The organism is Acinetobacter sp. 12966, from assembly GCF_031196995.1.
In the GTDB taxonomy this organism is placed as follows: Bacteria; Pseudomonadota; Gammaproteobacteria; order Pseudomonadales; family Moraxellaceae; genus Acinetobacter; species Acinetobacter geminorum.
Genome location: NZ_JAVIMC010000055.1, coordinates 1 through 57,671 on the forward strand (window position 1 = coordinate 1; position 57,671 = coordinate 57,671).

Below are 57,671 nucleotides of genomic sequence, written 5' to 3' on the forward strand. Positions count from 1 at the left end.
ATACTTTTTGAAACACCACCCCAAGTTGGGTGGTGTTTCAAAAAGTATGCTGGCGTTAAACAAATCCGTTATTAAGGTGGCTTTGTTGCACAAAGATTTGAAATGCAAAGCGCCCCTAATTGAGCCAAATTTAAGGCGTAACTTGGGTAAGTGGTCGACCTAATTCCGTAAATCTGTTAAGGACGGCTACACGTGCATGGATCTCATTCACTTGGCTATCAAAACTCCTTGCACTGAGCTTATCTCCTAATAATTTGATGCAATGCATCTTAGTTTCAACCAAACTTCGCCGATGATAGCCTGACCATTTTTTCCAGAGTGTCCTGCCTAAACGTGTAACTGTTCGAAGTCATTCGTTTCGCTCTAGCGAGCTACTCTTTGTATCTTTCCATGGTTTCGCATTTTTTCTAGGTGGAATCACCGCATGCGCTTGCCGATCTGCAATGACCTGACGGCATTGCTTGGTGTCATAAGCTCCATCGGTATAAACAGAATCAATCCGCTCATCTTGTGGAATCTGATTAAGTAAATCACCAAGCACCTGTGAATCACTGACATTATTGGTTGTGAGCTGAATAGCGCGTATTTGTAGGGTTTTGGCATCTATACCAATATGTAGTTTACGCCATTGGCGACGATATTCAGGTCCATGTTTCTTGCGTTTCCATTCGCCCTCACCTAGAAACTTCATCCCTGTAGAGTCCATGAGTAGATGCAGCCCATCGCTACTTTTTTGGTAGCTGATTACAATATCAATATGCTTTTGTCTTCTACAAAGCGTGGTGTAAGAATATCACTGATATTCGGGGCTGCTCATCCGCAAAGTTTAATCAGACTTTGCACAAAGCCAGTAACCATACGTAAAGACAGACGGAATAAGGATTTAATCATTAAGCAGCATTGGATAGCTGCGTCGGAGTAGATTTGATTTCGCCCTTGTTTGCCTTTTGATGGCGCATACCATTGCGTAGCAGGATCAAACCAAATGGCAATATTTCCGCGACTCATGAGTGCTCGGTTATATGCGGGCCAATTGGTTGTGCGGTAGATTTTGTGTGTAGGCTTCTTCATTTGAAAATTATATCGCTGAAAAAGCCTTTACAGATAGGTTTGTGCAACAAAGCCCTAAAAAGATTAAAAACACTATATATAGTGAAATTTACAATTTATTAACACAATATAGGGTGCGCAACCCTTGACTCTCCTATAAAAAATACGTGAATATTATAGCTTATTTTTCAGCCACTTGGCATAAATATGGGGAGACATCAGCATATGTCTATAAAAAAAAAGCTATTAAAAGTCATCGTGTATCTTCAAAAAACTTACAATTAATGTGTTATCCAAAATGTATGCATGCCTACCAAATCTGGATTGCTCTATTTTTTCAGCTTAATGAGAAACAGCAAAACTATCACTTGAATTTAACTTTTAAACAGAATATCGAAATTCCTCTTCTGACAACAGACAAAGCTGATCACTATTTTTTTAGTAGTCATTTCAGCTGGATCTATGCTTATTTTTACAATAAGTATAAAACTGAATTTACGTTTAGAGCTTATGAAAAAAATAATTCCTACGAATTCACTATCATGGCTTTAAGCGAAGTAAAGGCATTACTATGTTCCGGATTACATCACTCAATTCATGGCTTAGATATCATCGCACATTGGCTAAATGAACAATACTTAGCCGCACATCTTCAGGAAGTTTTCGGTCAGGAAGTTCTAACTATCAATCATCTACGAGAATTATCAGGGCTGTCTAAATCCAAAAGTCCAGTAAGTCCTATTTCAAATTATGCTGGTCCACTTTCATTAGAAAAAATTCTGGCTGGAATATCATCATGAACGGATATAGTTACTTAGAAGATACTCAAGAATTAAAGCTTGAGCCGTTTCGAGAATTCTATCAAACACTAGCAGAAGCAAAGCTGGAAAATTATCAGGATTCTATCAAACTCAATGAGTTCATTAAACCTACTAAAATTATTGAACTTAACAATATTATAAATCAAAAACTTGTAGAACAATCAATCAGTGAATATCCTCTCGTTCATTATCTTATTGCAGTCATTAATACGCCTTCAGCATATCAAGCTAATGCCCTGAAATGGGCCATTTTTAATACTCGATGTATTGAATTGCTTGATAGCAAAGAACATGCAGCCACTGTAGCTAACCTCTGTAGACGTTTTCGTTTAGCCAGCAAAAAACAGGAATACCATTGGCTTTATAACTTATTACCACCTCTCCCTATTGAGTTGGAGGATCTTCTTAAGTTTTTAAATAAAGCTGAAACAGAGAATAGAGAGTTACTTAACCGCTCCACACCAAATTTAGATGAAAAACAAATTGGCCAGCTGGCAAATCTACGTGTCATCTATCAATATGTCTTTACTCAGTCTGAACGTTTAAAACGAAATCGCCAAAGCAGTTCAGGTGCCAAAGAAGCTCCTCAAACTGATGTTCAAAAGATATCAAGAATATCTCTCGATGATGAACAAACGTATCAGACTCATTTTGAACAAGGTACAGCTAAACAACCACGCGAAGATAAAACTATAGAAAAAGTTGAAGATCATAATTTTGAATTTAACTCACTAGAGCAATGTTCTATCACAGCTCAGATCAATAATCTCAAAAATCAAATTCTGCATCAAAACAAGAATGAGCTAATGAGCAAGCCGAATCCTCGGGTCTTCGATTTGCCTACCGCACAGTACATTATGCAAATTTTATTAGAACAGGCAGAAAATTCTCCAATTCATACCCTGCTTTTATTTTCAGTCCTCAGTCTTACTCATTATAAAGATCTGCCGGTATTTCAAAAAAATTTACGAGTCAGTACAAAAAACAAAGAAGTATCACTGCAACCCCAAAAATGTTTCTTTAAGCAAAGCTTTGAAGTCTCTAAATTCAAGGATTTTGTTTTAAGAAAACATCGGTTGAATACCGTGAATTCTTTTACGATTCCTCTGCCTCAATATTATCTGGAAAATCTAAGTCAGTTGAAAAAAATGGATGGTGTTGAGATTGATTCCAAGATACAGGAGTATTTACAAAAAATTAATAAAGGGCTGACCTTCCAGTTAACAACACAAAATCTTCCGCGCTTACTCAGTGATATTGCATTGAATGAACTTGAGTATGAACTGGAAAGCAAATTGCTTAATGGAGAAAGTGTTCAGCACTATATTCCATGCCATTACTCTTCAACACAAATCGTGGATATTATTAATATTTATACTCAAATTCTAACTTTGACTGTTCCTCAGCTGGAAACTGAATATCTTGAAGAATTCAGTAACCCGCATTCTTTTGGTAGTCAGCAGACACCTAATCTACCATTTGTTAAATCATTTTTTCACCAGCTTGACCAACGAGTGAGGGAACATCCGAATCCTTTTGAGACTTTAAAATATTATTCAATCTGGCTATGGCATATTTGCATGCTGATAACGTCAGCACGACCAAGTGAGTCCTTCCCGCCCAATCTAGATTATATTGACCTCGACAATCAATTGATGGCTGTTGCAGATAAAGAGCAGCGTTATTCGGGCACCATTGGACGATATCTACCGTTTAACGATTATCTTCGTGATGAAATACAGCATTACCTAAAATATTTAAAACACTTTCTCTACCTCACAAAAGCCTATCTGTCCAATGAACAAGTACAAGCAATCCATGAGGTCTTCGAGGGTGAACGCCCCTTTCTATTATTTTACGATCCACAAGGATATATCCGAAATTTAGAACTTTCTGATATTCAAAAATACTGTACAGAAATAGCCCTTCAGCGCAATTGGACCCGCCACTTTGCTCGTTATTTTTTTGCACAAGACTGCAATGAAGATGTAGTTAAAGGCATCTTTGGTCATGACGAAGCAATGCAGGGACTGTTTGACCGCTATTCAGCTTTTCAGGCGACTGATTACGATCAAATCAGAACAGCACAAGATAAGCTAATTGAAATATTAGAGCTTAAAAGTATGTCGACATTCAACGGGATCATGATTAAATGAGCAGACATCCACACTCCCTAAAACGACAAAAAAAACTTATAAAAAATAAGGAATTTCTTCTTAAATTATTTAGTGAGAAATGCCTAGAGCTTACACCTGAAAACTATTCCGATGTATATAGACAAGTCGATAATCAACTTTTGGAAAAGTACAAATCTAATACTCGTAGTCATAAAATGGCACGCTTAGAATTCGCGAAATATATCAAGCGTTTTAATCGTTTATCAAATCAAAACTACCCTATTCCTGCAACACCTGTTCGTCATGAAAGCCCCCCACCCCAACAAAATATTGAGACTTTAAAACATGGTAAAAGGGTGACTCAATTTGCCAAAAATTTGATTGCTCACTGGACAGAACATAATGACTTCAGTCCAACTCAATCCCTCGCTTTTTGTTTGATCAGCACAATATTATTTAATGGCATTTATAATGAGAACGAACTACAAAAGTTTTTAAAAATCATTTTAAAAACTAAGAAATTTCAAAGCTTTTCAAACCTAAATCATATTGTTTCACTTGAGATCCCGAACCGGCATTTCGGTAATCAGCGTATAAATAACCTGAATTTTTCAGTGAGCTATACAAAAACGTTTGTGTTAAACGATATTGTGAAATGCTGGATCTACAGACTAAAACATCAAAAATTTGATTTATTTTCAGATATTGATGACGCAGAACAAGTGATCAACACTTGCATCATCGAATGCTTTCCTGAGGAAAAGGTACGTTATAAAGACCTGTTAAAATATGGTTTTTACTACACACAGTTCCTAAAAAACAGTGGACTGGATCAAATGTCCATTTGTATCTTAAAAAATGAAATTTACAGTTCCAGTCCTCTCGAAAAACAATTAGCAGCTTATTTTATTCAGCCTGAACCCACGCCTACCCATACGATTCAGGAAGTTTATGAAAACCCTCAAGACCAGTCTAAAGTCACTATTGCATTAGATGTTGCCGATATTTTAGTAGAAATACGTCAAGCTATTCGTGCAAAAAACTATAGCGATCAACTCATAGAATTATATGCCAGAGAACAATCTTCAGCCTTGGAACGTTTGCTGCTGTGGAGCATTCTACGCTCAAAATTAACGGAACCTCAACTGGACCTTCTCAATCATATTATTCAGCAGCAGCAACGATTTAAGCGCAAGCTTATACGTGCAGATTTTCAGCCGCTCAAGCAAAGTTCTCTGAAGACCATGTTTTCACAGTTTGCAGTCCATTGGCTGCAGGCAACGCAAGACAAAGATATTTCATCATTTTCAGATGCTGATTTTGAAGATCTGTATGGAGAAATGCTTTTATTAAAGAAAGAAACAACTAGAGCGACTTTACAAAAACGTCTACAGGAGTTTCATCACAAACAGACCTTATTCTTTAACGCACCCACTATCGATCTAGATAATTTAATCCAGGTAAAAATCTGCAGAACCGCATTGATCTCGCCCCATATTTTTCACCACATGCTAGAGCAGCTCGAAAATACTCAAGATATTTCGATTCAGGATAAAAATATATTTAAACTGATTTTTATTCTAGGATTCAGAGTCGGACTACGGATCAATGAAACATTGAATATCTTCGTACGTGATCTATTTATTAGTGAAGATGCTGTGATACTCACCATTCGCAACAATCGCAATAAAAATCAAAAAAGCTACTCAGCTTACCGCAAGATTCCCCTGCATCATCTACTTAAAGCCGACGAATTACATGCATTTAAAACATACAGTCAGAATAGAAAACGTCTGCTAAAAGAACAAGGAAAATCAGTTGCACACCCGCTGTTTTTAAAACAGTCCTTAGAAGAAACTCATGAAAATGAAGTGAATTCCCTATTGAAACAATTGATCCAGCCAGTTTTTGGAGAACACAATTTTACTTACCATAGTCTGCGCCATTCTGCATTTAATCATCTTTACCTGATTTTAAAAAACTCAACACTTTCAGATGCATTTACTGACTATAGCCCACATGAGCAATTACGTATCCGTTATGCATTGTTGCGAAACAGAAATACTCAGCAAACCTGGTATGCACTTTCTCATTTTGCCGGGCACCTAACCCCTGACACGACCTGTTCAAGCTATCTGCATTTAATGCATCTAGCAATTAGCTACCAGCTGAATCAAATGCACAGCCCGCTTCCTAAAGAAGCCTATTTTAACATTCTGAAACATGATGATGCCATTAAATATCCTGTTCAGCAGCGGGCGATCAAACAGTTTTTATTTCATCAACTCACTAAAGACCGTTACAGGCAACATGATCATCAATTTCAACTAGGTCAACAGAAATCGCCTGATTCACTGATGCTAGGAGCTCATGACTCAGAGATGACTTTTGAATTATTGCATCACATTCTTGCAGTAGAAAAAGAACAAGACCTTATGTTACCTGAAACTATTCCTTTGCAAATCGCGCAAAAATTACGTGCTAAAGCCCAGCATTTGAAAACCTCCTGTGTAAACCAAAAAAAATCATCGAGGTTATTTACCACAGATTTTTTAAGGAAAACTCCGAATGCATTGGTCACCATGTTGCCAACCAATCAGGAGGAAAAAAAGGTCATTCAACATGTTCAGGAGCGTTATGCAAATGTACAAAGTAAATACAAAAAACAGCTTCATACAATCTACTCAATTTATCTTGAAAAAGCTCAGCCCAATTCAGCCCAGTTAATTTTTGAACTCAATGAAAAACGGCAACTGAAGAAACTTCTTTCTTTTATTCATAGCTTATTTCCCAAAAAATATCTTCATTTAGAACTCTCTCAGCAGAGCAAAACAGAGCTCAAAAAGACATTACAGGATTTAACATTACGGGCAGAAAACTTCAGCCTGACTGAAAATGAAAGGCGAATTAAGTTCTGCTTCAAGGATAAAGATGCAAAAGCACTTGGGGTATTCAAGTTACTGATGTATCTGATGATAGTTTCTCATCTTTAATGCAAATTATTGGATAAGTTTGCCACGCATTCTTATTCGTGGTTTACCAGTCATTCCTGTAATGATTTAATATAGACTTCCAAGCGTGAGTGGTAAAATTAATCATCTTAAAGAGCAATAACTGTTTGTCCCACTAGCCAAATAATGTCTGTCCAAGTTAGCACAAAATTTAATGATCATTTAAACAAGAATTTGCAGTATTAGTTTACAATTCGAAGTGAATAAAAAGCATAAATTGCCGCAGCACAATGAAATTGAAGAAATATTTCCAGAATATGATGAATAAGTTGTGAATCGGTACCCAATAAGTTATCAGAAAAGATAAAACCCTGCCCAACCTCATTGCTCCAAACCACTTGTGCCAAATATTCCAGATTAACCTGATAGCAAATACTGGTTCCTCGCGACATCAGGCGAAACTGATTAAGCTTAAAGCAGGTTGTTAGACTCTATTAAATTGTAAATGTCTAATTAGACTTTTTTAGTCTAATTAGATCTAATCAGGCCAATTAAGCACCCTCCTTACATCAAATGGTTTATTTCTATAAATCCATTATTTTGTGTTTTAATAGATATATATAGATATAAGGCCCAATATTATGGATTTAAAATTCAAAAAGCCTGAAGAGGTTGTCACGTTATTATGTGAAAGGCTTCGCAAAGAACGACTTTATCTGGAAATGACTCAGGCAGACGTCGCTACACGTGCTGGTATTAGTGTGAATACAGTATCTAATCTGGAAGCCGGTCGAAATGTTTCATTTGAAAATTTAGTACGCGTTGCCATGGTATTGGGCCGATTAAAAGAATTAGAGGAACTCTTCAAACCTCATTTAAACAGTGTAAATGACATTCTCCGCTATGAGAGCAATACGGCTCGCCAACGTATCAAAAGGAAATAAGTCCATGCTCAAAAAACTTAATGTTTACTACAATGGATGGGGTGAATATTGGCTTTGGGGTACACTGGTCTCCTCAACCGCAATCACAGGTCGGCCATTAATTGCCTTTGAATACAGTGCAGAAGCGATCAGTAAAGGTTTAGAACTTTCCTCTTACCTACTTCCATTAAAAGGTGACTCATTAAGAACGAACTTTCCTACACATCAAATGGGATTGCCAGGTCCTATATATGATGCCCTACCCGATGGTTGGGGCATGCTTCTTATGGATCGCTTATTTAAAAAAAATGGACTCAATCCAGCACGGATTGGGCCATTAGAACGACTCACGTATATTAATACACATGCAATGGGGGCATTATCCTTTGAACCTTCAGCACCTGAGTTAGCATTAACTGAAAATACTCCACTGATTAAACTCGCTCAAGAAGTTCAGCAAGTTCTCAAAGGAGAAGGTGCAGAATTTTTACAGCATTTATTAATTATGGGTGGATCTCCACAAGGTGCAAGGCCAAAAGCACTCGTCTATCGTGATCCTGTCACCAACGAATTCTCAACAGTTAGCTCACATCAACATGAAGCTTGGCTGATCAAATTTCCCGCTCAGCAAGAGCATCCTGAAGTTTGTGCAATTGAAGCTGTTTATGCAGAATGTTTGCGTCATTGTCATATTGATACCCCTGACACTCAATATTTTACTCTTCCGAATGGATTAACCGCATTTGCATCAAAGAGATTTGACCGCCACGATGGCATGCGTATCCCTATGCAAAGTTTAGCGGCCTTCACCGGAGCTGATTTTAAATCACCAGGGAGTTTAGACTACAGTAACTTTCTTCGCGCTGCACACTTTTGCACCAATGATGTTCGCGAAAAAGCAATTGCATTCAAGCGAGCTGTTTTCAATGTAGTCTTCAATAATCGAGATGATCATTGCAAAAACTTTTCATTTCTGATGTCCCAAAATGGGCAATGGAAACTCTCCCCTGCTTATGATGTTACTTTCTGTGAGGGGCCAGGTGGATATCATCAAATGGATATCATGGGTGAGGCACTGGATATTCCTCGACAAGCTCTTGTAAAACTTGGTACTCAGGAAGCGGAACTTTCTGCCCAAGAAGTCGATGAAATTATTGGCTCGATTTGTAAGGTTGCAATCCGATTCAGCAATATCGCTCATGATCTATTACCTGGACAAATTCAAACAGAGACTCTCCAGATGATCCAAAATAGGATTGAGCATAATATTCATTTATTGAATTGAATATAAAAAAATTTCATGAGGATCAAGAATCATTATATTAAATTATATAATGTTGTTGTTTCTCATGAAAATTCGCACCAAAATACAGGTGACTTTTATAGACTAAAATTTCCAATATGAAGTGACCAAAATACCCTTAAATGATCTAAATTGCTAAAAATTTCAACCCACTAAAAACTACACACAATCAATTAAATCATATACTTATAGTTAACATCATTTAATGGCATAAATCTCGGTGACCTTGCCAAGGTTGGGGTCATTTCTCCTTCTTCAGTCATTGCAAGAACAATAACATCTGCTGAATGACTAAGATTGAAATAAACAGCTTTACCACCTTGTATAAAAGGTTTGCCGTTAGGTTGCAATTGAATGATGACCTCATGGGGTGAAATACCCAACTTATCTGCTAAAACAGACTTCGTTAAGACACGAGAGATCAAGAAAAGGCGAGCCGCCTTAGGATGATATTGATCATATCTCAGCTTCTCTGCCAAACTGAGAAAGCCAAGATAATGGCTCAATACCAAATGGTCTTGTGGTACCCGTGAAACTGGGCAGACATAAACCCGTACTTGGGCACGATTAGACATTAGGAAGCTATAGTGCTGTTGTATTTCATCAGAACAGGTGCGAGATAGTCAGAAACTGCCTCTACATGTGTGACGTGTGGATTATGGCCTGCGCCAGCAAAAACTTGTACGGGGATATTAGGATTTATTGATGTAACTATTGGGTCGTTCTCTCCCACAATAATCTCGACTTTAGATTGAAGCTCGTTGAGTAAAGCCGTTTGCATTGCACGCTGTTCTGGCAAACTAATCCGATGCATATACTCACTAATATGCTTGGCTACCGACACTCGACGTAATGAATTCATCGCATAACCAACCGCCGGATTCTGTTGCCCATCTGGATGCAAGTCTTTAGCAATCACATCTTTTGGCACAAAACGGAAAATTAGTTTAGATATTGCTTGTATCTGAAACATTTTAGCAGCCTGCGCCTGAACAAAATAAGGTGATATAAGGATGAGGCGTGCAACTTTTTCGGGATATGTCTTTGCAAGATTTAATGCAAAGAGACAACCTAACGAATGTGCAATAACCACACTATTTGGCGCTAAAAGTTTTGCAGCAGTGTCGATAAATTCATGATTGTTATCCTCCATCATCTCATAACTACCTGAACGGCCAAGTCCCGGCAGGTCCATCATAGCAACCTGATCATAGGTAATTTTATTGATGATTGGAGACCAGCATGTGCTATCAAATGGAATGCCGTGTAAAAACAGTGCGGAAGATTTTTCTGAACCAATTGGCTGTTTAGTATAGATTTCTGTCCAATATCGGTTTTGATAGCTAAAAGAATTAGGTGTTGAAACTTGCATACGACCAAATCGTGTAAGCACCAAACGATCAATCCAACGAGAAAAATAAGGAGTGATATTAATCAAGTCCGTGATGCCCATCTTCGCCGCCATCGCCTCTGCCCCATCAACATGGTAGTGCTCGGTAGAAATGAAAGAAAGTTGCTCTTTGGAACCATCAAGTAATACCTCAGGTAGTTTCTCTAATAGACCTTTGGGTACTTGTAAATGTGGTGAGCTAACCCCTAAATGCTCGGCAGCGAGGTGAACCAGACGATGAAATTTCGGTGTTGCAGGATCAAGCAGCATATACTCCTGAGCAATGGTCTCAGGATAAGACATCGTTCGGATCAAAAAGCTCACGATATACTGCATATTGCATAGGGGCAGGAATGTGTCACGCCCACCTGGCAATGCCAGCAGACGTCCCTGATAGAGCTTATCAATCATGTCAGCAATACCGATATATTGCATATCGCCATAGTTATAAAAACCATCAATGACCGTCGCTGGATTTATTGCAGTCCATGGCACATTTAAACGCTTACAGGCCTCAATGAAAGCTTGATAACCTAAAATTTTTGAAGCTTCATAACCACCATGTTTGCAATACAACTCATCAGCCGACTCTTGCGGCGGAGCAGCCACACGATACCCACCAATCCAGATAAATCGTTCAAGCTGCTTCAAGGTGGCAGCCCATTTAATCAAAGTAAGCCCTGACTTAATATTGGTACGCTCAGCTTCAGCTTTGCTAATACCCCAATTAAAGGATGCAGCAAGATGATAAATCACGTGGATCTTTGTCTGAGCATCCGCTAACAGAGAATCCAGCTTAAAATCGCGGCTTAAATCATATTCAACAAACGAAATAGATGGATCGACTAGCCCTTGGGTTGCAATAAAATCTAATAGCTTATTTTTCTTGGTTGCGGCATTACGCAGCGCAGCAATCACCTGATGACCTTCACGCAGAAGTTCAACGATCAATCTGCTGCCAATAAAACCTGCTGCACCTGTTACTAATATGGTCTTCTGTGAAAAATTATCTTTTTTTGTGTTATTTAAATTATCCATAAATCACCTTATTAGGTGCTGGGCACTCCAGCATTGTTTAGAAACGAGTTATCTTAAAAGTTATATCGAACCTGGGCATACACCAGACTGTTATCTCTAAATTGTCCTAGCACCGTATCATTTTTACCCCAGAAGCGATCTCCACCTGCATTTAACTGCCAGTGATCATCGAGGTTGTAATTAATACGTACTCTTAACAACTCATTAGACTCTGGCGCAAAGTAGAATCCTGTTACTTCCAATTTCAAATTATCATTCAATAAGTTAAGTGCATAGCGCAGCATAGCTCCATATTGATCCTGCTCATATTGATTACTGATTGTTTGCTGATAACGGTAAACTGTACTCAATGATGGATTGGTTAGGCTATCGGCAGATTTAAAGTCCTCTGTATGCTTGTACACGCCTACTAAACTCAGCGTAGAATTTTTTAATGACCATTCCGGTCCCATAACCACTGTTAAATTATTTTTCTTATGGTTAAGGTCTTCACTACCATTTGAGTCAGTCTTTGTATACGCAGCCTCACCTCTCCACACAATATCGTTATGGTTATAACTGAAATCAACTCCATAGACAGACATAGGATTATTTTTCAACTGCAATGTGGCCTCTCCTGTTGGAGACGCTGAAAGAACTGACAGATCAGGTATATGGTCCGAACCTGAGAAATACGATGCTCCTACATCTAGACCATCTACGGAATAATCCCAACGCATTGCAAATGCAGGACGGCTCTTACGGTCTATGTCATACTGAACACCAGCAATCTGACGCAATGGAATCACATCTGAACGACTACGCGGATACCACAATGCAGTCCATTTATTGGTTCCAGATTCAGGAATATACGTCAATTTGATTGCATCATTTCCAAGACGTTGATCTGTTTCATCTGGTACTAGGCGCGTATAGTCACGAGGCGATAGATTATCTGTTGGATTAATCCCATCAGCTCTCCCCCAGACGACAATCTGACGCCCAACATCAAGATAGAATGTCTGATCCCAGTTGTAAGAGACATACAACTCACGTAAGTTGCGATTCACCTTACTCACCTGATCTGGGTTTACAGTATGGTCCGTTTCATCTCCAATATTTATGTCATAACGGATCTTGAACTCAGGGTTAAACTTGAGCGTACCATTGGACCAGAAACTTGCTTGCCCAATGTTTTTTAAAGAACTTAAATCCCGATCTGATGACCAGACATCGAGTCTGGCTGAGTTCTGGCTCACAAAACTAATTTCGTTGTCATCTGCATAAGCATGCTGCAGTAGCATAAAGCTACTACAGCATGCAAATACCCAATAGGCACCTTGCGTCATTTTTCAAGACTCTGCGGTGAGAAAATCTTATCGGATAAAGTTTTTTCTGCGACAAAATCATTGACGATCACTTGTGTCATATGCTGAGTTTGCAGATTCTTCGCCATAGACTTCATGGCTTGCCATCTTGGTTTCACTTTGCCGTAAGGACGGATATCCGTGAACTCAATATGCTTTAAGGGTTTGCCTGCTGTATCCCAAATATCGATGGTTGCTGTAACAAAGTTGTCTTTGAGTATGCACATGCGACGTTTGCTATAACCAAAGTCACTCTTCACAGTATTATTGATTGGCGTTGCTTCGATCATGTAACAATCTTTGCCATTAAATTTGCCATCTGCAAGTTTCGTGTACTTCCAGTCACTTAACTTATAGCCAAGGACATCACCATAACTAAAGTCCGTGCCAATAAAAGCATCGCCCTTATTCGCTGATGCAAGACGGCGTACTTTTTTTAATGCAGGCAAATAGACAAACATGCTATCGCTGCCTTTTGCATTCTCAATCAATAGCGTTGTGGTGCCTTGTACATCTGCTGGCGAGATAAACTCGGTCAAACGCATGTTGTTCTGAGTGTTTCCCGCAAGTTTGGTCATATTTTTAGTCAGACGTACACGTTGTTCACCACTTTTAGAGGTCAAAATAAATTTGGCGCTAGCAGTTGAAGATAAGAACTTAGAGGCATCATTACTACGATTAACAATGTCTTGAACTTCATCTGCATGAGATGTTTTAGGCAATGAAAAGGTAAGCGCCGTACCCAACAAAAGGCTTGTCACAACTGTTTGTGCAACAGGAAGGCTCTTCTTCTTTGAAGAAAAGATAAAACGAGGTTTCAACATCAGAATCATTGTAGGTACCATAATTAAGGTTGCAAATACACTGAAAAGCATTGCAATCACAATAAACATTGCGAGCCATTGATGGACATGGAAGCCTTGCGACAAAGACAATACGCCATACCCACCAGCGACCGCAGTCGCAACAAAAAGCGAAGCCTTACCAGCAGTACTTAAAGTTTTACGAATAGCGTCTTTGATATCGCCCCCTTCTTCGCGCAAGATTTCACGCAAGCGATAGAGGAAGTAGATGGCGTAATCCGCACCAATACCTACGGCCATGGCCGAGATAAGGGAATTCGGAATATTGAGCGGAATGTCGAGCCAGCCCATTACGCCAAAGATGGCAAGAATTGAGAACAGAAGTGGTGTAAGAACAATCAGACCAGCTGAAATCGAACGGAAAACCAGTGCTGAAATAAAGAATACGGCAAACGAAATTTGTAGAATGTTCATGAGCTTGCCGTGAACCATCGTTTCAGTCAAAGCAATGGTTTGCGTCACGTCACCACCAAAACTTACTACAGCTTTATCACCCAATTGACCCGCCATATACGTTTTTAGCGACTCAAGGATTTCTTTGATTCGATGATTACTACCTGTTTTCAGAAGAATCGTGATCTTGGCATAGCGTTGAGTGGTATCAATGTAAGATTCAAAATCAGTCGGCTCACCAGACATTGAATACAACAGCAGATATTGAGCAACGACATCTTTGGTTGCAGGAACCTGAAATGCCTGTGGCTGATCGGCATTCATTGCCTGATTCATTCGTTTGATATAGTCCACGATAGAGATTGTTTTACCAACCTCTGGAATTGAGTTTGCGAACTTTTCTGTATTATCAATCGCTTTTAGGATTTCAGGGTTTTCAATACCATCACGAACCTTCGTATCAACCATAATGTAAAGGCTGTTTGTGCCACCAAGAGACTGATTTAAAAATCTGTCGTCTTGCTGCATTGGTAGGTCACGAGAGAAGAAATTACGGCTATCGTTATCGACCACAATACGGCTAGTGCCGATAGCAAGAAGGACACCCATCGCAGCAATTGCAGTCATTAACATCATTCGCGGACGAACTGACAAAATGACATCACCAATACGGTTTGGAATCCAATCCCAGATCGGCAAACCTTTACGTTTGACCTTTGTAGCCGAAGGCGGTGGCAACATTGAGCGTAGTGCTGGAATAAAAGTCATCTCAATCACCAGCGTACTGATGATTCCAATTCCTGTAAAAATACCAAATGAACGAATCGTTGGAATGTTGAAGGTCAACAGAGAGAAGAATCCAGCCGCTGCAATACCACCAGCCAACACCATAACTGGACCAACACGAACCAAAGACTGCACTACAGCTTCGCTATTGGCAGCTTTAGGCTCCATCCCTTGAGCAATCAGACGATCAAAATCTTCATAGTAGCGCTTGAGCAACTGCACGGCGTGCCCTGCTGCAATGGCCAGAATCAGAATTGGCGTAGGCGAGTTAAAGATATCCATTGGCTGCTTGAACAAGCCCATCATGCCCATACCCCATGCCACAGCCAACAAAGCTGTAACGAGTGGCAGAATCAAACCTTGCTTGCTACGGAATGCTTCAAAGTGCAATAAACCAATCACTAATACAGCAATCGGGAACAAGATATTGATACGCTTAGAGTAGTCTTCAGCTTTATCCAGATACACAGGATTGCCACCGACACTAATAGTCATATCTTTAGACTGTTCGCTCTCTACAATTTTGTTGATTGGGCCCATCATTTTCTGGAAGCCCTCTGGACTTTCCTCAAGCTCAAGCAAAATTGCAGCAGTTCGTTGATCTTTAGATACCACTGAATTCATATAGGTTGGATTCAGTGCCAGTAGTTTTTTCAGGTGATCGATATCCTCCTGAGTGACTGCACTACTCGGCAATAGTTTCTTGGCATCGAACCCTTCAGAATTAGCCTCGATCCCTTTCACCTGACGTGCAGCCAGACTCATCATAGTTGAGCGAACTACACCTGGTGCATTATCAACCTCTTCGGTAATGCGTTTAACTTTTTCCAACACTTGCGGCTGGTAAATATCACCCTGCTTCGGTGTAATACCGATCACGACCATATATTTGGAGCCGAATTTCTTTTCAATCAGCTTAGTCGAGGTGATATAAGGATGTCCTTTAGGCGCAAGTGCATCTGGGTCAATAATAATTTTTACACCAGATGCCAGATACGCTAGAGCAAGTGTTAAGAGCATCACCACAGTCAAGACAATACGACGATGGCTAAGAATCCAACGCGCATATTTCTCCATCATTTGTTGAGTCTTACGAAGTGGTTTATTGGTCTCATGTGTTGGTTTATTTTCATTGTCAACCGACTCATAAGCTTCACCCTTCTGAGCCAGAGCCTCAAGATTATCAACATCTTTTTTGAACTGAGCGAGTACCATCTTTTTTAGCAGCGCTGGCGGCAATACACCAAAAAAGCTACCCGGCTCTGCCTCAAACACCCATTCAATCCATGTACCTTCCGGATGTGGTTTGAAACGGTAAGTACCGGTGTAGTGAAAGGGTCCTTCCACTACTTTAAACGCATACAATTCGTTCGGTACTAGATGTGTAATTTCACCTTTAAAGGACATTTCACGACCAATAAAGCTAAAACCTATTTCGTACTTACTACCCACACGCGGAGTACTGTCTAGAAGCTCAGAATGCTTACACGACAATTGCCAACCTGCATCATTCGCCGGGTTTGCAAGGTAGTTAAAAACCTTGTCAATCTCGGCTGGTATGAGGAAAGCATGTTCTATGGTCACCATATTGGTTCTACCTTCTTATATTTCTTATGCAGGAATTGGGTACATCTGATCAATGGTCTGGGCTACAGCCACGACATTCTCAGCGTACATAATTGATGAGTGGTCACCAGGCAAATCCACCTGTGTAAATGTGTCTTTGACCAGTTGATCCCAACCTAGACTTTCTCCAAAGTCTTCCTGCTCATCTTTGGCCTTGACCAAAAGGATTGGAAAATCTTCAGGTTCTGGGAAATAGGTCTGGAGTGCGATGCCATTCGCCAAATAAGTATCAAAGTAAAGTCGGAAATCTGATGGATCTGCATCGAGAGGCAGAACATTAATGGCTTTAGCTTCTTTAAGTACATGATCAAACATTTGATCTGGACTCAACTCACGCAAATATTGCGCTGGGATCGTCAACTTTTTGCCATAAGGTGCAGCCAAATCACGGGCGAACCAAGACAAAAGCATCGCATCGTCGGCATCTTCAGGCACATTCTCTGGAATTGGAGCACGGGTATCGATCATGACAATACCTGTGACCTGCTGTCCCATTTGACGCAACTGATGACTGATCTCGTATGCGATCGCACCACCGAAACACCAGCCACCGAGGAAATAAGGTCCTTGAGGCTGCATCTTTTGCATTTCAGCAATATAGAGCGTCGCCATTTCTTCAATCGCCACTTCCGCAGCATCTGCCTCAATCAGTCCAGGAGACTGAATAGCACGTAGTGTACGGTTCGGATTAAGATGACGCGAAAGTTCCATATAACAGAAGGTACTGCCACCAATTGGATGGAACAGCCACAGCGGTTGTTCATAGGTTCCACGGCGTAGTTCAATTACGATGGATGGCTTAATTTCTTTATTTTCGCGAATGATTTCACTCAAACTCGCCACAGTGGAATATTGTGCCAACAAAGCAACTGACAGTTCGGTACCGAAAGCTTTTTTAAGATGGTTGACAAGCTTCACAGCTAATAAAGAATGCCCACCTAATTCAAAGAAATCATCGTGTATACCAACTCGCTTGACTGACAAGATCTGTTCAAAGGTAGTACACAGCTCGATTTCGATCGGATCACGCGGTGCAACATAATCATTGCTCTGCTCAAAGATCGGCTCAGGAAATGCCTTACGATCCAACTTATTGTTGGCCGTCATTGGAAATTCATCCAATCGGATAAACGCACTTGGCACCATATAAGCTGGAAGATGAATTTGCAGGGTCTTTTTCAAACCAACAATATCAAGCTCTTGTCCAGTTACATAAGCCACCAGTTTCTGGTCGTTGCCAGCTGTGGTCTTAACCAGCACTACTGCATCTGTGATACCGTCGATCTGTTTGAGGACATTCTCGATTTCGCCTAGTTCGATACGGAACCCACGAATCTTGACTTGGAAATCTAGACGTCCGTGATGAGTCAAACGTCCATCTGTACGCAAACAGACTTTATCACCTGTTCGATAGAGTCGACCGGCATTTGGTAGAGATGGCAATGTTCTAAATTGTGCATCTGTCAATTCAGGTCGATGCCAGTAATCAACTGCCAGACCATCACCACCAATCCAAAGCTCACCCATAACGCCTGGCGGAACTAAACGCTGCTGCTCATCAAGAACATAAAGCTGGGTATTCGCCAGTGGTTCACCTAAATCAATATACTTTGCATCGGTGATACGAGCTGCACTAGACCACACTGTAGTTTCAGTCGGGCCATAGACATTCCATAGACAACCAACTTTATCCAGCAGTTTTTCTGCAAGAATAGTATCTAGCGCTTCGCCTCCACAGAGTGCAGTCAACCCTGCATTGCCGCTCCACTCGCTATCTAAGAGCATTTTCCAAGAAGCCGGTGTAGCCTGCAACACATTGATAGACTTAGCATTTAGATAATCTACGAGTTGATTACCATCTTGTGATACTTCACGTGGGCAAACATGCACCACACCGCCGTACAGAAGCGGAATGAGTAATTCAAGAATTGAAATATCAAATGCATACGTGGTGATTGCTAACAACTGAGTCTCAGCAGTCACTTGCAATCTATCATTCATAGATAGCAAGAAATTGATAATTGAAGGATGCCCAATACGGACACCTTTAGGCTTACCTGTCGAGCCTGATGTGTACATCACATAAGCAATGTCACCAAAAACAAGCGTCTAGCGCACTTGTTCAAGTGCCACAACACCAGCTTGATTGATATCTAAGCGAGGGACAGAAACGTTAAGAGCATCCATTAACTCGGTTTGAGTCAAGATGATTTTAGGTTCGGCATCTTCAATGATGTTCTGTAGACGTTCAGTTGGGAAATTAGGATCCAGTGGCACATAAGCTGCACCTGCCGCCCAGATTCCAAGGATTGCTGCTGGCAATAACGCTGTGCGGTCTAACATGAGACCTACACGATCACCTTGAGTAATACCGTGTGCACGCAAATATTCAGCAATACCACCAATATGTTGACCTAACTCACGATAGCTAATTGTATGATCTTTTGAGGTTAAAGCATGATTTTCACCACGCTCATCAATCTGCTTTAGAATCATTGCGAATAGATCATGCTGAACATAATCAGTCGCCTGTCCACGGAGAGCCTCGAACTGGATACCATCCTTATAATCAGGTGCGATATCTAACTCAACGACCTTACGTTCAGGATGAGCCACCATCTCTTCTAGTACAGCTTGCAGCAGCTGCACCATATTTTCGGCAGACTGCGCAGAAAATAACTCAGTGTTATATTTCAATACTCCAACAAGTTCACCCTGATATTCACCGCCCATTTCTAGCGTAATATCCAACTGTCCTTCTTGCTGACGAACTGGAAAACTTCCTAAGGTCAGGTCTTGGCCGACCAAAGTCGCTGGGGTCTGAATTGGCAGAAGTAGTTCTTTAAACTCATCCATCCCCCCTAGACGTTCCCAAAACATTCCCACCTGAGCTAATGGGTTAATACTGCCATCACGCTTTGGTGAAACAGCTTCAACTACTCTGGAAAAGGCAATTTTTTGATGCTTGAGGCTCTGTCTTAATTGTTCCTGCACCTGCTGTGTAAATTGACGTAAAGTCTGGTCAGCATCGATATCCATGGGAATAGCAATCGTATTGACAAACTGCCCCAATGCATTACGCAAAGAACGTTCAAGTCGACCAGCTACAGGTGTAGCAATGACTAGATTATTTTCATTAGAGAGTTTGTGCAGCAGAACATAAAAGCCAGATAGTACAAGTCCGAACAATGTGATCTCATAATCTTTCGCCAAGTTTACAAGACCAGATGACACTGGCTCAGGCACACGAAAAGCAAGTGAGCTACCTTTATGTTGCTGTATAGCTGGACGAGGGTAATCAAGCGGAATGCTATGCACGTGTGGTGCATGTTGTAACGCTTTTTTCCAGAACAGTAGACTCTCATCAGCATCATCAATAGCAGTACTCTGCTGCTTATCGGCATACTGTGCGAACTCGATTCCATTCACTGTATCCGACTCTGTAACTAGTCCAAAACGTTTGCCGACATCGCGCAGCAAGAGACCAATCGACCAGAAATCCATGAGAGCATGATGAATCACAACTGCAATCACATAGTGATTTTGGCCGCGCTCATAACAATGAATACGCCACAACGGTGGCTGAGTCAGGTCAAACGGCTGCTTGGTGTCCTGTTCAACCAATTGCGTCAAATCAGAAGCTTCTATATGACGAGCATCAGAAAAGATAATATTCGGATACATACGATCCCAGATGAGTTGCTCAATCCCCTGATCATTGGCAGGCATGCTGACACGCAACAGCGGATAATCATGCATTACCGCTTCCAGAATCTCCATCGGCTTGTTGCCTAATGATTGGTTAACCTTCACATCAAAGGCCACCACCATATTGTAGGCACTGCAAGTTGGCTCAAGACGTTGGATGTACCAAATACCAAGCTGTTCCGCAGAAATCGTATGACGAGACAGAACTTCCGGTTCTAGTCGTGCAAGGTTGTTCATGAAGCAACTCCCTGTTGCAACTCAGAAACAAGATATTCAGCCAACGCATTGATAGTTGGGTAATCCCATAATAGTGTTGGCTCAAGCTCCAGTTTTGTCAGATCTTCTAAGTCCCCAGACACAGACAAAGCAACGATCGAATCAAGACCGTAACTGGTAAATTTTTGATCTGGATCAATCGTCTCAGGCTCTACGCGCATTTCTTTGGCTACTAGCGTACGAATGATTGCGCTCCAGTAAGCTTTATCTTTATTCATGGGGTAATCTCCTCTTTAACCGGTTTGGCATCACGTGGTGCCAGTGCAAAATCGATGACAGATAACATATGGTTGGTTGAAATTCGGTCTAGCAAATCTGCCAATGTGCTTTCACGTAATGACGTCATAGGAGGAGCTGTCTGCCCTTCAGCTGCATTTAAGAAAATGATCAGCCATGCACCATCCTGTAAAGCAGGTCTTAAGCCATGACGGTTGAAAACCCAGAAACCCAGCACAGCAATGCGAGCAAATAACTCTGCATAACTACGCGCAAGACTAAAGCGCAACGTTTCAAACTCTTTGCTTTGCTCAGAATTTGAGAAGTAATCCTGAATTTTTTGATCCAACGAACGCTGTTCAACAAGAAGTTGGTTTGCTTGTTCACGTAGCGTAGTAAGTGTCTCAGCAGACAACCCTGCTGTAACATCGGCATCATTGAGCATTTCGATGATTGTTTCGAGTGACTCCATCACCAAGTCACCATCTCGGTTGAAAATCTCAAGCTCACGGAAATCAATAGCACCTGTCTCTACCTGCAAGTCATACAACTGGCGATAGCGTGCTTTAGCTTCGGCTTGGTTGAGATGGTCGGCTTTTTTGCTACGACCTTTATTGGCTGATTTGAGCTGGAAACTCAGACTGTCTAGACAAACGGTGCTACTCCCGTCAAACACACTAACAATAAGATGGTCTCTGAATGCTTTCTGGTACATTCCATCTGCATATGCATTTCTTAAGAAGAAACGTGACCCAAGCACTGAAGAAGTGATCTTGGCAAGCGACTCTACATACTCAGGCACCAGTACCTTGACGATTGGCGACCATGTACTGAACTGATTAATACAAACGTGTAATCCGCGTGCGCCAACAAGTGATAACACTTCAGCCGCTAAAAGATAAGCATAAGCTGTAGCAAGTTGCTCACGCACTAATGGAATGCTTATTACTTTTTTGTTATATAACTCGCGTTCGATAGCAAACTCGGTCGCGATTCGTAGCATCGTATCGCCAGCCCCCAGCGAGAAACTACTGCAATATGCACGCGTTACCTGTAACGTCTTGAGTCCAAGCTCTAACCCTTGGCCTTCTTCACCGATCAGGGCATCTTTGTGAATTTCAGCGTTGTTAAAACCAATACCGCTGATATCTAGACCACGCATACCCACTGTTGGTAGTCGGTTCAGGCTATATGTTCCTTTTGAGGCCATATGACGCTTATCGAGCCAGAATGCGCTTAGGCTACGTGGTCCACGATCGTCTGATGTTTTAGCGATCAGACTTAAAGAGTCTCCTAAAGTGGCACGGTTAATTGACCATTTTTCGCCATTTAAAACATATTTACTCTCGGTAGATTGCGCTGTCACTTCACTCGATAGCAGGTCGGCACCATGGGCTTTCTCGCTATAAGCCAGCGCTGGAGCAGCACCACTCAAAATTCGACTAGCAATATTTTGGCATTGATTCGCATTACCGCCGATCCATACAATCACGGACCAAGCATTCGTGCTATAAGTCGAATTGATGGTTAGATCTCGTCGTGCCAGCACGCGATGTAGATATAGCAATTCTTCACCAATTTCCATACGACCTCCAAGTTCTGAAGGTACATAAAAACGGTTCATACCTACCGCATTCAGAAAATCAACAGCACGCTGAGGGTACTGTTCTTTCTCATCACGTTCGATGGCAGCGGACCAAGAAAAGTCGTTGTTAGTATCATGTACGGAGCCTAAAATTTGCTCCAGACGAGCAGCAGATTGAAACTGCCGCAAATTGGACGTAAGTGACATGAATTTTCACTCAAATGATTAAAGGGTAAGGGTTTAAAACAAAGCACTTTTCAGACGATTAAAAATCAGCTTGCGCACTTCACGTTCCTTGATCATTGAGTTGAGTAGATTGGAGCTATAACGAATCAGCTGCCCCCGCTGCTCACGATCACGGATGACCTCTAAGCCGTTTTTGACATAGTTTCGAGCAATCACCGTTCTACGGTTTGGATGGGTTAAACAGACCAGTTGACCGCGTTCGATCTGCTCTTTAATTTTTCTTCTTCTAATTTTGCCGCTAGTGGTCTTATTTATTCGGCCTTGATGCAATAAATAGACGCCATCTACAGGTAAGCCAATATCAGCTGCAACTTGTTCTTTAACCTGAGTTCTGATGGCTTCAAAATTAAGTGTCTTGTCTAAGGACTTCTTCTTAATCTCAAGTACAACTGTAACGCCATCAGAATCAGCAAAATTTACTGCTGCAACACAGCCTTTACGGACGGCAGGATGTGCCGTTTCAACAGAGCATTCAATGTCTTGTGGGTAATAGTTCTTACCACGGATAATAATCACATCCTTAAGACGGCCAGTTACATACAGGTCTCCATCTTTAATAAAGCCCATATCACCCGTTCTTAAGTAATGTACTTGGCTAGGCTGACCCGCTTCATCGACAATAGTTGCTTCAAAGGTTTCTTGATTGACCTCTGGCTTCTGCCAGTAACCTGCTGTAACACTCTCTCCTGCTAGCCAAATTTCACCGACTTCATGAGCTGCTACTTCTTTATGGGTATGCGGATTGACAATGCGGCAATCAATGTGTGCCGAGATCTTGCCACAACTCACCACTTGCACCGCAGTTTGATCCTGACTTGTCTCTACCAAGTGAGCATTCAACTTGTCACGATCAAGCGAAATCACATTGAGAGGGCCTGTCACACCACTAACTAAAAGCGTCACTTCTGCCAAACCATAGCATGGCAAGAAAGTATCTAGCTTCAATTTCGATTGAGTATTGAACTTCTCCATGAAACGCTGCATGACGTGAGCTTTGATTGGCTCGGCACCGTTAAACATTACACGAACGCGACTCAAATCAAGCGCTGCAGCATCCTCATCAGAGATACGATGCAAACACAATTCATAGGCAAAGTTTGGTCCACCACTGATCGTGACACCTTTCTCACTAATGAATTGTAGCCATTTTAGTGGTTTACGGATGAAGTCTAATGGTGACATAACATAACAAGTTAGCCCCACATAAACGGTCTGTAAAACTGAGCCAATTAATCCCATGTCGTGATAAACAGGAAGCCATGTCAGACCAATATCATCAGGTTGCGTACAAAATGCTTCGGCAATCATGACTTCATTTGCCATAATATTCTTATGGGTAACGATCACCCCTTTAGGCCAACCTGTTGATCCCGAAGTATATTGCAGGAAGCAGATATCTTGTTCTGCAATAAGCGGAAAATCCTTTTCGACCAAGTCACGCTGAAATTCGGCGTCAACAGCATGTAGTATTAAACTTTCATTTTGAGCTTTTAATGTGATTAGACCCGATAGCTCAAGAATCTTTTTTGTTGTGAGTACTATCTTTGGTTCACAGTCATTCATAATATTCAAAATATTAGAAAAACCATTACGATTAAACGGCAAACTAACTGGTACTGCGATAATTTTAGCTTTCAGACAAGCAAAGAACGATACGATAAAGTCTAGCCCAGGCTCGAACAACAACACTGCACGATCACCACTGTCCACAAGGTTCATTAATATCTGAGCTTGATGTTGAATCCGCGTATTCAAATCTTCATACGTAAGAGATTGAATGCCACCTGATTGGCGCCCTAAATACTCGAAAGCAACCTTACTTCCATTTAAATTTGCGTGGGATTCCAATGTTGCAATGATATTATCCGTATCCATTACAGCCATAAATTACTCCGATTAATTATAATTCACCCTTGAAATTCGCTAATTCAGAAATTACATTTCTAGCTAGGGCTTTTAATAAAATGAATATACTTTTTGTTTAAAATATAAATTCACATTATATTTTAATTGTGAATGTTATTTGTTACACCTGTAAGGGTTTACAGGTAAGTGGTCACTTATCGAAAATTAAGAAGCTAAATCCTTTATATAAATCATTTTTTGAGTAATTATATATTTTAATTTCTTATAATTATTTTAAATTAAAATCTCATCCACTCCTAATTTAGATACTCATAAGCCAAGATTTTAAAGGCTTTTACTCTTAAAAGTTTCTTTTTTATTGTTTTTAACTTTAGATTAAATTGCTTTATAAAAACAATAAAATAAAACTATTATATTTATATAAGAACACACAGGCAATAAATATTTAATAACACAGCATAGATATTAATAAATAAAATATTTATATTATGTTTTAATAATAAAATTTAGTTCCCTTAAACTGGACATATAAATATTAAAATATTTATTTTTTCTTAATTCTAATATTAAATTCCTCTATTATCTATAATCTCTATAAAAGCCCCAGCATTACAGCCCGAATAGCTGCTGAAATTTTATTATTTACATTTAACTTTTGCATGGAGTTACTGAGATGGAAATTTACGGTTCTTTCAGTTACTCCAAGAATTTGAGCTATTTCAGCTGACGTTTTACCTTCAGCAGTCCAGCGTAGCGCCTCTTTTTCCCTGTTCGTTAAATAAAGATTGAATTGAGCAAATTCTGCATCATTCACCATTTTAGCAATGCTAGAATGCACTGTTTGAGTCAACCAGTACATATTCGTGTATTGTGCTTTTTGCTCTTTTTCTGATAATTGGTCGTTGGATCTTGCTAGTGTTAGCATTCCTCTGGTCCCAATAAAATCACGACTTGACTGAGCCCAACCGACATTTAAACCATAAGAACGCGCTTCCTCCCAAAAATCTTTTTCAGCCTGTGTCTTCGCAGATTGACTCGACCAAACAAGAGGTTGAAGTGATATCATACAATGCTGCACCGTCGGATCTATCTTCACATATTGCCGTTCCACATAACGTTTCTGCCATGCTTCTGGATAATTATTCAACATAATCGTTTTTGGTTCAGCAATAGATAAGGGCGATTGCATACCATAAGCGCAATAGTCAAATCCAAGCTTTAATGCTGTAGATTTAACGATCTCAAACAACTGGTATTCATTTTTTACCACCAAAAATGCTGATAATAAATCCTCTTGCCAACTTTCCATTTGCGCTCATTAGACTCCATTCACAAACTATTTTTTGTTCGGTTGCATATTGTGAATCCAAAGTAATCAAATTGAAGTGTAGGCCTAATCTTTTACCGTAATTTCAATAAAGATCATCAATAATCTAAAACACTCTTAGGTTACTAAATATATTTTTCGCACCTGCTCTTCTATTAGAGCCCTCAATTACAGATTTTGAATTCATTATCCAATTAACAACACTTTTAAGCCCGGAATGATTGCAAATTATTCAGATAAACTATATGTCTGAACGCTTTCAAGGTTGTTATATTTCATGCGCAGATTATGCTTTAAAAATTAAAATTTACAGGATGCATTTTATTCCAAAATATATATTTTTTTAATTTATAGAGAACTCAATCACTTAATCTTGAGAGCATGTTTTTATTAATTTAATTAAATAATATTGCCTTTCAATTATTCAATACCTCTAATCCCCCTGTTTTTTATATAAAAAAACTAAAAATAATTATAATATTTTAAAAACCAAACAATTACAGCACCCCCATACTTGTAATTATTATTTTAGTATTAAAATTATTGACTATCTAATAGATTCTATCGAGCTAGTCTCTTTAAAAAAAGAGTTTTTACCCAAAAACATCTCTGATAAGAATAGCTTAAAGGTGCACCATCAAATTATAGTTAACCTGTTAAACATAACAGTATTTTATTGGCAATAATTTATGCTATTTATCCATTGAACCCCAATTCAAGTCACTTGAACAGGTAGCATGGTTAGCATACTCCCTCATTTCTCTATCTCAACAGATGGTTTTATTCGAATGAACGAAAACCAACTTATGATTTATCCTCTCCAACACATCATCTCTATTGTTGAATCAACACAAATTGAAGATTCTAAAATTCTCTATTATGGTTTTACCGAATGGGCAACGTTAAAAACTCCAGCTTTAAGTACCGGATGGGATTGGGAATTTATTGAGTACAATGGCATCACTACCGTAAAACGAGTAGGTTTGCCTCGAAGCAATATCATGATTGTTGATATATCTGGTATAGATATCGGGTTTGATACCAATGAAACATTCCTCAAGAAGAAAATAGATACTTTATTCTGGGAACCGTTTATTTATGCCCAAATCAATACGTCATTAATCCAGTCTTAATTAAGACAAATCATCTCTTAGAAACCTGTAAATTCTTACAGTTACCGCCTTTCCAGCTGTTCAGTAAAGTCGCTTGAAAAATAAGTGGAAGCACTTGTAATGAATATTATTGCTGGATTTCAAAACAATTTTTCAGAAGGCTTGTATACCAAATTTAAAAGTTACCGTTACAGGGTATTTGTTGAGCATTTGGGATGGGAGTTGAACTGTCCAAACAATGAAGAACTAGATCAATTTGATAAAGTCGACACAGCTTATGTAGTCGCTCAAGATAGAGAATCTAATATTATTGGTTGTGCCAGATTACTACCCACGACTCAACCCTATTTACTGGGTGAAATATTTCCCCAATTACTCAATGGAATGCCTATTCCCTGCTCGCCAGAAATTTGGGAACTCTCAAGGTTTTCAGCTGTAGATTTTTCAAATCCGCCTTCCTCTAGCAGTCAGGCTGTGTCATCACCGGTCTCAATTGCCATTCTGCAAGAAGCTATTAACTTTGCAAGAGAACAAGGCGCCAAACAACTCATTACGACCTCTCCTCTTGGTGTAGAACGTTTATTACGTGCTGCGGGTTTTCGGGCCCATCGCGCGGGCCCACCTATGGTTATTGATGGATATGCGATGTTTGCCTGCTTGATTGAAGTGTAGTTCATAACCAATTAGCTACATATTGAACGGCTGGAGCGTGAAAAAGTAGCGCTTGTACCTCTTTTTTCGCTTCAAATACTAAAAGCACTACCCGAAAGATTAGTTTGACTCATAAAAAATTTTTTAATTGTATTTCTTATAATCATTAACTGCCTGATCTAAAGCCTGAATTCCTTCATCAATTTTATCGGCAATAATAGATCCAATACCTAACCTTAAAAAATGTTGATGTTGATCTGTATTTAGAAAAAATGGCTGACCGGCCTCTATAAAAACCCCTACATTAGCTGCGTATTGAGCTAGAACAGTACAATCGATATCACTTTGGGTATCAATCCAACATGCCGAGCCACCATTTAATGCATAAACATTCCATGTGGGAAAGTGATGGTGTAATGCTGATATTAACTGCTCACCACGATATTTATGGAGTTGAAACTGACGACGTAACATGCCGTGGTAATAACCTTGATCAATAAAAAAGGCAAATACTCTTTGATTAAAAACATTGGGGTGCCGAAGCATTAGACGACGCAAATGACGCAACTCATTAATGAGTTCTGGAGCTGCTACGATGTACCCTAAGCGTAAACCTGGTGCTAGAGGCTTAGATAAACTCCCAATATAAACTACTCTCCCATGCCGATCTAAACTTTTTAATGCAGGGATCGTAGTATTTTGAACTAGAACCTGTGCATCGTATTCATCTTCTATAATGATACTGTCTTGCTGCTCCGCCAGTTGTAAAAGCTTTTTACGGCGTGAAGGAGACATGGTTATGCCTGTTGGGCATTGTCGTCCTGGTGTCACATAAAAATAATCACAGCCCACAGCATTTGTTAGGGTAACGCCTTCATGATCAACCGCTAATGGCACAATATTTGGTGTATGCAACATAAAAATATTTCGTGCATCAGGATAGCCAGGGTCTTCTATACCAACACTTTGTTGTTCTTTAAGTAGTAGTGCTGCCAACATATACAGTGCATGCTGGCTTCCTACCGTAAGTAATATTTCATTTTCTTTGGCCATAATTCCACGGGTCGGTAAAATATGTTGCCGTATTGCATTTATAAGAAAAGTATCATCACCTTGTTGTGTAATATCCCTTGACCATATCGATGCATCTTTAGCTGATAAAGCTTTAACAGCACACTCACGCCAAGATGAGGCCGGAAAACTTTCAAAGTCAGGCTGACCATATATAAACGGGTATGGGTAACTCATCCAATCCGCAGGTTTATTAATATGCCTTTGTGCTGATGGGCGAAGACGAAAGCGTGAAACCCATTCTGTAGATTTTGATGTCGTTTTTATCGTTTTGCTTTCACTACTATCAATTTGGAAGCTGGGATGCACAAAATGTCCACTACGTTGCCTAGACTCTAAAATACGTTCAGCTACGAGTTGTTGATATGCAATAGTCACAGTATTACGACCAACTCCAAGTTGATCTGCCAAATAACGACTTGATGGAACAGCCATACCTGGCTTGAGATAACCTTGTACTAATGCAGTAAACATCATACGGCAAATTCTTCCCTGCAAATTGAGTCCACTTTGCTCAGTCTCTGCAAATAATACGTTCCATATACCTGGTGCTTCTGGATTTGTTACAAACTGATCTCTTTCCATAGTGCATTTCTCGACCTATTTTGAAGCCCAAATGCTTAACATGGTGCATTTTGCCTCTGAAGACCTATGATTTACCGAAATCTGGCATCATAAATACAAATGCAAGACCTATTCCAACATATAAAAAAAATAAAAAATTAATAAATTTTAAATATTTAAATTAATTTAAGTCTGGCTCCATCAAAACCTTAAATCTGGTACTACGGCTAATTGCTCTATTTCCGTACAGTTTAATCATCAAAAAGGATTCGTATGTATTTGGAGTTAAAAAGATGAACCAAGCTCAACTTTTGCAACTAATCACTGACTTTTCTACAGCATGGAATAAACACGATGTAGAGCAACTCATGGACTGTATGCATCCTGATTGTTGTTTTGAAACAGTTGCAGGTGATGAGGTATACGGTACACGTATTCAAGGGCATGAGGCTGTTCGTCAAGCATTTGAAAATACTTTTAAAAGTTTTCCTGATGCACAGTGGCTTAATGGTAAACACTGGTTGAGCGAAGATGCGCTATACGGAATTTCTGAAACAACATTTACAGCATCAACCCCTGAAGGTGGAAAGATTGAAGCCAACATGGTTGATGTTTTCACCTTTAAAGATGGAAAAATTTTAGTCAAAAATGCATTCCGTAAAAATCGCCCCGTGCAAGCAGCCGCTTAAGGAGCCTGCCCATGAATCAATCAGTACAACAATTAACTTCTCTAGACAAAATAGTTGATCCAATATCTGAACCCATTCATCGTGGCTTTAAAACCTACAACGCTAAATTTGATCCGTTGACAGATAAGATCGTAACTGGCAACGAACAATACGCACCAACCTACTGGGTTGCAACGGCTGGAACACCTCCCGATGATGATGGCCCATTACCAGGTGATACAGAGGCCGACATTGTCATTATTGGTGGCGGTTTTACTGGTCTTTCAACTGCGTTAACTCTTGCAGAACAATTTGGTACTGCGCCATTAGTTCTTGAAGCAAATCGTAGTGCATGGGGTTGTACAAGCCGAAATGGCGGACAAGGTCAAAATGCTTCTGGTCGGTTATATCGTTCACAGTGGATCGAAAAATGGGGACTAGATATAGCCAAACGTTTAGATGCAGAAATTCGCGAAGGTTTTGATTATTTTAAACATCTGGTAACTGGTATTGAATGTGATGCACAAGATGGTGGGCATTTATATATTGCTCATCGTGCAAAAAAACTGGCGTTTTTAGAAAACGAAGGCAAAGTCATGAAAGATGTGTTTGGTTATAACACTCGTATGCTAAGCCGCGAACAACTTCACGAAGAGTTTGTTGGAGACCAAGAAGCTGCCGGTGCGTTACTCGAACCTGATGGTATTGGTGTACATCCATTAAAATTGGCTTTTGGATATTTAAAAAGAGCGCGTGCTGCTGGGGCGAAAGTACATACCTCAAGTCCTGTATTAGATTGGGAAACACGTAATGGTATTCACTATCTACGTACCCCCCATGGCACGGTCAAAGCTAAACGAGTGGCTGTAGCAACAGGTGGTTATACACCTAATGGTTTGCATCCAAGCTTGTCCGGCAAAATCATGCCAATTTTATCTAATTCTATTGTCACCCGTCCGTTAACAACTGCTGAGCTTAAAGAAGCAGGCTTACATAGTACAACGTTCATTACAGATACTCGCACTTTACGCCATTATTACCGCTTATTGCCTGATGGTTCAGTACAGTGTGGCAGCCGAAGTGCTTTAACAGGAGCCGATGCAAATAACCCTGTACATCTAGAGCGTTTAAAAGAAGGACTCTATCGCAAATTCCCAAGCTTGCGTGGTATACCAATTGCATATTCATGGTGGGGTTGGGTCGATGTCAGTCATGACATGATGCCACGAATTGTACAGCCTAATCCTGATGAAACTATCTATTATGCAATTGGCTATGGCGGCAATGGCGTATCTTTTTCAGCAATGGCAGGACGTCGTCTTGCAGAACGAGTAATGGGCATTCAACGCCCACAATTTGATCTACCTATTTATCAGTCACCATTACCTTCACATTTATTTCGACCTTTTAGACGGTTGGGGCAAGCCTTGTTGTACCGCTGGTATTACTTAAAAGACGAAATGCTTTAAGTGTTATTCAACGATCAGCCTAACGATACGGTTATAAAAATTATGAGGGGAGTTAGCCATGTATGATTCAGATTCAAACCAAGATTTAAAAAGTAGCTTGAAGCCACGCCATGTCCAGATGATGGCACTTGGTGGTGTCATTGGTATGGGGCTATTTGTCGGTAGCTCAGTAGTGATTCAATCTGCCGGCCCTGCAGCCATTCTTTCATTTCTCATCACAGGTACCTTAATCATTTTAGTGATGCGTATGCTGGGGGAGTTAGCCACTGCTTCACCGGTAACAGGTTCCTTTTATGCTTATGCTCGCTACGCTTTTCAAGATTCACCATTTTTATCTCGCCTCGCTGGATTTATGACAGGCTGGATGTATTGGTATTTTTGGGTGATCGTGATTGCCCTTGAGGCAATTGTTGGGGCTAAACTTCTCGCTTACTGGTTACCTGATATTCCCCAATGGATCGTGAGTCTGGTTCTGCTCGTTCTATTAACCGCAACCAATTTGTTCTCTGTCAAATCTTTTGGTGAATTTGAGTTTTGGTTTTCATCTATCAAGGTTGCAGCAATTGGGGTATTTATTTTCCTTTGTTCATTATATTTATTTGGTTTCTGGCCAAACCATCAAGCTTCAGGACTAGGTGAATTATTAAACCATGGTGGCTTTATGCCAAATGGTTGGGTTCCTGTGCTATCAGGTGCAGTTGCGGCTACTGGTTTTTATTTTGGTGCTGAAATCGTCACAATTGCTGCAGCAGAAACAAAAAATCCAGAGCAATCTGTTGCTAAGGCAACTCAATCTGTCATCACTCGTGTATTGCTCTTTTATGTTTGCTCAATCTTTTTAGTCGTATGCCTTGTGCCGTGGAGCAGCCCCGATATCGCAACACCTTATGTAAGTGCACTTAAAGTACTCAATATCCCTTTTGTTGCAGATATTATGAATGCTGTCATTTTAGTTGCGGTTCTGAGTTGTCTAAATTCAGGAGTTTATGCTGCAAGCCGTATGTTGTTTGCTTTAACCAAAAATGGTGATGCCCCTCGTGCCTTAACTAAATTGTCTAAAAATGGTGTCCCTGTTCGTGCCATCTTATTCAGCACACTATTTGGTTATATTTCCATTTTAGCTTCGTATTTTTCACCTGAGGGTATCTTTCCTTTCTTGGTCGAGTCCTATGGTACGGTAGCTTTATTTGTTTATATCATCATTGCCCTTTCTCAAATCCGTTTACGTCGTCACCTAGAACGTGTTGCCCCTGAACGAATTAAAGTTCGTATGTGGTGTTTCCCATACCTCAGTTATGTTGCCATTATTGGTATGGTTTGTATCTTTGCCGCAATGTCCCTCATTCCAAGTTTACAAAAAGCGTTCTGGTTCGGTATTGCTAGTGCTGCGATTTTATTCTGCATTTTTATGATTCGTGACTATGTGGAACTACTTAAATTACGTAATCAACATCCCAAGTTAGATACTCTCGTTCCTGCAAAGCATAACAAAATCTAACCTCCTCTCGTTTACACGACCTGTCTTTTAGATAGGTCGTAAATCTCTTTTCAGGAATAAGCACATGTTGTTGAAAGATAAACTCGCTGCTTTTGCAGTAGTGTTCATCTGGGGTATTAACTTTTATTTTATGAAAGTTGGTGTGAGTGAAATTAGCCCCATGATGTTGGGATGTTTACGCTATATTTTAGTTCTAATCCCCGCTCTACTTTTTATTCGTATTCCACAAGTCGGATGGAAATGGCTCTTGGCATATGGGTTTATTAGCAACTTTTCTCAATTTGCCTTTATGTTTAGTGCTATTGCCACAGGTATGCCTACTGGGCTAGTTGCTTTAGTTGTTCAATCACAAGCCTTTTTTACAGTGATGATTGCTGTATTTCTTCTTAAGGAGCAAGCATCTTGGAATCAATGGTTAGCAATCATTATCGCATCATTAGGACTATTACTGATTGCATTAGGTCAACAGCATAGTCATATCCCTTTATTAGGTTTGATACTCGTTTTGTGTTCAGCATTCTCTTGGGCATGTGGAAATATTGTTGTAAAACGAATGGGTTCCATTAATCCAATCGGGTTAGTCGTTTGGGGAAATATTCTTACACCTCTTTGGTTTTTATTATTCGCTATCCAAGATACAGGTTGGCAAGGCGTCATTGTAGACTGGCAAGCCTTAACATGGCGTGGTCTGGGAGCTGCTGCTTTCTTAGCTTATTTCGCAACCATTATTGGATATGGGTTATGGATTTATTTGCTTACACGTTATCCAGCAGCCAAGATTAGTCCACTTTCGTTATGGGTTCCTGTCATTAGTATGATTTTTGCTACTATTTTTTTAGATGAACATTTAAACAACTGGCAATGGTTTGGTTCTATTGTTGTGATGTTAGGTTTAATGGTTCATCTACTTGGACAAAAAATCAAAACGCATCTGATTGGAAAAAAGCCACTTCATCCCTAACACAATATATTGGTATAAAAACCAATCTCATTTCTGCAACAGCTAGATATCGTCATTATCTTAATTTTATAAGCTTACCCTAGTAGAGGCCTAAGAAAAACTTAGGCCTCTACTCTCCAAATAGCTCAAGAATGATCTGAAGCATTCGTCTTAAGATTTAAATTTTTAGGCTTTGTTTGATGCTTATCTACTACAAAGCTTTGATCACGTGGCATAAATGTCGTCGATATAATTGCAACTACAGCCATACTTCCAATATAAAGCATAATTAAATATGGATTACCCTGCCCGACGCTCAATAATTTAGTAGCAATCATTGGTGCTAAACCACCACCTAATACGCCAGCCAACTGCACCGAAATTGAAATTCCGCTATAACGAATTTCCGCGGGAAATTGACGTGCAAAAAGCTGAGCTTGGGGTGCATACATAATCGGAAACACAACACCAATCGCTAAAACAATTGCTGTCCAAACTAATACAGGATCTTTTGTGTTGAGCATGGTAAAAAATGGATAGCAGTAAAGCGCCAATATGCATAGACCAAACATAAACATATTGCGTTGGCCGACTTTATCCGACAAATGTCCACATAACGGTGTCATAAATAAAATGACGGCTGCGCCGCAAATGGTGGCAAATAAAATGTCTTGGCGTGGGATTCCAAGTTGTGCAGTGGTATAAGCCAATGTAAATGTTGAGGCAATATAAAACCATGCATTCTCAGCTGCGCGAGCCAAAATAATGGTGATGAGTTGCTTTGGATGGTTTTTAAAAACCTGTAAAGCAGGAACTTTGACTTCCTCAGACTGTTGTTTTACTTTTTCGAAATCTGGCGACTCAGGCACTTTTACACGTATATACCAACCCACTGCCAGTAAAATAATGCTGGCAAGAAATGGTAAACGCCAACCCCAGCTAAACAATGCTTCTTCAGGTAATAACGACACCAGACCCAACGCGATTGAGGCTAGCATTAAGCCACCACCTGTACTGGCTTGAGGCAAGCTTCCCCAGAATCCTTTACCGCCTTCTGGTGCATGTTCAACCGCCATGAGCACAGCACCGCCCCATTCACCGCCCATTGCCATACCTTGAATGAATCGCAAGACAACCAAACCAATCGCAGCCCAATATCCAATTGATTCATAAGTCGGTAATAAGCCAATCAGTACGGTTGGGATCCCCATGAGCATCAAGGTCAGTAGCAACATCGATTTACGGCCAATCTTGTCACCAAAATGACCAAAGACTAAGCCGCCTAACGGTCTCCCAATAAATCCAACGGCATAGGTTGCAAATGCAGCAAGCACGCCGGTAAGTGCATCCAGATTTGGGAAAAATAGCTTATTAAAAATGAGCGCTGCTGCCGCACCGTAAATAAAAAAGTCATACCACTCAATGGTGGTGCCGACCATGCTAGAGATGCCTGCTAATCGATGTGACGACTTTTTAGTATTTGAACCGTTTCCATGTATTGATTGCATCGTAATATCCTTTTTAGATTTTCTTGTTTTATCTTTTTTATGCTTATGACCAGCCCTGACCATAAGCATTTTCAGGTCTCGCTTTATCTCCTTAAACTTTTTATGTTTTCGTAATTCGGTTTAGCTCAATTTTTCTAAAATTGGCTCAAATCTCGAATTACGTTCTTGCCACTGTGGTTGTTTGTCTTTATCGACAATGAGTGCACGAACACCTTCAATAAAGTCGCCATGCTCAAACCAGATATCTTGTAAATCACGTTCAAGCTGCATGCACTGAGGTAAAGAGAGCCCTCGACCTAAATGTTGTAGTTTTAAACTGGTTTGTTTGGCAATAAATGAGCGCTGCTGCAAAATGCTGAGCATCTTACTTGTCCAAGTTTTTAAGCTTTCATCTTGCTCATTTTCAAGACTTTGCTCAATTTCATCTAAATGCTGATATCCAAAGTGTTTACGAATACCTTCAGCCAATTGTTTTAATTCGCTTTCGGCAGGGCGAGTAATAAATCGGGTAATGATGCGTTCAATTCCCTCTTTGCTTAAACTTGGCGCTTCAACGAGAGCATCTTGCAACGCTTGTAACTGCTCGCTTGGCACATGGTAGTCAATTAAATCGAGATAGAGTGCATCGCTACTGCTGATCTGCTCACCCGTAATTGCCATATAAACGCCAATATCATCAAGGCGAGACAGGAAGTGTGTTGCCCCAACATCTGGGAAAAAACCAATCGCTGTTTCAGGCATGGCAAATCTAGATTTTTCACTGCTCACCACAATGTGACAAGCCTGAGCCAAGCCAAAACCGCCACCTAATACATAGCCATCAAGCACAACAATGATTGGCTTTTCATATTCACGCAGTATATTTAGCATTTTATATTCGGCACTAAAGTAGCCTTTGTAATCGGCCGTGCCATTTTTATAACTGTCATAGAGATAGCGGATATCTCCACCTGCACAGAAGGCTTTTGGGCTATTTGACTTAATTAATACTGCCTGAACAGCAGCATCATTTCGCCACAGTTCTAATTGGGCACCAATACTTTTAATCATATCTAGCGACAATGCGTTGAGATGAGTCACTCGGTCTAAGGTAATTATGCCCAACTTACCTTGTTGCTCAATCATTAAGTGATTTTCTGTATTCATTTTATTGATCTCTTATTGATTTTTAAAATTTGCCTTTCGTTTTTCAACAAAAGCCTGCATTCCTTCTTTTTGGTCAAATGTTGCAAATATTGAATGGAACATGCGTCTTTCAAAACGTAAACCTTCGGTGAGATTCACCTCAAAAGCGCGGTTAATGGTTTCTTTAAGCATCATGTTTGCAGTTAAAGATCGTGCTGCAATTTTTTCAGCGGCTTGTACGGTTTGTTCAAGTAATTCTTCTTTAGTAAACACACGTGCAACTAAACCACTTTGTTCTGCTTCTACAGCGCCCATTTGACGAGCGGTAAGGCACATTTCCATTGCTTTGGCTTTACCAATCGCATGGGTTAAGCGTTGTGTGCCACCAATACCCGGAATCACACCTAAAGTGACTTCGGGTAAACCAAACTTGGCGTTATCAGCACAATAAATAAAATCACACATCAGAGCTAATTCGCAGCCACCACCCAATGCATAGCCACTCACCGCTGCAATTAGAGGTTTACGGCGCTGTGCAATACGGTCTGCAAGATGAAAAAAGTCATCTAAATAAATATCAGGAAATGCCAAATCAGCCATTTCTTTAATGTCAGCTCCTGCGGCAAAAGCTTTTTCTGAGCCTGCCAATACGATGCAGCCAATTTCGCGGTCTTTTTCGAGCTGATCTAATGCCTGATTAATTTCACTAATTAATTCACTGTTTAAGGCATTGAGCGCTTGAGGGCGATTTAATGTAATCAGTCCAACCCCATTACGCTTTTCTAATAAAATACTTTGCCACTGCATTACTTATTCCTTGTTCTGATTTTATAGACTACGTGCAATCACTAAACGTTGGATATCACTCGTGCCTTCGTAAATTTGACAAATACGCGCATCACGATAGATGCGCTCAATTGGGAAGTCTCTGAGATAACCATAGCCACCAAACACTTGTAGTGCGCTCGAACACATGCGCTCCGTCATTTCTGAAGCAAATAACTTGGCCATTGAGGCTTCATTGAGACATGGTTGCCCCGCTTCTTTTAAACGCGCAGCGTAGTGAACCAGTTGTCTCGCTGCTTCGATTTCTGTTGCCATGCTAGCAAGGCGAAACGCGATAGTTTGATGCTCGAAAATTGGTTTTCCAAAAGTAATACGCTCTTTGGCATAACGAGTTGCTTCTTCGAGTGCCGCACGTGCTAGACCAACTGCTTGTGCAGCAATACCAATACGCCCACCTTCTAAATTGGCCAGAGCGATTTTTAAGCCTTCGCCTTCTTTGCCCAGCATGAGGCTTTTGTGAATGCGTACATCTGTTAAAGCAATCTGACACGTATCTGAAGCATGCAGACCGAGTTTTTCTTCAACACGAATCACTTCATAACCTGAAGTTTCGCGTGGAACTAAAAAGGCACTAATGCCCTTTTTACCTGCGCTCGGATCAGTCACAGCAAACACAATAATGACACCAGCATTATCACCAGAGGTAATAAACTGCTTAGCACCATTTAAAATGTAATCGTCACCATCTTTCACCGCTCGGGTTTTAATGGCTCCCGCATCTGAGCCAGTATGTGGTTCAGTTAAGGCAAAAGCGCCGATCATTTCACCTTGAGCCAAAGGCCTTAAAAAACGCTCTTTTTGCTCGTCGGTACCAAATTTTAAAATAGGTACACAGCCAACCGAGTTATGTACACTCATGATGGTTGAGGTTGCGCCATCTGCTGCCGCAACTTCTTCAAGCGCCAGTACATAGGCTAAGTTACCCGTGTCTGAACCACCCCATTGCTCTGAAACAAGCATACCCATAAAACCGAGTTGCCCCATTTGAGTCAGAGTTTCTTTTGGGAAAGTTCCATCTCGGTCCCAATCACTGGCATGAGGCTTGATTTGTTCTTGGGCGAAACTTTTCGCCATATCACGAATAAGTAATTGTTCTTCGGTAAATTGCATTATTATTTCCTTTACCCTGCTTTAGCTTGTTGTTTAGCAATTTCTTGATTACGCAATAAAAAGCGCTGAATTTTACCACTTGGAGTTTTAGGTAATTCACTCACAAATTCAACTAAACGTGGGTAAGCATGTGCAGAAAGTCGTTTTTTTACAAATTGACTGAGTTGTTCAGCAAGTGTATCGGAAGGTTGAGCATCCGCAGCTAAAATTACGAAGGCCTTAACCACTTCGGTACGGTCCGGATCAGGCACGCCAATCACTGCTGCTTCAATCACAGCGTCGTGTTCGAGTAGTGCGCTTTCTACATCGAAAGGCCCAATACGATAACCCGATGTAGTGATTACATCATCACTACGACCAACAAAGCTCATGCTGCCATCGGCATGAAGCTCGGCAGTGTCGCCAGTTAAATAGTAATGACCAACGAAAGGCGATTTTCGGCTTTCTTTATAGCCACCGAACCACATCATTGGAGACTGACTAATGTCGACTGCTAATATTCCCGGTGTATCTGGCGGAAGTTCTTCCCCTTGTTCATTGACAATCGCAACGCGATAGCCCGGACTTGGAAAACCTGCTGAACCAGCATGAATTTCATGTTTTAAACCATGATGATTACACACCACCATACCGACTTCGGTTTGTCCGTAGTGATCATAAATCGGAGCATCAAGGACTTGTTTAAACCAGCGAATTACTTCTGGATTCAGTGGCTCGCCTGCACTGCTCACTACACGGAACTGCCCTTTTAAGGGCGCCATTTGTGCTGGATCAGCCGCCATCATCATGCGGTAAGCCGTTGGTGCACCTGCCAAGTTGTTAATCTTATAATCTTTCACAATTTGACATAGGCTATCTATGCTGAAACCACCTTCATAAAACAAAGTAGCGTGGCCCAAGAATAACGGCCCAGTAATCGCGTAGTACAGACCATACGCCCAACCCGGATCGGCAATATTCCAAAATGAGTCTTCTTCGGTTAAACCAATGGCATCTTGCATATATCGACCAAAGGCAATTAGTGCTTTTAATGGCACTTCCAATGGTTTAGCTGGCCCTGTAGTGCCTGAAGTAAACATCAATAAAAATGGATCTTGGATGCTACGCATAACCAGATCACACTGCTCGGACTGCTGCTTCACTTCATTCCAAAAATTAAAATCACCTGCTTTAAGCGGAGTACCTTGTGTGTCGGCCACCGTCACAATTGCAGGGCAATTTTCAATTTCATCAAGCTTGCTACGGTTGCCCATATCGGTCACCACCAGCTTACTTTGTGCAAGCTGAATACGGTGCTCAATCGCTTTTGGGCCAAATGCAGTAAATAGTGGTTGATAAACTGCACCAATTCGCCAAGCTGCAAAAATAGTCACGATCAATTCAGGTGTTCTTGGTAATAGACCGGAAATACGGTCGCCTGCTTTCACACCTTGTGATTTTAAAAAGTTGGCAAACTGACTTGACCATTCTTTTAGTTCACGGAAGGTGTATTGCTCTTTTCGGCCGTCTTTTCCTTGCCAATACAGCGCAATTTTGTCGCCATCTGCGTGTCGATCACAGCATTCATAACAAGCATTTAAAGCATCAACTGAACCTGATAACATTTTTTTTGCAGTACTTTCCAAATCGAAAGCCTGTGCAGCATTTTGATAATCCATCATATCTTTTCCCTCAGTCCGGATTTGTTGTTATTCACGACAGGGTTTAATGTGTTTAAAGCCATCCTTTGGCTTTACCGTTATGCCTCTTGTGGCAGGTATTGCTGAATAATGCTCGAAAAGTCGAGATTGGCATTACCACGCATGCACATTTGCTGATACAGCTGTTGCACCATGCCACCTAATACAACTGGTTGTTTGACTTGGCCCGCGGCCTCTACTGCAAGACCCAAATCTTTTAGCATCAGCTGAGTTGCAAAGCCGTCCTGGTAACCTCGAGATGCTGGCGCATTTTCATTAATATGCGGCCATGGGTTACACACATCCGAACTCCAGCAACGACCGCTTGAGGTGTTAATGACGCCTGCTAATGCTTGTGGGTCGATGCCCAGCTTTACACCGAGTGCCATACCTTCAGCAACAGCAGCCATTGAAATACCTAAAATCAGGTTATTACAGATTTTGGCAATTTGACCTGCACCGACATCACCACAATGAACAATATTTTTGCCCATGTGACTGAGCACAGGTTTCACTTCGTTAAAGGTTTGCTCATCGGCACCCACCATGAACGTTAGAGTTCCGGCTTGAGCACCAATGGTTCCACCTGAAACTGGTGCATCACAGATTTTAATATTTTTACCATGCGCAACAGCAGCAATGTCTTTAATGGTTTGTGGGTCAATGGTACTACTATCAATGCATAAGCTACCTGCTTTTAGCACTTCCAATACACCATTTTCACCCAAGTAAACTTCTTTAACATGCTTGGCCGCAGGCAACATGCTAATGACCACATCAGCTTGTTTCGCTGCAGCCTGTGGGCTATCGCAGACCACACCACCTGCTTCGGCGAAGTGCTGAATAGCAACTTCACTGAGGTCATAACCATAAACTTTGATTCCGGCTTTCAGTAGGTTATGGGCCATTTTGCCGCCCATATTGCCTAGACCGATAAAGGCGATATTCATCCGTGATCCCCTTAACGTAAACTAATAGTTGTATTTACACCGCCAACTTCATGGCTATCTTCAAACCAGCGACTGGTAATGGTTTTGGTTTGGGTATAGAACTGCACAGCCTGTTTGCCGTATGGTCCCAAATCACCCAGTTTTGAACCTCTTGAACCTGTAAAGCTAAAGAAAGGCACTGGCACAGGAATTGGAATATTGATACCGACTTGGCCAATATCAATGAGGTTTTGGAAAGTACGTGCAATCGCACCGCTTTGTGTAAATAGACCTACACCGTTACCAAATGGATTGGCGTTGATAAGCGCAATCGCTTCATCAAGTGTGTCGACACAAATAATTGAAAGAACTGGACCAAAGATTTCTTCTTTATAAATACGCATGTCGGTATTTACGCCACTAAAAATCGTTGCACCTACAAAGTTGCCCACTTCATAGCCTTGTACTTGAACATCGCGACCATCGAGTAGTAACTCTGCACCTTGCTCAACACCGCTATTAATTAAGTCGAGTACTCGCGCTTTAGCACGTTTTGAAATGACAGGGCCAATATCAGTATTTGGCTCATGGCCTGCGTTTACTTTTAAGGTTTTCGCTTTTTCAACTAACTCTTGAATCCATTGTTTGCTGTCACCGACCATGACTGCAACCGACAATGCCATACAACGTTGCCCTGCTGCACCAAACGCTGCGCCGACTAGAGCATTTAAGGTTTGTTCTTTATTGGCATCAGGCATGACCACAACATGGTTTTTTGCACCCATCATCGACTGCACACGTTTACCATGTTGCCCTGCAAGGTTATAAACATGTGTTCCAACTGCTGTTGAACCTACAAATGAAATCGCTTTAATGTCTTTATGGGTACACAAACGGTCAACCACTTCTTTGCCACCATGCACAACGTTGAGCACACCTGCTGGAACGCCAGCTTGAATCGCAAGCTCAACCAGCATCATGGTTGATAATGGATCTTGTTCTGATGGTTTTAAAACAAATGTATTGCCGCACACGATTGCCATTGGGAACATCCAAAGTGGAATCATGGCTGGGAAATTAAACGGCGTAATACCCGCACATACACCCAAAGGTTGCTGCAAGGTATAAGTGTCTACACCACGCGCTACACCTTCAACATATTCACCCATTTGCAAAGTGCCGACCGAACAGGCATGTTCAACCACTTCTAAACCACGTTGAATATCACCTTCAGCATCTGCCAAGGTTTTGCCTTGTTCAGCCGTTAGTACTTGTGCAATTTCCTTCATGTTGGCACGGATTAAGTCTTGTAACTTAAGCATGATACGCATACGTGCCTGAATTGGAGTCTGACGCCAAGAAGCAAAAGCATCTTGTGCAGCTTGAATAGCAGCGTCAACTTCTTTAACCGTTGCAAATGGTACACGACCAATCACTTCCTGAGTCGCAGGGTTAATAATGTCTTGCCATTCCTGTGTTTCAGATTCGATAAAATTTCCGTTAATGAGTAATTTAGCGGTTTCCAATTCGATTTTTTGGATTGTGTTCATAACCTCTCCGTAGGCCATATTTTTATTGTGTTCAATTATTAGAAAATACCTTTTGATCGTATTTTCTTTATTCCAGTTTCAATTGAGACTAGCAAAGAAAACTTTGACCACCAACGGAAATTCATGCACGATTGTTGTGCAAATATGCACAAGGATGACAACAAAAATGAAAGTGGATTGGGATCATCTACATTTTTTTCTGGTTTTAGCTCGGACTAAAACTTTGACCAATGCTGCGCGGGTTATTGGTGTCGAGCACAGTACGGTGGCTAGACGGATTCAGGCCCTAGAACTTGCTTTGGGTACAACGCTGTTTAAGCGTGAAGCGACGGGTTATGAGCTGACACTCGAAGGGATGGCTCTTGTTCCTCGAGTTGAGCAAATGGAACAAGCTTTCTTACAAATTGAAAAACCACATCAACCTTTGCAAGGTCGTGTGCGAATTGGCACACCTGAAGGTTTTGGTACTGCTTTTTTAGCTCGCTTACTGGCTGAGTTCTCGATTCAATACCCACTACTCACCATCGACTTAATTCCAGTGCCAAAAATGATTAAGCTTTCACACCGTGAGGCAGATATTGTGGTATCAATTGATCGTCCTACGTCTGGCCCTTACATCATTACGCGATTATCAGATTATTGTTTAAAAATTTATGGTAGCAAAAACTATCTGACTCAAAACCCGCCTATCCGTGCCTTAGAAGATTTAACCCAACATCGCTTTGTGAACTATATTGATGATCTGGTGTATAGCCCTGAATTGTATTGTCTAGAACGTTTACCTTTAAAGCTGAATGCTAACTTCCGTAGCAGCAGTATTTTGGCCCAACAAATTGCGGTGAGTGCTGGCGCAGGACTTGCGATTTTGCCCAAGTTTTTGGCAGATGATAAACCGGAACTTGAAGAAGTGTTAGAGCAACAAGTTCGCTTTACCCACACGTTTTGGATGCTGACCTTTGTTGATTTACAACATGAACCGCGCATTAAACTCGTCTGGGATTATCTACGCAAACAAGCTGACAAATATCAGCATTTGTTGGTTGATTAAAGAACCTAAATAAAAAAGCCAATCATGATCGATTGGCTTTTTTGAAATTATGAATAATTAATCAAAAGTTTCTTGGCCTAGTTTTTTCATGCGTGGTTTATAAAACACATGATAGCTAACGCCTAAAACAACTAGCCACAATGGACTAACATATACCGCTTTTAATGTATCTGGCTCTAGTGCCAAAATCACTAAAGTGAACAAGAAGAATGCAATGACAACATACGCCATCAACACCCCGCCTGGCATTTTAAAGGTCGATTTAGCATGTAACTCTGGACTTAACTTACGGTAACGTAAATAGCATGCCATGATCAGAAGCCATACACTAATAAAGAGAATCACACAGAGTGAACTTGCCAAAGTAAATGCTTCCATGGTGTTTGGAACAAAGTACTGAAGCACTGCCCCACCCATAATGAAAATACATGAGAAGATTAAACCATTTGAAGGTACGGCACGTTTTGATAAACGCCCCAAAGCACTTGGCGCCTGACCATCTTTCGATAAACCGAACAGCATACGACTGGTTGAAAACACACCGCTGTTCATTGAAGACATCACCGAAGACAGTACAACCAAGTTCATAATAATTGCAGAAATAGGAATACCTGCATTTAAGAACAACTCAACAAATGGACTTTTATCTGCACGAATGTGATCCCAAGGTGTTACTGACATCACCACAAAGAGTGCCAACACATAGAATAGAATAATACGTACAGGAATCGCGTTAATTGCCTTCGGTAAATTTTTCTCTGGATCTTTCGTTTCAGCAGCAGTTGTACCAATCAATTCAACGCCAATAAAGGCAAAAACGGCAATCTGGAAACCTGCCAAAAATCCGCTTACGCCTTTTGGAAATATGCCGCCATGCGACCACACATTACTTACACTCACAACCTCACCATGCGGAGCTTGAAAATGAGTGAGGAGCATGTAACCACCGACTCCAATCAGGCCAATAATGGCCAAAATCTTAATGAGTGCGAACCAGAATTCAACTTCACCAAATAGCTTAACGGTAAGCAAGTTAAGCCCTAAAATGAATAGTACACAGCCTGAACTAATCATGGCTTGTTGCATGGGTGAGAAACTGGCGCCTTCGGGCAGCCAGAAACTTAAATAGTTAATGACCGCAGACAAATCAGCAATACCGACCAATACCCAGCCTAACCAATAGGTCCAGCCGATATAGTAGCCAGCCCATGGTCCGATCAAATCATAAGCCATATCGACAAATGATTTGTAATGTAAGTTGGCAAGCAGTAGTTCACCCAATGCACGCATCAGAAAAAAGAACATACCACCAATTATCATGTAGATAACGAGGATTGAAGGACCTGCGAGGGAGATGGTTTTGCCCGAGCCCATAAATAAGCCGGTTCCAATTGCACCGCCAATTGCAATCATTTGTAGATGGCGATTATTTAATTTCCGTTGTAAATGATCAGGGGAGCTTGCCTCATCAGAATGATGAACCATTGTCATATTAGAAGTCCTTTTTATATTTTGCTTAACTTAAATCAGCAACCTATAGGGAGAAAAACGAACCGTATATCGTGGGTTGCTGAGTCTATACCTCAGGACAAGATGTTCAAGTATATTTTTTCCTTAATTGATAAATCGTTTGTCCTGATTTTTTTAAGTCACATTATTTATGTACTGCCTTCACGGCAATTTTAATTAATCAATCTGGGTTTCCAGATTAGCCGAAGTGTAGCATGTGATCCTGCTATATGTACTTTTCCAATACCCTCCAAACTGCTCTATTGATCCAAAAATAAACAATATTATTCCGATAAAAAATCTAATAAAAATAAAAAAAGCCAATCATGATTGATTGGCTTTTTAATAAAACTTAATGATCGTTGACGAGTTCACGTCCTAGTTTTTTCATACGTGGTTTATAGAGCACATGATAGGTAACACCTAAAATGACCAGCCATACTGGACTGACGTATAAAGCTTTCAATGTATCTGGCTCTAATGCCAAAATAACTAAAGTGAAAAGCATGAATGCCAAAACAACATAACTCATCCAAACGCCACCTGGCATTTTGAATGTTGATTTTTCATGTAATTCAGGACGTAATTTACGGTAGCGTAAATAGCACACCATGATGAGACTCCAGACACTAATGAATAGAATCACACAAAGTGAACTTGCCAAAGTAAATGCTTCCATCGTGTTTGGAACAAAGTACTGAAGCACCGCTCCGCCCATGATAAAGGTACAAGAGAAAATCAAACCATTTGAAGGAACTGCGCGTTTTGATAAACGACCAAATGCACCAGGTGCCTGACCGTCTTTTGATAAACCAAACAACATACGGCTAGTTGAAAACACGCCGCTGTTCATTGAAGACATCACCGAAGAAAGTACAACTAAGTTCATGATGATGGCTGAAACCGGAATACCCGCATTTAAGAACAACTCAACAAACGGACTTTTGTCTGCACGAATGTGATCCCACGGTGTTACCGACATCACAATAAACAGTGCCAATACATAGAACAAAATAATACGTACCGGAATCGCATTAATCGCTTTCGGTAAGTTCTTCTGCGGGTCTTTGGTTTCAGCAGCTGTTGTACCTACGAGTTCCACCCCGACAAAAGCAAATACAGCAATCTGGAATCCTGCCAAGAAGCCTTCTGTACCTTTCGGGAATAAACCGCCATGCGACCAAACATTACTAATGCTTGCAACAGCGCCTTGAGGAGCTTGGAAATGGCTGAAAATCATATAGCCACCCACTCCGATCAGGCCAATAATCGCCAGAATCTTAATAAGGGCAAACCAAAATTCAATTTCACCAAATAGGCGTACAGTCAGTAGGTTAAGACCCATGACAAACAGCACACAACCTGCACTAATCATGGCTTGTTGCGTTGGTGAAAAGCTCGTGCCATCGGGCAGCCAGAAGCTCAAATAGTTAATGACCGCTGAAAGGTCCGCAATACCGACTAGTACCCAGCCTAACCAATAGGTCCAACCCAAATAGTAACCAGCCCAAGGACCAATTAAGTCATGAGCCATATCAACAAAAGATTTGTAATGCAGATTTGCAAGGAGCAACTCGCCCATTGCACGCATTAAGAAAAAGAACATTCCTCCAATAATCATATAGATTAAAAGGATTGAAGGACCTGCGAGGGAGATAGTTTTGCCCGAACCCATAAATAAGCCGGTTCCAATTGCACCGCCAATAGCAATCAGTTGTAAATGACGGTTAGACAGTTTTCGTTGCAGATGATCAGGAGAATTTTCCGTATCTGAATGACGAGCCGTTGTCATATTAAAATTCCTTTTTGAATTCCTTTGTTAAGATCAGCAACCTATGGCGAAAATCGAACCGTATGCCATAGGTCACTGAATCTGTTCACCAAAAATGACTGGTTAAACCGTATCTATCTTCCTTCTGTTAGATACATCATCATTTTTGGAGTAAAAACGAATTACTTGTGTGCTGCCGTCACGGCAATTTCAATTAACCAATCTGGATTGACCAAATCGGCCTGAATTGTGGCACGCGATGGAGCAACACACCCTTTTAACCAGTCAACCCAAATTGCATTTACGGTTGAAAAGTCAGAAAGATTTTTCAAATAGAGCTGTGCAGAGAGCAAGCGAGATTTGTCGGTATTGGCTAATGCCAAAAGTTCATCAATCGTTGCAAGAATTTCACGAGTTTGGCCTGCCACATCTTGCTCGGTATTTTTAGGTACCTGACCTGACAGATAAACTACTTTGTTAAAAACAGTCACGGCGCTCATGACTTCGTTAGTGTTAATCTTTTGTATATCTGAATTAGACATTCGGATTTCCTTATACCTGATTAATAAATTGAACACGGGCGGTGACAGCACACATCAGTTCATAGCCCACCGTACCGGATGAAATTGCGACATCATCAATAGGTAAAACGACGCCTTTACTTGATTGGCCCCAGAGCACCACTTCGCTACCAACTTTGGCATTTTCAATGCCCGTTAAATCGACTGCCAGCATATCCATGCTGACGCGGCCAATTGTGCGAGTGCGGACTGAGTCCACTAAAACAGGCGTACCTGTTGGTGAAATACGTTGATAACCATCAGCATAGCCGCAAGCAACAATCCCAATCGTCATGGGCTGCTCTGTGACAAAGTTTGAACCATACCCTACACTTTCATTCGGCTCTAAATGCTGAACGGAAATAATTTCACTGCGTAAGCTCATGGTCGGTTGTAAGCCCCAGTCTGCAATACTATGCGTCGGGTAGTCTGGCGAGCTGCCATAGAGCATGATGCCGCTACGGGCATAATCTGATTTGAGCTGGTCTTGATAACGCAGAATTGCCGCACTATTACTTACCGATCTTTCACCCGGTAAATCCTTAACAATTTCTTCAAAAGCATTGATTTGATAATCAATGCCCTGCTGGCCGAAACGCTCGCCATCTGCATCTGAAAAATGCATCATGTGCGTAATCTTGGAGACATTTGCCAAGTTATTTAAACGTTCCCAAGCCTGAACATAGTGTTGTGGCTTAAAACCAAGACGATTCATACCATTGTTCATTTTTAAGCAAACATCAAATTGAGCAGGATAAGGATGGTTTTCAACCCACTCAATTTGCGCTTCACTATGAATGGTGAAACTGAGTTGATATTGCACACAATCAAATAAATCTTGAGGAGAGAAAATTCCTTCGAGCAATAAAATTGGACCTGTCCAACCTAAAGCACGAATGCGTTTTGCTTCATCAAGATCAAGTAAGGCAAAGCCATCTGCTGCTTTAAACGCTTCATAAACACGTTCAATTCCGTGTCCATAAGCATTGGCTTTTACAACGGCAAAGACCTTAGTGTTTGGCATAGCCTTGCGTACCACCGCCAAGTTATTTTGTAAGGCTTGACGGTGGATGACTGCGGTAATAGGACGAGGCATGATTACTTTCCTAACGTCCGTTATGCAGCATGCGCGTGTGAATAACGCTGAATTGAAAGGCCATCGGTACTGATATCAGTCTTGTGATTCAATACGATGTCACTGATTAATTTTCCTGAACCACACGCCATCGTCCAGCCTAGAGTACCGTGACCTGTATTCAAGAACAGATTTTTAAAGCGAGTTGCGCCAATAATCGGTGTACTGTCTGGTGTCATTGGACGTAAACCAGTCCAAAAAGACGCCTGTGCCATATCGCCGCCCGGGAACAAGTCCTGAGTCACCATTTGTAATGTTGCACGGCGGTCTTCATTCAGACCTAAGTTAAAGCCACTTAACTCTGCCATTCCACCTACACGAATACGTTGGTCAAAACGAGTAATCGCAATTTTGTAGGTTTCATCAAGCACTGTAGATTGCGGAGCAAAAGCTGGGTCAACAATTGGAATCGTCAACGAGTAACCTTTCACAGGATATACAGGCAACTGTAGATCGAGTGGTTTCAAGAAATCACGTGAATAACTACCAAACGCTAGAACATAACGATCTGCGGTTAAGACCTTACCATTGACCTGAACGCCCTTAATTTCATCGCCTTCAACAATCAATTTTTCTACGTTCTGGTTAAACTGGAAGTTAACACCTAACTCTTTGGCAATTTGAGCTAAAGCATTGGTAAATAAATAACAGTCACCTGTTTCATCATTTGGTAAATGTAAACCACCAACCAGTTTATCTTGCGCATTTGCCAACGCTGGTTCTACACGACCAAGTTCGTTGCCATTTAATAATTCGTAGCTTACGCCGCATTCTTGTAGCACGCTAATGTCACGTTGAACCGCTTCCATTTGTGCTTCTTTACGGAATAACTGCAACGTGCCTTTTGCACGGTTTTCGTAATTAATGCCTGTATCTTTTCTGAGTTCACGTAAACAGTCACGGCTGTATTCAGCCACGCGCATCATACGTTCTTTGTTCACAGCATAACTTTGCGGATTACAGTTTTTGAGCATTTGAGCCATCCACTGTAACTGCCACATGCTGCCATCTAAATTAATCGCAAGCGGTGCATGATGTTGAAACATCCATTTCACAGCTTTAAAAGGAATTCCTGGTGCTGCCCAAGGAGTCGAATACCCAGGCGAAATTTGACCTGCATTACCAAAACTTGTTTCTTCGGCAGGACCTGACTGGCGATCGAGAACAGTAACCTCAGCTCCTTGTTGAGCTAGATAATAGGCACTTGCCACTCCAATAACGCCGCTACCTAAAACAATTACGCGCATTTCCATTCCCTCACGCACACCAGTTTATTTAACTAGTATATTTCTGCTTCAATAGTTTATTTCACTGTTTTTTAGACTATAATCTAGGTAAATTTATGTTTTTCTCGCGAGAATTTAAAAAAAAGAGGAAATATCTATGCGCCCCTTAGATCGTATAGATCGCATGATTCTGGACATTTTGCAGCGTGAAGGACGAATTGCGATTAGTGAATTGGCATCGAGAGTTAACCTGTCGACCACCCCCTGTTCGGAGCGTGTAAAGCGTCTTGAACGCGATGGCATTATCATGGGTTATTACGCTCGACTAAACCCAGCCTTTGTGGATCGTAACTTGCTTGTCTTTTTAGAAATTAAGTTATCTGCCAAATCTGGCGATGTGTTTGATCAGGTGGCTAGAGATTTAGTTGAGATTCCTGAAGTGCTTGAATGTCACCTTATTTCAGGCGAATTTGACTACCTCGTAAAAGCGCGTTTAAAAGAAATGAGTGCATATCGCCGCTTATTAGGAGATCTGCTAAAGAAACTCCCTGCTTCGGCATCGTCACACAGTTATGTGGTTATGGAAGAAGTCAAAGAAACTCTATATCTAGATGTAAGCAAGTAAAGCGAAGCTCCATTGAACTCGCTTTACTCAAGTTTTGAAAATTAGAAATATTTTAAAATCGAAATATGTTTATTTTGATGTTTGAACTTCGAGAACCACTTAACTGCTGGATAGAGCGCAAAAGACAACACAATCGTGATTAACCACAGCATCCACACATGATTGACCGACAAATACTTTCCGTAGTTAGCTCCCCACATATTTAGTGCAAACACATACATCAGTTTCAGCACATATAAGTGCAGTAAATAAAAGAACATAGGCACCGAGCCAAACACCACCAATGGTTTTAAAAATGAATATTGCTGCATACGCTCAAAAGCAACCAACACAATCAAACCGATCCCAACATTCAGTAAAATAAACAGTAAAGATGGTGGATACTTGGTGAGGTTAAAAAAGCTCATGAGACTCAGTTGTAATGACTCAAAATGCTGCCACGGCTGGTCACCATAGACATTAATCAAACGCAATAAAACAAATAACCCGATACTTGCCAAACCAAGGCCGAGTAAGGCGCGGCTTCTTTGCTTTTCTGAATATTTTGAACTAAACAATTGGCCTAAAACGTAGCCTAATAAAATCACCCCAATCCAAGGTAAAACTGGATAGCTTGTGCGAAACTTAATACCCGCAAATTCAATCCAGCCACGTTCATGTAAAACGAACCATATATTCTGTAGGATGCCTTGTGAGAAATGTACTGAATCTAATAAATTGTGCCCAAAAACAATAACCAAACCTGCGCCCGCAAGAACAGGCAAAGGCAAACTTACACAGCACGCTAGCACCACCATGCTAATACCAATCGCCCAGATCACTTGTAAATAAATGACTTCGGGTGGAAAAGTCGCTGTCCATGCAAAATTCACCAGCGTGAGCTCTAGTGCAATCAAAAATAAGCCCCGCTTTAATAAAAAAGCACGTGTTTGCTGTAAATCTTGTTTTTTTGATTGAAATAAAAATGCAGAAATACCCGTTAAAAGTACAAAAACTGGAGCGCAAATATGGGCCAATAATCGACTGCCAAATAATGCCGGTTCTGTTACTGTTACGTCGATTGGATCGGTAACCTGTTTATGTAAATAGAAAGTTTCTCTTACATGGTCGAGCAACATAATAATGATGACCAGACCGCGTAAAGCATCAATCGACTGTAAACGTTCAATATTTTTTTCTATAGACATAGCAGTAATCAACAAAATAATGTAACGTTATACTATTACATTTAATTCCTTTTGTCTTTTTATGGCTGATTATTTATGCGACACAAATTAGGATTGTTGTCTTCGTTAGGTCTATCATTTATATCGACCCTCACTTGGGGAGAGGAAACATCAACGGTACTTGAGACCATACGCATTCAGGCCGAAAGCACCCGAGAAGATGTGAGCCAAAATAGCTCGGCAACTAAATTTACTCACGATGTTTTAGATGTCCCTTTTAACCGTGCTTATCTTTCTAAACAAATAATGGAACAACAAGACGTTCAACGAATTGATGACGCATTAAGCTTGGTGAGTGGTGTTTTTCATCAAAATAGTTTCGGTGGTGGTTTTTGGGATAATTACTCTTTCCGCGGTTTTAGTACCGATCCCAATTTAGGTGCCTCAATGATCCGCAACGGTTTGAGTGTCAACCGAGGGATTAGTGCTCCAAAAGATGTAGTAAATATTGAATCTTTAGAGTTTTTAAAAGGTCCAATGGCGGCGCTATATGGCCGCGGCGAAACAGGAGGCTTACTTAACCTCAATAGTAAAAAACCACAATGGGAAAGTGAAAGTGAAGTTAACCTACGCGCCAATACCCAAGAACAATACCGAATTAGTCTGGAACATACCGCGCCTATAAATGATGAACTGGCCTATCGTGTAGCAGTGGCTCATGAAGATAATCAAAGCTTCCGTGATCATGTCAGCAGTGAACGCTGGTTCTTTTCACCACAGCTTACATGGAAAATTTCAGACCAAACGCAACTCGACTTTGACAGTGAATTTACTGAGCATAAAGGAACCTTTGACCGTGGGGTCAGCACAGTCCATCACCAATTTGTGATGGACCCGAAAACATTTACAGGTGAACCTGACGACGGCGATTTAAAAATAAAAGATTACTTTTACCAATTACGTCTGAGTCACGAGTTTAATCCTGACTGGAAACTAAATAGTGCGGTCAGCTATAAAGATGCCAAAATGGTCGGCTTTGCAACCGAACCTCGGCGTATGCAAGCCGATGGACGTACTTTAGAACGTCAACGTCGCTATCGTGACTATACAAGTGAAGATGTCCTAGCTCAGACAGAGTTACTTGGCAAGCTTGATACCTCTTGGGCTCGCCATGAAATTTTACTTTCAACCGAGCTTGGTCAACTTGACTATAAGCAAAACCAGCTTCGTCGTAATCACAGTGCTGGTATGCCAAACACAATTGATATTTACCAACCTGAATACGGCAAATATTTACCGAATCTAGCTCCGTTTACCGACACTAAAGAGCGCCAACGTTACTTTGCGCTTAATGTACAAGACCAGATCTTTTTCAATGATCAATGGAGTGTGCTATTTGGCAACCGTTTTGATCAGGTCGAACAAGACTTTAAAAACCATATAAAACAAACCGAAAACAATCAGACACTTCATCAAAATAGTCCACGTTTCGGAGTAAATTTTAAAGCCTCTGACCAATGGGCGTTTTATAGCAACTATGGTCGCTCATTTGCCATGAATAGTGGTATGAATCGAAATGGTCAGACTTTTGCCCCTGAAAAAGGCGAAAGTTATGAAATCGGCACCAAATATAAAATAAACGACCAAAGTGTGCTGAGTCTCGCTTTGTTTAAAATGAAAAAACAGAATGTACTGACAACCGATCCAATCGACAGTAATTTTCAAACCGCAGCAGGTGAAGTGAGTAGTAAAGGAGTTGAGTTTGACTTAAATAGCCAGATCACTGATCGCTGGTTCGTCAATGCCAACTATAGCTATACCGATGCTCAAATTGAAAAAGACCAAGACTTGGAAAAAGGCGCTCGTCTAAGCAATGTTCCAAAACACCAAGGCGCTGTAAGTACCAATTATGAATTTCTACAAGAAGGTGCAAGAAAAGCAGGCGTAGGTGCCAATCTCACTTATGTGGGTGAGCGTAGCGGACATAACCTAGACAATGGTTTTAATTTACCAAGCTATACGCTGGTCAATTTAAATGGCTACTATGCCCCATCTGACCGCTTACGCTATCAGCTGAAGGTAAACAACCTGTTTGATAAAACCTACTATGTCTCAAGCTATAGCGATTTATGGGTTCAACCAGGTGAACCACTAAATGCTTCAATCTCGGCACAATGGAAGTTTTAATTCATACATAAATCAAAAGCCCGAATTATTTCGGGCTTTTGATTAGAACATACCATTTTCATTGACGAGCGGGGCGGGCTGTACTTGGCCAATATCCCAAAACTCAGCAATTTTACCCTTTTCAAAACGGCAAATATGAACCACGGCCAAGGTGGTTAACCCATTCATTTGCATTTCAAGTTTTGAATGCACAGCAACCAAATCGCCCTCTTCAATGACATGTTGAACATCAAAGACTTTGTTGGGAGTTTCAATTGCACTTTCACGCATCCCTTCCTTCAAAGAAGTCGCATCACCCGCATAATAAGGGTTGTGATGCTTGAAGTTCGGCGCAGTGTAATTGCTGTAAGCTTCATCAACTTCACCAGCTGCGGCAAGTTCTAAAAACCGTACTGCAATTTGTTTTTGAGATAAATTCATGATTATCTCCTACTCTTTATTTTAGACCTTACTGCAACAGGTCATCTTCTTCGTCTTCCTCAAAGACATAGGCCATACAGCCCCATCCATCATATTCGCCCTGAAATTTCTCAGCGATGCTGGCAAACCATTGTTCCAAGTCAACAATGTCTGAATACTCAGGTTCCATGTTAACGAAGATGGTAATCACCCACTCATTTGGCTCAACAGAGTCATCTTGAAAAAGTGAAACTTTTTGTTCTTGGTAAAGCAAATAGAGTGCACATTGCTCTGCATTTTTCTGATCTTGAAAAGCAATTGAAAATTCAATTTCATGCAGCTCGGTTAAATCATCCCCATCTTCAGCCATTTGCCAAAGTACGTTGCCGTTATCGTCATCTGGAAATTGTTCGTAGTCACGAGTCATAAAATGATCCTTGTTGTTGTCGCAGTATTAATATTATTCAACATCAAGAATACCCGACTTTTATTGCAATTTGGGTATATATTCCGTTCCCAATTGCATCAAATTAATTTTTTAAGTGTATAAAATTTAGAAAGGCACTTGCGACTCAATCACCACATCCGTTCCATTTAGTGGATGCTGAAAAGCCAAATATGCGGCATGTAAGGCCATGCGGTTTAAGTGAAAACGTTTAGGCTCAGGGTGATACAACTTGTCCCCCATAATCGGATGTCCTATATGCATCATGTGCACACGTAACTGATGCGAGCGTCCTGTTACTGGTTCAAGTAATACTCGACTTTGATTGTTCTTTTCATCATATATGAGTGGTTGAAACAAGGTTTTAGCATGTTTGCCTAATTCAAAATGTACAATTTGTCTTGGGCGATTTTCCCAGTCGGTAATGAGTGGAACCTCAACACTGCCCTCTTCTGCGACTTGGCCTTGCACCAAAGCAATATAATGTTTTTTGACTGTTCTGGCCTGAAACATTTTACTTACCGCAACTTCTGCATCACGGTGTTTAGCAAACATAAGTAAGCCTGATGTCGCCATATCTAAACGATGCGTAACCTTAGCTAAAGGGAATTTTTCCAGCACCCGTAAATAAGCACTGTCATGATGCTCAGGTAACCGTCCCATTACCGACAACAAACCCGCAGGTTTATCAACCACAATTAAATCGTCATCTTCAAATAGAATTGAAAGTGGATCTTGTGGTGGAGCGTAAACAAAGTTGTCGTTTAAAGGCATGGTCGTAGAAACAGCAATGGAGCATGGCGGCAGATCATAAAGAAATTTCAGACCTACCGCAAAATAATCTATAACGCTTTACTCATGTTCCACGTGAAACTCAGAAAATCTTTATCGTTTTTTATTCATTTCTGCTAAAAGATCAAGTTGAATTTCTTGAATGTGTGCAAGCCTTTCCCATTGATGCGATAAAAGATGGTCCATTTTTTCATGCAAATGACGAATCTCAAGCTCAGCTTTTAAATTAATTTGATAATCATGTTGAGAACGTAAACGGTCTTTTGCTTCTTGGCGATTTTGGCTCATCATAATAATAGGTGCTTGAATTGCAGCTAAACATGACAATACTAAATTCAGCAAAATAAAGGGATAAGGGTCGACGGGACGGACTACCATTACGACCGTGTTTAGAATAATCCAACCTGTCAAAAATAGAGCAAAGCAAATGAGAAAAGCCCAGCTACCACCAAATGTTGCGATTTTATCTGCCAGTTTTTCCCCAAACGTCCATTTTTGATCAAAGTCGGATTCGGTATTTCGGCTAATTAGCTCATGGCGTTGCATACTGCCAATCACTTCATTTTCTAAATTAGAGAGTTCACCCTTTTCGGAACGTAAAATTGATTGAACGTACTTAATTCGATAATCTGCCAGATCGGCTCGACAAATAAAACTTGAGTAATTCCAATCTGGATAGTCTTTTAAAATTTCATCACTAATCACTTTACGAATGACTTCACCAGACACTAGATCTTTTAAAGGAAAATTTTTCCCACAAACGGCGCACTGCCGACACTGATTTTTATTCTCCATATTATTCAGCTCTTTATTATGATATTAAGATTATTATATAAACAATTTTGGCTGATCACATCGTAAATAAAAATAGTAATCTAACCTAAAATCTGTAAAGTCGCTGGTACGATTTTTCGATGGGCAGGAATTACAGGTAGCATATACAATCGCCCAAGCCAATTTTTAATATGCACTATTGTAGTTACGGTAAGCACTTGGGTATCTTCATTTTTATAAATAGATAAAGTCACATTTAAGTGCTTGTCATCGTCTCCAATCACTAATTCATTTTCGGTACGCTGCAAAAAAGTAAAAATTCAAATTCGGTCGCCTGCCACATACTCATTTTCTTTTTTATGAGTATCAATCTGCTTAAAACTTCCTAAATCTTTAAGCCCAATCTTTGAAGTAATTTTATTACGCATATTCATGCTCCACTCTATCCACTGCGGAGTGTGCTGAAATAGCTTAATAAGTTGCTGAAATACATTTAGGTCGGGCTGACCAAGCACAATACTCCACGAATCGTGGAAGTAAGCATTATTCAGTTGAGATGAGATTTGACTGTCGGTAGGTAAAGCAGAAAGATAAGGCTTATTCATAAATTATATTCTTGTAAAGTATCGTTTTTATTATAGAGAATTTTTTAGGGTGTCAAGGGAAAACATCTATGGTTTACTTCAACAATCATAACTTTGTAAGTTATAACCTTGTGCCTATAAACTTTTGATCTATAGCGTCCTAAGCCGAATCGAGACCTTTTGGGTGAGTACACACTAACGTTATACGTTTTGGTGCATGCTACTCTTTTCGATCCCTATCACACCCTTGAGATATAGTTTAGCCAGCACCCTGCGGGATTGTTTTTCTAAGAAAAGCTAATTTTTACTATTTTTGGGAATTTTTACGCCATTAGACAAATTTAAAAGAATTTATTCCCATTTAACCATAATTAGTTATATTTAAATTCCACTTTATTTGTGTTTTTCGGTTTATTTTACCAAGAGAAATTTTTAAGCCAAATTGGAAGTTCGTTCAACCGCGCATGTTTAGCCAAATAACTCATGTAAAGCTGACTCCCTAATCCCCACTTTTAAGCATTTTTATTCTTTGGGTACTATTCTTAGAGATAACTTTTGTGCTTGAATACATTATAAAAACATATTATAAATTATTTCTAACCAAATGATTGGTTTTTTGGAACTTTATAATGAACAACAATATTATAATTTTTGGTTATGGAACGGGTATTTCCCAAGCCGTAGCACATAAATTTGGTAAAGAAGGCTATAAAATCGGTTTAGTAGCACGAAACGCTCAAAAACTTGAAAAGGCTATTCTAGAGCTTAAAACTCAAGGTATTGAAGCTTACGCTTTTACATGTGATTTAGCGGTTCTTGAAGATATACCAAATCTTATTAATCGTATTAAAGACCGATTAGGAGAGATTAAAAATATTCATTGGAATGCTTTCCATGAT

The 57,671-nt window shown here is 40.5% G+C and carries 40 protein-coding genes and 4 pseudogenes (1 of these 44 running past the window's edge); 15 read left to right on the forward strand and 29 right to left on the reverse strand.

The genetic code is table 11. The annotated features are described in order from the left end of the window. Window positions 1-130: 130 nt before the first annotated feature. Window positions 131-1,071: pseudogene (locus tag RFW85_RS07810) on the reverse strand (IS5 family transposase). A gap of 146 nt (window positions 1,072-1,217) precedes the next feature. Between RFW85_RS07810 and RFW85_RS07815 the strand changes: the two are divergent. The 5 genes from RFW85_RS07815 to RFW85_RS07840 all read left to right on the forward strand — a co-directional run bounded on the left by RFW85_RS07815 (window position 1,218) and on the right by RFW85_RS07840 (window position 9,147). Then, window positions 1,218-1,850, forward strand: coding sequence for a hypothetical protein (locus RFW85_RS07815; RefSeq protein ID WP_227518639.1), 633 nt, complete (start codon window positions 1,218-1,220; stop codon window positions 1,848-1,850). Then, on the forward strand, window positions 1,847-4,027 hold the full coding sequence (locus RFW85_RS07820) for a hypothetical protein (protein ID WP_005249577.1): 2,181 nt from the start codon (window positions 1,847-1,849) through the stop codon (window positions 4,025-4,027). Before RFW85_RS07815 ends, RFW85_RS07820 begins: the two co-directional genes overlap by 4 nt. Further along, the gene (locus RFW85_RS07825; protein WP_025468541.1) at window positions 4,024-6,981 is read left to right on the forward strand and encodes a site-specific integrase; all 2,958 of its coding nucleotides are present in this window, start codon (window positions 4,024-4,026) and stop codon (window positions 6,979-6,981) included. The genes RFW85_RS07820 and RFW85_RS07825 overlap by 4 nt, the downstream gene beginning before the upstream one ends. A 599-nt stretch (window positions 6,982-7,580) precedes the next feature. Next, window positions 7,581-7,883 (forward strand): helix-turn-helix transcriptional regulator, encoded by a 303-nt coding sequence (locus RFW85_RS07835; RefSeq protein WP_000364388.1) that lies wholly within the window; start codon window positions 7,581-7,583, stop codon window positions 7,881-7,883. Window positions 7,884-7,887: 4 nt separating this feature from the next. Then, window positions 7,888-9,147, forward strand: coding sequence for a type II toxin-antitoxin system HipA family toxin (locus RFW85_RS07840; protein ID WP_057089991.1), 1,260 nt, complete (start codon window positions 7,888-7,890; stop codon window positions 9,145-9,147). A gap of 233 nt (window positions 9,148-9,380) precedes the next feature. On the opposite strand, the pseudogene RFW85_RS07845 reads toward RFW85_RS07840, so the two are convergent. From RFW85_RS07845 to abaR, 9 genes and pseudogenes are all read right to left on the reverse strand, one after another. Next, window positions 9,381-9,740 (reverse strand): annotated as a pseudogene (locus RFW85_RS07845) (4'-phosphopantetheinyl transferase family protein); the annotation flags it as partial. Continuing rightward, window positions 9,740-11,593, reverse strand: a complete 1,854-nt coding sequence (locus RFW85_RS07850; protein WP_069036567.1) for an alpha/beta fold hydrolase — start codon at window positions 11,591-11,593, stop codon at window positions 9,740-9,742. The gene RFW85_RS07850 and the pseudogene RFW85_RS07845, both read right to left, overlap by 1 nt. Before the next feature lie 53 nt (window positions 11,594-11,646). Further along, window positions 11,647-12,921 carry a porin gene (locus RFW85_RS07855; RefSeq protein ID WP_069036568.1) on the reverse strand — a complete coding sequence of 425 codons (1,275 nt, stop codon included), beginning with the start codon at window positions 12,919-12,921 and terminating at the stop codon, window positions 11,647-11,649. Continuing rightward, window positions 12,918-16,568, reverse strand: coding sequence for an outer membrane lipoprotein-sorting protein (locus RFW85_RS07860; protein WP_309171377.1), 3,651 nt, complete (start codon window positions 16,566-16,568; stop codon window positions 12,918-12,920). The genes RFW85_RS07855 and RFW85_RS07860 overlap by 4 nt, the downstream gene beginning before the upstream one ends. A gap of 24 nt (window positions 16,569-16,592) precedes the next feature. Beyond that, window positions 16,593-20,552 (reverse strand): annotated as a pseudogene (locus RFW85_RS07865) (amino acid adenylation domain-containing protein). Then, window positions 20,549-20,809: an acyl carrier protein gene (locus RFW85_RS07870; RefSeq protein WP_001030690.1), complete on the reverse strand. Its 261-nt coding sequence runs from the start codon at window positions 20,807-20,809 to the stop codon at window positions 20,549-20,551. Before RFW85_RS07870 ends, RFW85_RS07865 begins: the two are co-directional and overlap by 4 nt. Then, window positions 20,806-22,581, reverse strand: a complete 1,776-nt coding sequence (locus RFW85_RS07875; RefSeq protein WP_081313838.1) for an acyl-CoA dehydrogenase — start codon at window positions 22,579-22,581, stop codon at window positions 20,806-20,808. The genes RFW85_RS07870 and RFW85_RS07875 overlap by 4 nt, the downstream gene beginning before the upstream one ends. Window positions 22,582-22,632: 51 nt before the next feature. After that, window positions 22,633-24,522: a fatty acyl-AMP ligase gene (locus RFW85_RS07880; RefSeq protein ID WP_069036572.1), complete on the reverse strand. Its 1,890-nt coding sequence runs from the start codon at window positions 24,520-24,522 to the stop codon at window positions 22,633-22,635. Between the two features lie 574 nt (window positions 24,523-25,096). Next, window positions 25,097-25,813 carry a LuxR family transcriptional regulator AbaR gene (abaR, locus tag RFW85_RS07885; protein ID WP_069036521.1) on the reverse strand — a complete coding sequence of 239 codons (717 nt, stop codon included), beginning with the start codon at window positions 25,811-25,813 and terminating at the stop codon, window positions 25,097-25,099. 755 nt (window positions 25,814-26,568) lie between these two features. Here abaR and RFW85_RS07890 point away from each other — a divergent pair. Both RFW85_RS07890 and abaI read left to right on the forward strand, forming a co-directional pair. Beyond that, window positions 26,569-26,964, forward strand: coding sequence for a DUF4902 domain-containing protein (locus RFW85_RS07890; RefSeq protein WP_069035871.1), 396 nt, complete (start codon window positions 26,569-26,571; stop codon window positions 26,962-26,964). Window positions 26,965-27,048: 84 nt separating this feature from the next. Further along, window positions 27,049-27,615, forward strand: coding sequence for an acyl-homoserine-lactone synthase AbaI (gene abaI, locus RFW85_RS07895; RefSeq protein ID WP_081313726.1), 567 nt, complete (start codon window positions 27,049-27,051; stop codon window positions 27,613-27,615). A 123-nt stretch (window positions 27,616-27,738) separates the two neighbouring features. Here abaI and RFW85_RS07900 read toward each other — a convergent pair whose 3' ends face one another. Then, window positions 27,739-29,250 carry a PLP-dependent aminotransferase family protein gene (locus RFW85_RS07900; RefSeq protein WP_069035873.1) on the reverse strand — a complete coding sequence of 504 codons (1,512 nt, stop codon included), beginning with the start codon at window positions 29,248-29,250 and terminating at the stop codon, window positions 27,739-27,741. 272 nt (window positions 29,251-29,522) lie between these two features. Between RFW85_RS07900 and RFW85_RS07905 the strand changes: the two genes are divergently transcribed. From RFW85_RS07905 to RFW85_RS07920, 4 genes are all read left to right on the forward strand, one after another. Further along, on the forward strand, window positions 29,523-29,918 hold the full coding sequence (locus RFW85_RS07905; RefSeq protein WP_005804779.1) for a nuclear transport factor 2 family protein: 396 nt from the start codon (window positions 29,523-29,525) through the stop codon (window positions 29,916-29,918). 11 nt (window positions 29,919-29,929) lie between these two features. Further along, a complete protein-coding gene (locus tag RFW85_RS07910; RefSeq protein ID WP_069035874.1) occupies window positions 29,930-31,366 on the forward strand; it encodes an FAD-binding oxidoreductase in 1,437 nt (478 codons plus the stop codon). 58 nt (window positions 31,367-31,424) lie between these two features. Further along, window positions 31,425-32,864: an amino acid permease gene (locus tag RFW85_RS07915; RefSeq protein ID WP_005071933.1), complete on the forward strand. Its 1,440-nt coding sequence runs from the start codon at window positions 31,425-31,427 to the stop codon at window positions 32,862-32,864. Window positions 32,865-32,928: 64 nt separating this feature from the next. Then, window positions 32,929-33,825 (forward strand): EamA family transporter, encoded by an 897-nt coding sequence (locus RFW85_RS07920; protein WP_069035875.1) that lies wholly within the window; start codon window positions 32,929-32,931, stop codon window positions 33,823-33,825. 125 nt (window positions 33,826-33,950) lie between these two features. On the opposite strand, the gene RFW85_RS07925 is transcribed toward RFW85_RS07920, so the two are convergent. The 7 genes from RFW85_RS07925 to RFW85_RS07955 form a co-directional block, all read right to left on the reverse strand. After that, window positions 33,951-35,312: an MFS transporter gene (locus RFW85_RS07925; RefSeq protein WP_069035895.1), complete on the reverse strand. Its 1,362-nt coding sequence runs from the start codon at window positions 35,310-35,312 to the stop codon at window positions 33,951-33,953. A 120-nt stretch (window positions 35,313-35,432) separates the two neighbouring features. Continuing rightward, window positions 35,433-36,458 (reverse strand): enoyl-CoA hydratase/isomerase family protein, encoded by a 1,026-nt coding sequence (locus tag RFW85_RS07930; protein ID WP_069035876.1) that lies wholly within the window; start codon window positions 36,456-36,458, stop codon window positions 35,433-35,435. Between the two features lie 12 nt (window positions 36,459-36,470). After that, the gene (locus RFW85_RS07935) at window positions 36,471-37,244 is read right to left on the reverse strand and encodes an enoyl-CoA hydratase (RefSeq protein WP_032025523.1); all 774 of its coding nucleotides are present in this window, start codon (window positions 37,242-37,244) and stop codon (window positions 36,471-36,473) included. A gap of 21 nt (window positions 37,245-37,265) precedes the next feature. Beyond that, the gene (locus RFW85_RS07940; protein WP_069035877.1) at window positions 37,266-38,393 is read right to left on the reverse strand and encodes an acyl-CoA dehydrogenase family protein; all 1,128 of its coding nucleotides are present in this window, start codon (window positions 38,391-38,393) and stop codon (window positions 37,266-37,268) included. Between the two features lie 11 nt (window positions 38,394-38,404). Then, on the reverse strand, window positions 38,405-40,054 hold the full coding sequence (locus tag RFW85_RS07945) for an AMP-binding protein (protein ID WP_069035878.1): 1,650 nt from the start codon (window positions 40,052-40,054) through the stop codon (window positions 38,405-38,407). Window positions 40,055-40,131: 77 nt separating this feature from the next. Further along, window positions 40,132-41,022, reverse strand: coding sequence for a 3-hydroxyisobutyrate dehydrogenase (mmsB, locus tag RFW85_RS07950; protein ID WP_161283063.1), 891 nt, complete (start codon window positions 41,020-41,022; stop codon window positions 40,132-40,134). 11 nt (window positions 41,023-41,033) lie between these two features. Continuing rightward, window positions 41,034-42,551, reverse strand: a complete 1,518-nt coding sequence (locus tag RFW85_RS07955) for a CoA-acylating methylmalonate-semialdehyde dehydrogenase (RefSeq protein ID WP_309171378.1) — start codon at window positions 42,549-42,551, stop codon at window positions 41,034-41,036. A 166-nt stretch (window positions 42,552-42,717) separates the two neighbouring features. Between RFW85_RS07955 and RFW85_RS07960 the strand changes: the two genes are divergently transcribed. Next, window positions 42,718-43,599: a LysR family transcriptional regulator gene (locus RFW85_RS07960; protein ID WP_213689022.1), complete on the forward strand. Its 882-nt coding sequence runs from the start codon at window positions 42,718-42,720 to the stop codon at window positions 43,597-43,599. 57 nt (window positions 43,600-43,656) lie between these two features. On the opposite strand, the gene RFW85_RS07965 is transcribed toward RFW85_RS07960, so the two are convergent. The 5 genes from RFW85_RS07965 to RFW85_RS07985 form a co-directional block, all read right to left on the reverse strand. Further along, window positions 43,657-45,090: an amino acid permease gene (locus tag RFW85_RS07965; protein ID WP_009387486.1), complete on the reverse strand. Its 1,434-nt coding sequence runs from the start codon at window positions 45,088-45,090 to the stop codon at window positions 43,657-43,659. 370 nt (window positions 45,091-45,460) lie between these two features. Beyond that, entirely contained in the window at window positions 45,461-46,900 is a 1,440-nt protein-coding gene (locus RFW85_RS07970) for an amino acid permease (RefSeq protein WP_309171379.1), read from the reverse strand. 161 nt (window positions 46,901-47,061) lie between these two features. Then, the gene (locus tag RFW85_RS07975; RefSeq protein WP_309171380.1) at window positions 47,062-47,421 is read right to left on the reverse strand and encodes a RidA family protein; all 360 of its coding nucleotides are present in this window, start codon (window positions 47,419-47,421) and stop codon (window positions 47,062-47,064) included. A 10-nt stretch (window positions 47,422-47,431) separates the two neighbouring features. After that, entirely contained in the window at window positions 47,432-48,535 is a 1,104-nt protein-coding gene (alr, locus tag RFW85_RS07980) for an alanine racemase (RefSeq protein ID WP_309171381.1), read from the reverse strand. Window positions 48,536-48,555: 20 nt separating this feature from the next. Next, on the reverse strand, window positions 48,556-49,821 hold the full coding sequence (locus RFW85_RS07985; RefSeq protein ID WP_002118025.1) for a D-amino acid dehydrogenase: 1,266 nt from the start codon (window positions 49,819-49,821) through the stop codon (window positions 48,556-48,558). Window positions 49,822-49,957: 136 nt separating this feature from the next. On the opposite strand from RFW85_RS07985, the gene RFW85_RS07990 reads away from it, so the two are divergent. Beyond that, on the forward strand, window positions 49,958-50,425 hold the full coding sequence (locus RFW85_RS07990) for an Lrp/AsnC ligand binding domain-containing protein (protein ID WP_005804788.1): 468 nt from the start codon (window positions 49,958-49,960) through the stop codon (window positions 50,423-50,425). Window positions 50,426-50,466: 41 nt separating this feature from the next. Here the strand turns inward: RFW85_RS07990 and RFW85_RS07995 are convergent, their stop codons facing one another. Continuing rightward, window positions 50,467-51,612, reverse strand: coding sequence for a DUF1624 domain-containing protein (locus RFW85_RS07995; RefSeq protein WP_161283059.1), 1,146 nt, complete (start codon window positions 51,610-51,612; stop codon window positions 50,467-50,469). Between the two features lie 75 nt (window positions 51,613-51,687). On the opposite strand from RFW85_RS07995, the gene RFW85_RS08000 reads away from it, so the two are divergent. Then, complete coding sequence (locus RFW85_RS08000; RefSeq protein ID WP_309171382.1) at window positions 51,688-53,778, forward strand: TonB-dependent siderophore receptor; 2,091 nt, start codon at window positions 51,688-51,690, stop codon at window positions 53,776-53,778. A gap of 42 nt (window positions 53,779-53,820) precedes the next feature. On the opposite strand, the gene RFW85_RS08005 is transcribed toward RFW85_RS08000, so the two are convergent. From RFW85_RS08005 to RFW85_RS08025, 5 genes and pseudogenes are all read right to left on the reverse strand, one after another. Next, window positions 53,821-54,198, reverse strand: coding sequence for a nuclear transport factor 2 family protein (locus RFW85_RS08005; RefSeq protein WP_161283058.1), 378 nt, complete (start codon window positions 54,196-54,198; stop codon window positions 53,821-53,823). 28 nt (window positions 54,199-54,226) lie between these two features. Then, on the reverse strand, window positions 54,227-54,604 hold the full coding sequence (locus RFW85_RS08010) for a ribonuclease E inhibitor RraB (protein WP_017399750.1): 378 nt from the start codon (window positions 54,602-54,604) through the stop codon (window positions 54,227-54,229). Between the two features lie 126 nt (window positions 54,605-54,730). Beyond that, entirely contained in the window at window positions 54,731-55,396 is a 666-nt protein-coding gene (locus RFW85_RS08015; protein ID WP_161283057.1) for an RluA family pseudouridine synthase, read from the reverse strand. Window positions 55,397-55,507: 111 nt separating this feature from the next. Beyond that, complete coding sequence (locus RFW85_RS08020) at window positions 55,508-56,209, reverse strand: DUF1003 domain-containing protein (protein ID WP_161283056.1); 702 nt, start codon at window positions 56,207-56,209, stop codon at window positions 55,508-55,510. Between the two features lie 80 nt (window positions 56,210-56,289). Next, window positions 56,290-56,793: pseudogene (locus tag RFW85_RS08025) on the reverse strand (DUF2867 domain-containing protein). A gap of 608 nt (window positions 56,794-57,401) precedes the next feature. On the opposite strand from RFW85_RS08025, the gene RFW85_RS08030 reads away from it, so the two are divergent. Beyond that, window positions 57,402-57,671, forward strand: the start of a protein-coding gene (locus RFW85_RS08030) for an SDR family oxidoreductase (RefSeq protein ID WP_151302861.1). Its footprint extends 432 nt past the window's final position; only the first 270 of its 702 coding nucleotides appear in the window; the start codon lies at window positions 57,402-57,404; its stop codon lies off the right edge, out of view.

Excerpts from the sequence above, each read along its gene's own strand:
- RFW85_RS07820 (WP_005249577.1), top strand. The coding sequence starts at position 1,847 with ATGAACGGATATAGTTACTTAGAAGATACTCAAGAATTAAAGCTTGAG.
- RFW85_RS07825 (WP_025468541.1), top strand. The coding sequence starts at position 4,024 with ATGAGCAGACATCCACACTCCCTAAAACGACAAAAAAAACTTATAAAA.
- RFW85_RS07835 (WP_000364388.1), top strand. The coding sequence starts at position 7,581 with ATGGATTTAAAATTCAAAAAGCCTGAAGAGGTTGTCACGTTATTATGT.
- RFW85_RS07840 (WP_057089991.1), top strand. The coding sequence starts at position 7,888 with ATGCTCAAAAAACTTAATGTTTACTACAATGGATGGGGTGAATATTGG.
- RFW85_RS07850 (WP_069036567.1), bottom strand. The coding sequence starts at position 11,593 with ATGGATAATTTAAATAACACAAAAAAAGATAATTTTTCACAGAAGACC.
- RFW85_RS07855 (WP_069036568.1), bottom strand. The coding sequence starts at position 12,921 with ATGACGCAAGGTGCCTATTGGGTATTTGCATGCTGTAGTAGCTTTATG.
- RFW85_RS07860 (WP_309171377.1), bottom strand. The coding sequence starts at position 16,568 with ATGGTGACCATAGAACATGCTTTCCTCATACCAGCCGAGATTGACAAG.
- RFW85_RS07870 (WP_001030690.1), bottom strand. The coding sequence starts at position 20,809 with ATGAATAAAGATAAAGCTTACTGGAGCGCAATCATTCGTACGCTAGTA.
- RFW85_RS07880 (WP_069036572.1), bottom strand. The coding sequence starts at position 24,522 with ATGGCTGTAATGGATACGGATAATATCATTGCAACATTGGAATCCCAC.
- abaR (WP_069036521.1), bottom strand. The coding sequence starts at position 25,813 with ATGGAAAGTTGGCAAGAGGATTTATTATCAGCATTTTTGGTGGTAAAA.
- RFW85_RS07890 (WP_069035871.1), top strand. The coding sequence starts at position 26,569 with ATGGTTAGCATACTCCCTCATTTCTCTATCTCAACAGATGGTTTTATT.
- RFW85_RS07900 (WP_069035873.1), bottom strand. The coding sequence starts at position 29,250 with ATGGAAAGAGATCAGTTTGTAACAAATCCAGAAGCACCAGGTATATGG.
- RFW85_RS07905 (WP_005804779.1), top strand. The coding sequence starts at position 29,523 with ATGAACCAAGCTCAACTTTTGCAACTAATCACTGACTTTTCTACAGCA.
- RFW85_RS07910 (WP_069035874.1), top strand. The coding sequence starts at position 29,930 with ATGAATCAATCAGTACAACAATTAACTTCTCTAGACAAAATAGTTGAT.
- RFW85_RS07915 (WP_005071933.1), top strand. The coding sequence starts at position 31,425 with ATGTATGATTCAGATTCAAACCAAGATTTAAAAAGTAGCTTGAAGCCA.
- RFW85_RS07920 (WP_069035875.1), top strand. The coding sequence starts at position 32,929 with ATGTTGTTGAAAGATAAACTCGCTGCTTTTGCAGTAGTGTTCATCTGG.
- RFW85_RS07925 (WP_069035895.1), bottom strand. The coding sequence starts at position 35,312 with ATGCAATCAATACATGGAAACGGTTCAAATACTAAAAAGTCGTCACAT.
- RFW85_RS07930 (WP_069035876.1), bottom strand. The coding sequence starts at position 36,458 with ATGAATACAGAAAATCACTTAATGATTGAGCAACAAGGTAAGTTGGGC.
- RFW85_RS07935 (WP_032025523.1), bottom strand. The coding sequence starts at position 37,244 with ATGCAGTGGCAAAGTATTTTATTAGAAAAGCGTAATGGGGTTGGACTG.
- RFW85_RS07940 (WP_069035877.1), bottom strand. The coding sequence starts at position 38,393 with ATGCAATTTACCGAAGAACAATTACTTATTCGTGATATGGCGAAAAGT.
- RFW85_RS07945 (WP_069035878.1), bottom strand. The coding sequence starts at position 40,054 with ATGATGGATTATCAAAATGCTGCACAGGCTTTCGATTTGGAAAGTACT.
- mmsB (WP_161283063.1), bottom strand. The coding sequence starts at position 41,022 with ATGAATATCGCCTTTATCGGTCTAGGCAATATGGGCGGCAAAATGGCC.
- RFW85_RS07955 (WP_309171378.1), bottom strand. The coding sequence starts at position 42,551 with ATGAACACAATCCAAAAAATCGAATTGGAAACCGCTAAATTACTCATT.
- RFW85_RS07960 (WP_213689022.1), top strand. The coding sequence starts at position 42,718 with ATGAAAGTGGATTGGGATCATCTACATTTTTTTCTGGTTTTAGCTCGG.
- RFW85_RS07965 (WP_009387486.1), bottom strand. The coding sequence starts at position 45,090 with ATGACAATGGTTCATCATTCTGATGAGGCAAGCTCCCCTGATCATTTA.
- RFW85_RS07970 (WP_309171379.1), bottom strand. The coding sequence starts at position 46,900 with ATGACAACGGCTCGTCATTCAGATACGGAAAATTCTCCTGATCATCTG.
- RFW85_RS07975 (WP_309171380.1), bottom strand. The coding sequence starts at position 47,421 with ATGTCTAATTCAGATATACAAAAGATTAACACTAACGAAGTCATGAGC.
- alr (WP_309171381.1), bottom strand. The coding sequence starts at position 48,535 with ATGCCTCGTCCTATTACCGCAGTCATCCACCGTCAAGCCTTACAAAAT.
- RFW85_RS07985 (WP_002118025.1), bottom strand. The coding sequence starts at position 49,821 with ATGCGCGTAATTGTTTTAGGTAGCGGCGTTATTGGAGTGGCAAGTGCC.
- RFW85_RS07990 (WP_005804788.1), top strand. The coding sequence starts at position 49,958 with ATGCGCCCCTTAGATCGTATAGATCGCATGATTCTGGACATTTTGCAG.
- RFW85_RS07995 (WP_161283059.1), bottom strand. The coding sequence starts at position 51,612 with ATGTCTATAGAAAAAAATATTGAACGTTTACAGTCGATTGATGCTTTA.
- RFW85_RS08000 (WP_309171382.1), top strand. The coding sequence starts at position 51,688 with ATGCGACACAAATTAGGATTGTTGTCTTCGTTAGGTCTATCATTTATA.
- RFW85_RS08005 (WP_161283058.1), bottom strand. The coding sequence starts at position 54,198 with ATGAATTTATCTCAAAAACAAATTGCAGTACGGTTTTTAGAACTTGCC.
- RFW85_RS08010 (WP_017399750.1), bottom strand. The coding sequence starts at position 54,604 with ATGACTCGTGACTACGAACAATTTCCAGATGACGATAACGGCAACGTA.
- RFW85_RS08015 (WP_161283057.1), bottom strand. The coding sequence starts at position 55,396 with ATGCCTTTAAACGACAACTTTGTTTACGCTCCACCACAAGATCCACTT.
- RFW85_RS08020 (WP_161283056.1), bottom strand. The coding sequence starts at position 56,209 with ATGGAGAATAAAAATCAGTGTCGGCAGTGCGCCGTTTGTGGGAAAAAT.